The organism is Acinetobacter sp. N1-1 (assembly GCF_056711485.1).
Genome location: NZ_JBWXUO010000012.1, coordinates 2,245,368 through 2,303,038, shown reverse-complemented (window position 1 = coordinate 2,303,038; position 57,671 = coordinate 2,245,368). Strand labels below are relative to the sequence as shown.

Annotated in this window: 51 protein-coding genes, 9 tRNA genes and 1 pseudogene (2 of these 61 cut by a window edge); 39 read left to right on the top strand and 22 right to left on the bottom strand. The window is 35.9% G+C overall.

What is annotated here, in order from left to right; all coding sequences use genetic code 11:
• The 5 genes from pgaB to dcd form a co-directional block, all read left to right on the top strand.
• Positions 1-1,942: the 3' portion of a poly-beta-1,6-N-acetyl-D-glucosamine N-deacetylase PgaB gene (pgaB, locus tag AC1MPL_RS11470; RefSeq protein ID WP_479766081.1), read on the top strand. Its footprint begins 59 nt before the window's first position; only the last 1,942 of its 2,001 coding nucleotides appear in the window; its start codon lies off the left edge, out of view; the stop codon is at positions 1,940-1,942.
• Between the two features lie 178 nt (positions 1,943-2,120).
• Positions 2,121-2,468: a cupredoxin domain-containing protein gene (locus AC1MPL_RS11465; protein WP_479766079.1), complete on the top strand. Its 348-nt coding sequence runs from the start codon at positions 2,121-2,123 to the stop codon at positions 2,466-2,468.
• Positions 2,469-2,477: 9 nt separating this feature from the next.
• Entirely contained in the window at positions 2,478-3,293 is an 816-nt protein-coding gene (locus tag AC1MPL_RS11460) for an FTR1 family iron permease (protein ID WP_479766077.1), read from the top strand.
• Positions 3,283-3,792, top strand: coding sequence for an iron transporter (locus tag AC1MPL_RS11455; protein ID WP_479766075.1), 510 nt, complete (start codon positions 3,283-3,285; stop codon positions 3,790-3,792). Before AC1MPL_RS11460 ends, AC1MPL_RS11455 begins: the two co-directional genes overlap by 11 nt.
• 314 nt (positions 3,793-4,106) lie before the next feature.
• Positions 4,107-4,676 (top strand): dCTP deaminase, encoded by a 570-nt coding sequence (gene dcd / locus AC1MPL_RS11450; protein WP_023273668.1) that lies wholly within the window; start codon positions 4,107-4,109, stop codon positions 4,674-4,676.
• A gap of 32 nt (positions 4,677-4,708) precedes the next feature.
• On the opposite strand, the gene AC1MPL_RS11445 is transcribed toward dcd, so the two are convergent.
• Both AC1MPL_RS11445 and AC1MPL_RS11440 read right to left on the bottom strand, forming a co-directional pair.
• Positions 4,709-6,427 (bottom strand): proline--tRNA ligase, encoded by a 1,719-nt coding sequence (locus AC1MPL_RS11445; RefSeq protein ID WP_479766073.1) that lies wholly within the window; start codon positions 6,425-6,427, stop codon positions 4,709-4,711.
• Positions 6,428-6,555: 128 nt separating this feature from the next.
• Positions 6,556-7,086 (bottom strand): hypothetical protein, encoded by a 531-nt coding sequence (locus AC1MPL_RS11440; protein WP_479766072.1) that lies wholly within the window; start codon positions 7,084-7,086, stop codon positions 6,556-6,558.
• Positions 7,087-7,463: 377 nt separating this feature from the next.
• Here AC1MPL_RS11440 and pilG point away from each other — a divergent pair, with 377 nt between their 5' ends.
• The 6 genes from pilG to AC1MPL_RS11410 all read left to right on the top strand — a co-directional run bounded on the left by pilG (position 7,464) and on the right by AC1MPL_RS11410 (position 15,740).
• Entirely contained in the window at positions 7,464-7,832 is a 369-nt protein-coding gene (gene pilG / locus AC1MPL_RS11435; protein WP_479766070.1) for a twitching motility response regulator PilG, read from the top strand.
• Positions 7,833-7,860: 28 nt separating this feature from the next.
• A complete protein-coding gene (locus AC1MPL_RS11430; RefSeq protein ID WP_479766068.1) occupies positions 7,861-8,223 on the top strand; it encodes a response regulator in 363 nt (120 codons plus the stop codon).
• A 15-nt stretch (positions 8,224-8,238) separates the two neighbouring features.
• Entirely contained in the window at positions 8,239-8,766 is a 528-nt protein-coding gene (locus AC1MPL_RS11425; RefSeq protein ID WP_479766067.1) for a chemotaxis protein CheW, read from the top strand.
• Between the two features lie 48 nt (positions 8,767-8,814).
• Positions 8,815-10,860, top strand: coding sequence for a methyl-accepting chemotaxis protein (locus AC1MPL_RS11420; protein WP_479766065.1), 2,046 nt, complete (start codon positions 8,815-8,817; stop codon positions 10,858-10,860).
• Positions 10,861-10,974: 114 nt separating this feature from the next.
• Positions 10,975-15,279, top strand: coding sequence for a hybrid sensor histidine kinase/response regulator (locus AC1MPL_RS11415; protein WP_479766063.1), 4,305 nt, complete (start codon positions 10,975-10,977; stop codon positions 15,277-15,279).
• Positions 15,276-15,740: a hypothetical protein gene (locus AC1MPL_RS11410; protein WP_479766061.1), complete on the top strand. Its 465-nt coding sequence runs from the start codon at positions 15,276-15,278 to the stop codon at positions 15,738-15,740. The genes AC1MPL_RS11415 and AC1MPL_RS11410 overlap by 4 nt, the downstream gene beginning before the upstream one ends.
• A 23-nt stretch (positions 15,741-15,763) precedes the next feature.
• On the opposite strand, the gene dapE is transcribed toward AC1MPL_RS11410, so the two are convergent.
• From dapE to AC1MPL_RS11395, 3 genes are all read right to left on the bottom strand, one after another.
• The gene (gene dapE, locus AC1MPL_RS11405) at positions 15,764-16,897 is read right to left on the bottom strand and encodes a succinyl-diaminopimelate desuccinylase (protein WP_479766059.1); all 1,134 of its coding nucleotides are present in this window, start codon (positions 16,895-16,897) and stop codon (positions 15,764-15,766) included.
• 124 nt (positions 16,898-17,021) lie between these two features.
• Entirely contained in the window at positions 17,022-17,168 is a 147-nt protein-coding gene (locus AC1MPL_RS11400; protein ID WP_479766233.1) for an entericidin A/B family lipoprotein, read from the bottom strand.
• 112 nt (positions 17,169-17,280) lie between these two features.
• Positions 17,281-18,141, bottom strand: coding sequence for a DUF1853 family protein (locus AC1MPL_RS11395; protein WP_479766057.1), 861 nt, complete (start codon positions 18,139-18,141; stop codon positions 17,281-17,283).
• A gap of 67 nt (positions 18,142-18,208) precedes the next feature.
• Between AC1MPL_RS11395 and AC1MPL_RS11390 the strand changes: the two are divergent.
• The 10 genes and pseudogenes from AC1MPL_RS11390 to AC1MPL_RS11345 form a co-directional block, all read left to right on the top strand.
• Positions 18,209-18,547: pseudogene (locus AC1MPL_RS11390) on the top strand (YbaN family protein); the annotation flags it as partial.
• A 36-nt stretch (positions 18,548-18,583) separates the two neighbouring features.
• Complete coding sequence (locus tag AC1MPL_RS11385) at positions 18,584-19,099, top strand: L,D-transpeptidase family protein (RefSeq protein WP_479766232.1); 516 nt, start codon at positions 18,584-18,586, stop codon at positions 19,097-19,099.
• 122 nt (positions 19,100-19,221) lie between these two features.
• Positions 19,222-19,297, top strand: a tRNA-Val gene (locus tag AC1MPL_RS11380).
• Positions 19,298-19,318: 21 nt separating this feature from the next.
• Positions 19,319-19,395, top strand: a tRNA-Asp gene (locus AC1MPL_RS11375).
• 36 nt (positions 19,396-19,431) lie between these two features.
• Positions 19,432-19,508 (top strand) — tRNA-Asp (locus tag AC1MPL_RS11370).
• 16 nt (positions 19,509-19,524) lie between these two features.
• Positions 19,525-19,600 (top strand) — tRNA-Val (locus tag AC1MPL_RS11365).
• A gap of 36 nt (positions 19,601-19,636) precedes the next feature.
• A tRNA-Asp gene (locus AC1MPL_RS11360) sits at positions 19,637-19,713 on the top strand.
• 36 nt (positions 19,714-19,749) lie between these two features.
• Positions 19,750-19,825, top strand: a tRNA-Val gene (locus AC1MPL_RS11355).
• 36 nt (positions 19,826-19,861) lie between these two features.
• Positions 19,862-19,938: transfer RNA gene (locus tag AC1MPL_RS11350), tRNA-Asp, on the top strand.
• A 36-nt stretch (positions 19,939-19,974) separates the two neighbouring features.
• Positions 19,975-20,050 (top strand) — tRNA-Val (locus AC1MPL_RS11345).
• A 277-nt stretch (positions 20,051-20,327) separates the two neighbouring features.
• Here the strand turns inward: AC1MPL_RS11345 and AC1MPL_RS11340 are convergent.
• The 4 genes from AC1MPL_RS11340 to AC1MPL_RS11325 form a co-directional block, all read right to left on the bottom strand.
• Complete coding sequence (locus AC1MPL_RS11340; RefSeq protein WP_479766055.1) at positions 20,328-22,853, bottom strand: PepSY domain-containing protein; 2,526 nt, start codon at positions 22,851-22,853, stop codon at positions 20,328-20,330.
• 157 nt (positions 22,854-23,010) lie between these two features.
• Positions 23,011-23,571: a hypothetical protein gene (locus AC1MPL_RS11335; protein ID WP_479766053.1), complete on the bottom strand. Its 561-nt coding sequence runs from the start codon at positions 23,569-23,571 to the stop codon at positions 23,011-23,013.
• A 67-nt stretch (positions 23,572-23,638) separates the two neighbouring features.
• Positions 23,639-25,810 carry a YccS family putative transporter gene (gene yccS / locus AC1MPL_RS11330; RefSeq protein WP_479766051.1) on the bottom strand — a complete coding sequence of 724 codons (2,172 nt, stop codon included), beginning with the start codon at positions 25,808-25,810 and terminating at the stop codon, positions 23,639-23,641.
• A 112-nt stretch (positions 25,811-25,922) separates the two neighbouring features.
• Entirely contained in the window at positions 25,923-26,627 is a 705-nt protein-coding gene (locus AC1MPL_RS11325) for a nitroreductase (RefSeq protein ID WP_479766050.1), read from the bottom strand.
• Between the two features lie 672 nt (positions 26,628-27,299).
• Here AC1MPL_RS11325 and AC1MPL_RS11320 point away from each other — a divergent pair.
• The 4 genes from AC1MPL_RS11320 to AC1MPL_RS11305 all read left to right on the top strand — a co-directional run bounded on the left by AC1MPL_RS11320 (position 27,300) and on the right by AC1MPL_RS11305 (position 32,266).
• Positions 27,300-28,781, top strand: a complete 1,482-nt coding sequence (locus AC1MPL_RS11320; RefSeq protein ID WP_479766049.1) for an alanine/glycine:cation symporter family protein — start codon at positions 27,300-27,302, stop codon at positions 28,779-28,781.
• 219 nt (positions 28,782-29,000) lie between these two features.
• Entirely contained in the window at positions 29,001-31,220 is a 2,220-nt protein-coding gene (locus tag AC1MPL_RS11315) for a TonB-dependent hemoglobin/transferrin/lactoferrin family receptor (RefSeq protein WP_479766047.1), read from the top strand.
• Between the two features lie 15 nt (positions 31,221-31,235).
• The gene (locus AC1MPL_RS11310; RefSeq protein WP_479766046.1) at positions 31,236-32,105 is read left to right on the top strand and encodes an EF-hand domain-containing protein; all 870 of its coding nucleotides are present in this window, start codon (positions 31,236-31,238) and stop codon (positions 32,103-32,105) included.
• An 84-nt stretch (positions 32,106-32,189) separates the two neighbouring features.
• Positions 32,190-32,266, top strand: a tRNA-Met gene (locus tag AC1MPL_RS11305).
• Between the two features lie 234 nt (positions 32,267-32,500).
• Here the strand turns inward: AC1MPL_RS11305 and AC1MPL_RS11300 are convergent.
• Complete coding sequence (locus AC1MPL_RS11300) at positions 32,501-34,126, bottom strand: NAD+ synthase (protein ID WP_479766044.1); 1,626 nt, start codon at positions 34,124-34,126, stop codon at positions 32,501-32,503.
• Between the two features lie 228 nt (positions 34,127-34,354).
• On the opposite strand from AC1MPL_RS11300, the gene AC1MPL_RS11295 reads away from it, so the two are divergent.
• Positions 34,355-34,831, top strand: coding sequence for a type IV secretion protein Rhs (locus AC1MPL_RS11295; protein WP_479766043.1), 477 nt, complete (start codon positions 34,355-34,357; stop codon positions 34,829-34,831).
• On the opposite strand, the gene AC1MPL_RS11290 is transcribed toward AC1MPL_RS11295, so the two are convergent.
• From AC1MPL_RS11290 to AC1MPL_RS11280, 3 genes are all read right to left on the bottom strand, one after another.
• Positions 34,820-35,392 carry a peroxiredoxin gene (locus AC1MPL_RS11290; RefSeq protein WP_479766042.1) on the bottom strand — a complete coding sequence of 191 codons (573 nt, stop codon included), beginning with the start codon at positions 35,390-35,392 and terminating at the stop codon, positions 34,820-34,822. The genes AC1MPL_RS11295 and AC1MPL_RS11290 overlap by 12 nt on opposite strands.
• Positions 35,393-35,483: 91 nt before the next feature.
• On the bottom strand, positions 35,484-36,332 hold the full coding sequence (gene nadC, locus AC1MPL_RS11285; RefSeq protein ID WP_479766040.1) for a carboxylating nicotinate-nucleotide diphosphorylase: 849 nt from the start codon (positions 36,330-36,332) through the stop codon (positions 35,484-35,486).
• 63 nt (positions 36,333-36,395) lie between these two features.
• The gene (locus AC1MPL_RS11280; RefSeq protein ID WP_479766039.1) at positions 36,396-37,316 is read right to left on the bottom strand and encodes an NUDIX hydrolase; all 921 of its coding nucleotides are present in this window, start codon (positions 37,314-37,316) and stop codon (positions 36,396-36,398) included.
• 283 nt (positions 37,317-37,599) lie between these two features.
• On the opposite strand from AC1MPL_RS11280, the gene nadA reads away from it, so the two are divergent.
• The 8 genes from nadA (at position 37,600) to bioD (ending at position 45,846) form a co-directional block, all read left to right on the top strand.
• Positions 37,600-38,751, top strand: a complete 1,152-nt coding sequence (nadA, locus tag AC1MPL_RS11275; protein ID WP_479766231.1) for a quinolinate synthase NadA — start codon at positions 37,600-37,602, stop codon at positions 38,749-38,751.
• Positions 38,735-40,261, top strand: a complete 1,527-nt coding sequence (nadB, locus tag AC1MPL_RS11270) for an L-aspartate oxidase (protein ID WP_479766038.1) — start codon at positions 38,735-38,737, stop codon at positions 40,259-40,261. Before nadA ends, nadB begins: the two co-directional genes overlap by 17 nt.
• Before the next feature lie 107 nt (positions 40,262-40,368).
• Positions 40,369-41,097 carry an acid phosphatase gene (locus tag AC1MPL_RS11265; protein ID WP_479766037.1) on the top strand — a complete coding sequence of 243 codons (729 nt, stop codon included), beginning with the start codon at positions 40,369-40,371 and terminating at the stop codon, positions 41,095-41,097.
• A 113-nt stretch (positions 41,098-41,210) separates the two neighbouring features.
• Positions 41,211-41,930, top strand: coding sequence for an alpha/beta hydrolase family protein (locus AC1MPL_RS11260; RefSeq protein ID WP_479766036.1), 720 nt, complete (start codon positions 41,211-41,213; stop codon positions 41,928-41,930).
• Positions 41,931-42,015: 85 nt separating this feature from the next.
• Complete coding sequence (bioA, locus tag AC1MPL_RS11255; RefSeq protein ID WP_479766034.1) at positions 42,016-43,293, top strand: adenosylmethionine--8-amino-7-oxononanoate transaminase; 1,278 nt, start codon at positions 42,016-42,018, stop codon at positions 43,291-43,293.
• On the top strand, positions 43,293-44,441 hold the full coding sequence (locus tag AC1MPL_RS11250; protein WP_479766033.1) for an 8-amino-7-oxononanoate synthase: 1,149 nt from the start codon (positions 43,293-43,295) through the stop codon (positions 44,439-44,441). The genes bioA and AC1MPL_RS11250 overlap by 1 nt, the downstream gene beginning before the upstream one ends.
• Positions 44,438-45,205, top strand: a complete 768-nt coding sequence (gene bioC / locus AC1MPL_RS11245; protein ID WP_479766032.1) for a malonyl-ACP O-methyltransferase BioC — start codon at positions 44,438-44,440, stop codon at positions 45,203-45,205. Before AC1MPL_RS11250 ends, bioC begins: the two co-directional genes overlap by 4 nt.
• Complete coding sequence (gene bioD, locus AC1MPL_RS11240) at positions 45,205-45,846, top strand: dethiobiotin synthase (RefSeq protein ID WP_479766030.1); 642 nt, start codon at positions 45,205-45,207, stop codon at positions 45,844-45,846. Before bioC ends, bioD begins: the two co-directional genes overlap by 1 nt.
• Before the next feature lie 40 nt (positions 45,847-45,886).
• Here the strand turns inward: bioD and rluB are convergent, their stop codons facing one another.
• The 5 genes from rluB to AC1MPL_RS11215 all read right to left on the bottom strand — a co-directional run bounded on the left by rluB (position 45,887) and on the right by AC1MPL_RS11215 (position 49,777).
• Positions 45,887-46,843: a 23S rRNA pseudouridine(2605) synthase RluB gene (gene rluB / locus AC1MPL_RS11235; RefSeq protein WP_479766029.1), complete on the bottom strand. Its 957-nt coding sequence runs from the start codon at positions 46,841-46,843 to the stop codon at positions 45,887-45,889.
• 41 nt (positions 46,844-46,884) lie between these two features.
• Positions 46,885-47,469 (bottom strand): SMC-Scp complex subunit ScpB, encoded by a 585-nt coding sequence (scpB, locus tag AC1MPL_RS11230; RefSeq protein WP_237414908.1) that lies wholly within the window; start codon positions 47,467-47,469, stop codon positions 46,885-46,887.
• Positions 47,470-47,472: 3 nt separating this feature from the next.
• Positions 47,473-48,258: a segregation and condensation protein A gene (locus AC1MPL_RS11225; protein ID WP_237412915.1), complete on the bottom strand. Its 786-nt coding sequence runs from the start codon at positions 48,256-48,258 to the stop codon at positions 47,473-47,475.
• A gap of 147 nt (positions 48,259-48,405) precedes the next feature.
• On the bottom strand, positions 48,406-49,023 hold the full coding sequence (locus tag AC1MPL_RS11220; protein ID WP_479766028.1) for an L-threonylcarbamoyladenylate synthase: 618 nt from the start codon (positions 49,021-49,023) through the stop codon (positions 48,406-48,408).
• Between the two features lie 91 nt (positions 49,024-49,114).
• The gene (locus tag AC1MPL_RS11215) at positions 49,115-49,777 is read right to left on the bottom strand and encodes an elongation factor P hydroxylase (RefSeq protein WP_479766026.1); all 663 of its coding nucleotides are present in this window, start codon (positions 49,775-49,777) and stop codon (positions 49,115-49,117) included.
• Positions 49,778-49,872: 95 nt separating this feature from the next.
• Here AC1MPL_RS11215 and AC1MPL_RS11210 point away from each other — a divergent pair, with 95 nt between their 5' ends.
• From AC1MPL_RS11210 to acpP, 5 genes are all read left to right on the top strand, one after another.
• Positions 49,873-50,430, top strand: coding sequence for a YceD family protein (locus AC1MPL_RS11210; protein ID WP_479766025.1), 558 nt, complete (start codon positions 49,873-49,875; stop codon positions 50,428-50,430).
• A gap of 75 nt (positions 50,431-50,505) precedes the next feature.
• Positions 50,506-50,688 (top strand): 50S ribosomal protein L32, encoded by a 183-nt coding sequence (rpmF, locus tag AC1MPL_RS11205; RefSeq protein WP_023273709.1) that lies wholly within the window; start codon positions 50,506-50,508, stop codon positions 50,686-50,688.
• 151 nt (positions 50,689-50,839) lie between these two features.
• Positions 50,840-51,826, top strand: coding sequence for an ACP S-malonyltransferase (fabD, locus tag AC1MPL_RS11200; protein WP_479766024.1), 987 nt, complete (start codon positions 50,840-50,842; stop codon positions 51,824-51,826).
• Positions 51,823-52,560, top strand: a complete 738-nt coding sequence (gene fabG, locus AC1MPL_RS11195; RefSeq protein ID WP_479766023.1) for a 3-oxoacyl-ACP reductase FabG — start codon at positions 51,823-51,825, stop codon at positions 52,558-52,560. Before fabD ends, fabG begins: the two co-directional genes overlap by 4 nt.
• A gap of 85 nt (positions 52,561-52,645) precedes the next feature.
• Positions 52,646-52,882 (top strand): acyl carrier protein, encoded by a 237-nt coding sequence (acpP, locus tag AC1MPL_RS11190; RefSeq protein ID WP_195770660.1) that lies wholly within the window; start codon positions 52,646-52,648, stop codon positions 52,880-52,882.
• A 38-nt stretch (positions 52,883-52,920) separates the two neighbouring features.
• Here acpP and AC1MPL_RS11185 read toward each other — a convergent pair whose 3' ends face one another.
• The 4 genes in view from AC1MPL_RS11185 to AC1MPL_RS11170 are tightly spaced (at most 13 nt apart) and all read right to left on the bottom strand, a layout consistent with a single transcriptional unit that may run on beyond the window.
• Positions 52,921-53,964: a fimbrial protein gene (locus tag AC1MPL_RS11185; RefSeq protein ID WP_479766022.1), complete on the bottom strand. Its 1,044-nt coding sequence runs from the start codon at positions 53,962-53,964 to the stop codon at positions 52,921-52,923.
• Positions 53,955-56,447, bottom strand: a complete 2,493-nt coding sequence (locus tag AC1MPL_RS11180; protein ID WP_479766021.1) for a fimbria/pilus outer membrane usher protein — start codon at positions 56,445-56,447, stop codon at positions 53,955-53,957. The genes AC1MPL_RS11185 and AC1MPL_RS11180 overlap by 10 nt, the downstream gene beginning before the upstream one ends.
• 13 nt (positions 56,448-56,460) lie before the next feature.
• Positions 56,461-57,180 carry a fimbrial biogenesis chaperone gene (locus AC1MPL_RS11175; protein WP_479766019.1) on the bottom strand — a complete coding sequence of 240 codons (720 nt, stop codon included), beginning with the start codon at positions 57,178-57,180 and terminating at the stop codon, positions 56,461-56,463.
• A 6-nt stretch (positions 57,181-57,186) separates the two neighbouring features.
• Positions 57,187-57,671 carry the 3' portion of a fimbrial protein gene (locus AC1MPL_RS11170; RefSeq protein ID WP_479766018.1) on the bottom strand. 55 nt of this gene lie beyond the right edge of the window, so 485 of the gene's 540 nt are visible here — the last part of the coding sequence; its start codon lies off the right edge, out of view; it ends in the stop codon at positions 57,187-57,189.

Below are 57,671 nucleotides of genomic sequence, written 5' to 3'. Positions count from 1 at the left end.
TCTATCACCTTCTATATATGCAGCTAAGAAACCCCATATAAGCCCAACGACACTGACAGTGATTGGGTACCATGAAGTGACCAACCAAGCGAATGATGCATTAATTCCATTTTATGCGGTGAGTACTGAGAACTTTGAAAAACAAGTAAAGTGGTTACAGCAAAACGGTTTTCACTTTATCTCTGTGAATGAGCTGATTAAAGCACATGCTGGTAAACTTACACTACCTGCTAAGCCAGTACTTCTTACAGTTGATGATGGCTATGAATCTTTTTATAGCAATATCTATCCATTTGTAAAAGAGAATAAGATACCTATAGTACTTGCTGTTGTTGGCTCATGGGTAGATACACCTGCTAACCAAGAAGTACACTTTGGTGATGATGAAATTAGCCGTAACAAGATTTTAACGTGGCAACAAATTAAAGAAATGAGTGATAGTGGTTATGTTGAAATTGCGAACCACAGTTACGACTTGCACCATGGTGTGATAGGTAACCCACAAGGGAACTCTGAACCGGCTGCAACCACACGTATTTATAATGCAACGACGAAGAAATATGAAGGTGATGGTGAATATAATCGACGTATTTACAATGATCTGAAGAAAAACAATGAGGCATTTAAAACCAATGGTATTCCTGTACCACGTGTAATGGTTTGGCCATATGGTCGTTACAACATGGAAACAGTGCGTATTGCTAAACAGCTAGGTATGCCAATTACCATTACTTTAGATGATGGCCCTGCATATTTGAAAAAGTCACTAGGTGCATTAAACCGCATCTTGGTTGAACATGACATGACTTTAGATGATTTAGGTCGAGAAATTGAAAGCCGAGAAAAGAATCTTGGGGATAACTATCGTCCACAAAAAATCATGCATGTTGATTTAGACTACATCTATGACAAAGATGAAAAACAAGAAGAGAAGAACTTAGGTGCTTTACTCGATCGCATCCAAAAAATGAATGTGAACACAGTTTACTTACAAGCGTTCTCAGATCCAGATGCCAATGGTTCAGCGGATATGGTTTACTTTCCAAACCGCTACATTCCAATGCGTCAAGACTTGTTTAACCGAGTTGCTTGGCAAATTGCATCACGTACCCAAGTACAACGGGTATATGCATGGATGCCACTACTTGCATGGGAGCTTCCAAAATCTAATCCTGTTTCTAAAGACCTAGTAGTTACACAACAACCGAAGCATAGTGACCATTTAAATATGGGTTATATTCGTTTGTCACCATTTTCAGCACCTGCACGTAAAGTTATTGAAGGTATTTATCAAGATTTAGGAAAGTCAGCAACGATTGACGGTATCTTATTCCATGATGATGCGACATTGTCTGATTATGAAGATGCCAGTCCTGAAGCGTTACAGGCATATAAAAAAGCAGGATTGCCAACAGATTTAGAAGCGATACGCAAAGATGACAAGACGCTACAAAAATGGGCAGCATTTAAAACAAACTATTTAGACAACTTTGCGTTACAATTAGCAGCAGAAGTTAGACAATATCAACCTGCATTACACACAGCGCGGAATATGTATGCGCAAGTTGTATTAAACCCGAATGCAGAGACATGGTATTCTCAATCACTTGAACAGTCATTAAATCGTTATGACTTCACAGCTATCATGGCTATGCCTTATATGGAGCAAGCCAAAGATAAAACTAAATTCTATTCAGATATTGTTAAACGCTTAAAGCAGTATCCAAATGGGATTCGCAAATCTGTCGTTGAATTACAAGCGGTTGATTGGAGGCAGAACAGTAAGCCGATTCCATCACAGGAGTTAGCAGATACGATTAAGTCTTTATATCAGCAAGGTGTTATGCATGTTGCATATTATCCCGATGATCCAATTACAGGTCATCCCGATCCAACGATTATGCGCCAAGCATTTGATTTCAAACACAGTGATATGCCTTAAAACTTAATTAAAAAAATTCTAAAAAAGATAGCCCTGCTTATAGTGGGACTATCTTTTTTATTATCTTACTTTTTTATAAAATATATAAATATCAATAATTTAATGTAAAAAATACGCTTACAAAACCAACTTCCCATGCTATATTGATAACAATTATCATTATTTTTATGGTTTCAGTATGATAAAAAATCGATTGTTACTGAGCATTGCGGTATTGGTAAGTAGTTTTTCAATTGCGATGGTAGTGAGTGCGGCTGATCGTGAAAATATAAAACTCACACTTACAGATAAAGGTTTTATTCCCAATAAAATCACTGTTCATCAAGGGCAAAAGCTCTTAATTCAAATGACGAATACTACGCAAAAAGTTGCAGAGCTTGAAAGTTACGATATGAAGTTCGAAAAAATCGCAACGCCAGGCGGAACCATTACTGTATTTGCAGGCCCATTGAATGTTGGTACATATACTTTCTTCGATGACTATAGTTCAACGGGTGTAAAAGGCACTCTACAGGCCACTCCGTGAGGTATCTCTATGTTTGCGACACTGTTAATAGTTTTTAGAGAAGCTTTTGAAGCAGGACTTGTAATTTCAGTCATTTTGTCTGCTTGTAAAGGTATAGATATTAAGTGGCAGGTTATTTTAGGAATAGTTCTAGGGCTAGTTTTTGCCTGTATTCTCGCAGGATTTACCAACACCATCGAGAATCTTTTATCTGGTCGTGGTTTGGAAGTTTTTAATGCGTGTTTACTTTCCCTAACCGCAATTATGCTGACATGGCAAATTACATGGATGTCGACGCATGGTAAGGAAATTGCAGAGAAAAGCTCTAGCCAAGCCATAGATATTATAAAGAATCAGAGTAATAAGTTTTCAATAGCCGTTATTGTCATGGTTGCTGTAATGCGTGAGGGTTCAGAGGTTGTTATGTTCCTCTATAGCATTATGGTTTCATCGGGTACAGGGGTAAAAAGTATTGTCATTGGTGGTCTGCTTGGCATATTACTTGGCGCTATTGTTTCTTGGATTATGTATAAAGGTCTAGTTCTTATCTCTATTCGTAAAATATTCCTATATAGCAATATTTTACTTTCTCTTATTGCTGCGGGGCTTGTTTCACAGGCAACAGGTATTTTGGCATCAATCGATCTACTGCCTGCATTAGGTTACAACATTTGGGATACGTCAAATGTACTTTCCGATAATGGATGGCTTGGTAATGTGATGCGCGCACTTTTTGGTTATACATCAACTCCGATGGGGATACAGTTATTATCATGGGTAATAACTCTCCTTGTCATTATTTCACTTACTAAAATATTTAAGAGGGCGGCTACAAATGCAAATTAAAAGTTTATTGGCAATTGGGGCATTAGTTATTGCGGGACCTACTTTTGCAAAGGAATATCCTGTTGGTGGGCCTGTACATATAAATGGTATGGAAATTGCGTCATCTTATCTTTTAGATATTGAAACTGATCCTATGCCGATGTCTATGGATATGGGTAAAGATGTTATCCATCTTGAAACAGATGTACATGCAACAGCTGATAATAAATGGGGTTTTCCTGCAGATGCATGGATTCCTTATTTAAGTGTTGATTATGTTGTGCAGAAAGTCGGTGATAGTAACTTTTTAGAATTTGGTCAAATGTTACCTATGTCTGCGGCAGATGGTTCTCACTACGCACACAGTGTAAAAATGGGTGGGCCGGGAACATATAAAGTGACACTTAAATATACAGCACCAGATGAAAAAGGTTATGAGCGTCATGTAGACAAAGCAACTGCTTTACCGCAGTGGTTTAAGCCATTTACAGAAACATTCACATTTAAATACCCACAATAAGGGGTTGTTTTGTGGGTAAGTTTTTACTGCTTACCCACAATAAATATTAATAATAATATATGATTTATTCTTGCAAAAAAAAATCCTATAAATTTGTATTTAAACAATGTATTTGACACATATTTAACAGCCAAGTCATCGTTTCTAATAAATCTCATCTAATCTATGAGAGGCGATATTGAACCTATTACTGAATAATTTTGTGAAATGATTTGTCCTTAAATGTATGTAAACAACACATCTACAATATTTCCATTAACTATAAATTCAGTTAAAGTACATGCAGAAATATGATTATTTAATTTGGAATAGATATGGCAATAAAATCTGATCGTTGGATTCGGGAAATGAGCCGTGAACATGGCATGATTGAACCTTATGCAGAAAATCAGGTTCGTTTTAATGATCAAGGTGAAAAACTCATTTCATATGGTGTTTCTAGCTATGGTTATGATGTGCGCTGTGCACCTGAATTTAAGGTTTTTACAAATGTTCATTCTGCAATTGTGGATCCTAAGAACTTTGATGACAAAAGTTTTATTAATATTGAATCAGATGTTTGTATCATTCCACCGAACTCGTTTGCTTTGGCTCGTACAGTAGAGTATTTTCGTATTCCACGAAATGTATTGACGGTATGCTTGGGTAAATCAACTTATGCGCGTTGTGGAATCATTGTGAATGTCACACCGCTTGAACCAGAGTGGGAAGGGCATGTTACTTTAGAGTTTTCTAATACAACAAATTTGCCTGCTCGAATTTATGCGGGTGAAGGTGTTGCGCAGATGCTCTTTTTTGAAAGTGATGAGGTATGTGAAACATCATATAAAGATCGGGGTGGTAAATACCAAGGTCAGACAGGTGTGACATTACCTAAAGCATAAAAAAACCGCTCATTTTGAGCGGTTTTTTCTGATTATACTTTTAGTTTTTCTAAGAGTTCATCTTTATTTAGGTTTATAGAACTTTCATCTCTACGGCCTTTATATTCAAAAGTGCCAGCATCCAAGCCCTTTTCACCAATAACAATACGGTGAGGAATACCTGTTAATTCAAGATCTGAAAACTTAACACCAGGACGCTCATTTCGGTCATCAAGTAAAACGTCATAGCCGAGTTCGAGTAATTCTTTATAGAGTGCTTCCGCAGCTTCTAAAGTACGTGGTGATTTATGTGCATTCATTGGCACAATGGCAACTTCAAAAGGTGCTAGCGCTTTTGGCCAAATAATACCTTTATCATCGTAGTTTTGCTCTATGGCAGCAGCCAATACGCGTGTAACCCCGATACCATAGCAACCCATAGATACCGTTGCAGGTTTGCCATCTTCGCCAAGAACCGTACAATTTAAAGCTTCTGAATATTTTTGACCTAATTGGAAAATATGGCCAACTTCAATACCGCGTTTAATTTGTAATGTACCTTGACCATCTGGCGATGGGTCACCATCTACAACATTACGCAAGTCATATGTTTCAGAGAAGTGAGCATCTCTTTCCCAGTTTAAACCGATCGTATGTTTATCAGAAATATTTGCACCTGCAATAAAGTCAGAAAGAACTGATGCTGCTCTATCTACAATGACAGTAATGCCTTTTTCTTTTAGACCTTGTGGGCCAATAAAGCCAGCAGGCAACTCAAGAGCTTTTAATTGCTCTTCAGTGGCAAATGTGAGTGGGGTCGCAATAAGTGGATGTGACTCAGCTTTAATCGTATTGAGTTCATGGTCACCACGTAAAAAGAGTGCTACCACTGGAGTATCTGAGTTTTCATCAGCTGCTATACCTTGTACCAGTAATGCTTTTACAGTTTGGTTAGCAGGTACTTTGAGATATTCAGAAACTTTAGCAATTGTATTTTGTGCTGGCGTTTCAACTATTTTTATATTTTGTTGTGGTGCAGGTTTTTCCCCAACTAGAATCGCCTCAGCTTTTTCAACATTGGCTGCAAAGTTTGATTCTGTAGAAAAAACAATAGCATCTTCACCACTTGATGCTAATACATGGAACTCGTGTGATGCAGAACCACCAATAGAACCTGTATCTGCTTGTACTGGTCTAAAATCTAGCCCAAGACGAGTGAAAATACGACAGTATGTTTCATACATCGAATTATAAGTTTCTTGTAGTGACGCTTGATTAATATGAAAGGAATAAGCATCTTTCATAATGAATTCACGAGATCTCATTACACCAAAGCGAGGTCTAACTTCATCTCTAAACTTGGTTTGAACTTGATAAAAGTTTAAAGGAAGTTGCTTATAGCTTTTTAGCTCGTTACGTACTAAGTCTGTAATGACTTCTTCATGTGTTGGTCCAAGAACAAAGTCATTTTGATGACGATCTTTGAAACGTGTTAGTTCCGGACCATATTGTTCAAAACGACCTGATTCTTGCCATAAGCTCGCAGGCTGTACGACTGGCATAAATACTTCTAATGCACCAGAGCGATCCATTTCTTCTTTAATGATTTTCTCAATTTTATTCAGGACACGTTTACCTGTGGGTAACCATGTGTATAGTCCTGATGCAAGTTTACGAATCATCCCTGCTCGAAGCATGAGCTGATGTGAAATGATTTCAGCATCGCTCGGGTTCTCTCTGAGTGTTGCAAACAAAAAGCGACTCGCGCGCATTTGAAGTTGTCCTAATACCAAAAAATAAATACACACTTTACTTTGATTAAAAGTAAGGCGACTGTTAAACCATCAAAGTCTAAGCGTGCAGTGTGGTAGAAAATGACACAGAAGTAAATAACTTCATGCTAGTGTTCTTCGAGTTTTTTTAATCTTGAGATAATCTTGTCATATTGTTGTTCAGTTTGTTGGTACTGTGCTTGTAGTTCAGTAATCTTTTTTTGCGAGAGAGCTATTTTATAGCTTGTATCTTCAATAGACTCTTTTAAATGTTTAGGGACACTCTTTTTATCATATAACAATTCAAACTCTTCACCACGAAGGTCCCTTAAATAATCTTGTAGAGAGTCGTATTGCTTTCTTTGAAGAGAAATCTGATCTTGAATACCTCTGAGCAGATTTTTTTTTCTTTTTTCTGCGATATTACTATGCGTATAAATTTGTTGCATACGATTATCTATAGCTTCTTGTTCAGCCTCTTTTTCTTTTTTTTGTCTTAATGCCTCGGTGTTTTGTAAAGGCGGAATGTGGCGAATAGATTCTAGATCGTTATTGATAATATCATAGCCATAACGAATATGTTCAGGTGAAATAGATGTACTAATAGTAGGTACACCTTGGCGGTCATAATATCTATACCAAGTTGTCGCAGCGCTCATTTGATTAAAACTAAAGAAAAAAAATGAAACAAAAAAAGAAGACAAAATGGTTCTGCTTAAATGACGACGACTTTTTAATGAAAAAACGTGTTTTAAGTACATTACAGTCTCAAGAAGAATAAATAGAGCAATAAAGGAGCTATTATCAACTGAATGCTTTTTAATGCTCAAGTGTTATTTTAAAATAAGTAAAAATAGTTTGAGTTGTCAAAAAATATTAATTTATAAATGATATGCTTACACATTATAGATGAATTTATTTATTGAAAATTCAACTAAATGAATGTTTAATATTGTCTTAATTAGCCCTAAAGTTGTTGGCTGAATAAAGCAATTGACCAGATGAGTAACGGCATCATTGAATTTAAGGGGATAAGATGAGTAGTCTAAAAGTAATGGTTATTGATGATTCAAAAACTATTCGCCGTACAGCCGAAACTCTGTTACAGCGAGAGGGTTTTGAAGTAATTACAGCAGTTGATGGTTTTGAAGCATTATCAAAAATTACAGAGACCAAACCAGATATTATTTTTATTGATATTATGATGCCGCGTTTAGATGGTTATCAAACGTGTGCTCTGATTAAAAATTCGGAGCAATATAAAGATACGCCAGTTATTATGTTATCTAGTAAAGATGGTTTATTCGATCGTGCTAAAGGTCAAATTGTTGGTTCAGATGAATATCTGACTAAGCCGTTTAGTAAAGATGAGTTAGTGAATGCCATTCAAACTTATGTGAAGTAATATTGTTTATTTTATTTTGGGGGAACAAATGAAACGTATTTTAATTATTGATGATTCACCAACAGAAGTATTTCGTTTTAGAGAAATTCTTACTAAATATGGTTTTGAAGTGATTGAAGCAAATAATGGTGCAGATGGTGTAACAGCTGCGGCAGCAGAAAAGCCTGACCTTATTTTAATGGACGTTGTGATGCCAGGTGTAAACGGGTTCCAAGCAACACGTCAAATTTCACGTTCTGAACATACAAAAGATATTCCAGTTATTATTGTAAGTACAAAAGACCAAGAAACTGATCGTGTATGGGGCAAGCGCCAAGGTGCAAAAGACTATTTAACTAAGCCTGTAAATGAGCAAGAATTGATTGATGCAATTCACTCAAATCTTGTATAAGGCCTAAAGTTAGCGATGGCAGCAAGAGGCTTTCTTGAATTACTACGTCTTGCGAGACAAGGCGATAAACATCAGCAAGCTATTGCTGATAGTGTAAATAGATGGTCTGGTATTGCCTTTGAAATACAGGGGCAGTCCTTTGTTGTGCCTTTAGGAGAAGTGGCAGAGGTTATTTATTGTCCTAGCCTAACGCCAATACCTAATGGGGAACCTTGGTTAAAGGGGTTAGCAAATATTCGTGGTCAATTACTTACAGTAATTGATCTACAAGAATACTTGTTAAAAGTGCCAACAAAACGTGTAAGGCAACAAAAACTTTTATGCCTACAGCATCAAGATCACTATATTGGTTTGATGGTTGATCAGGTATTGGGGATTCAGCACTTCAATAAGCAAAGTTTTTTCTCATCTACATCAGATTTAAATCAATCTTTAGAGAAATATTGTTCTGGCTGTTTTAATTATGATCAGAAATATTGGCATGTTTTTTTATTTAGCCAACTGATTAAAGACTTTAAACAGGTTCATGCAGTACTAAGTTAGAAAATTAGCATTTGTATTATTACATATTTGTGATTTCAGGGGGAGCCAATGGGCTTTAAAAATCTGGTGAGTAGTAATAGCACCGTTAAGAAAGTAAATATATACTTAGATGGGCTAAGTCATAGTTTTGGAACGCAAAAAAAAGTTAAGCCTCTTCTTTTGTTAAGCTTTTTTAGTATTATTTTTACATTAATTGTTTTGTTATCTATTTTTTATAGTACAACAAAGCATAATGCTGTTACGCAAAGTCTTTCAGATTTGAAGCTCATATCTCAAGTTGTTTCTCGTCAAGTTGCGGATATTAACTCCTCAGGAGCTGATACATCATTTAATAAGCTAAAAGAAAGTAATGAAGATTTTTATCATAATCTAAAGGTAGTGCAAAACTCATCTCAAGTTACTGGTGATGTGAATAAGATTGCACAGCAATGGAATGATATTTCTCAAAAAATTGAGATGATTACAAGCAATAAAACCATTTTAAATGAGTTGCGTGCAACAACAATTCAAATGGACCAAATTATTCCTGGTCTACAATCTCAATATAATGCTGTTGTTGATGATATGGTGAAGCGCCATTTGCCAACAAACCAAGTTGCTGTTGCTAAGGATCAAGTGATAGTTGCTGAACGTATTTTACGTTCAATGCATGATGTTTCTGCAATTACAAAATCTGAAAATACAGATGCTGCAAATGAATTTAAGGACAATACAGAAACATTTGGCACATATTTAGATGCTCAACTTAATGGTGATCCAGACTTTGGGGTTGATAAAGTTGTTGATCCAGATTTACGTAGTAGATTAATAGATATTAAAAAAGAATATGATCAAGTTGTAAAAGCCAGTGCAGCGATTGTTTTTAATAACTCACATAAAGTGACTGCAGTTCAAAAAGCATCCGTATCTATTTTCCAAGACTCTGATACATTATTACAAAATTTAGATGATTTATCGGTTTCATCAGTTTTAACTGTATATTTACCACGTTTTCTATTAATTCTTGGTTTTGTAGTTTTCTTAATTTCTTTTTATAAACTTGTACAACTACGTGGTGAAGAAGATAAAAAGCGTATTCAAGAGTTACAAGATGAATATGATCGTAACCAAGGCGCTATTTTACGATTACTTGATGAAATTGCTGACTTGGCAGATGGTGACTTACGTAGTTATGCAACAGTATCGGAAGACTTTACAGGGGCTATTGCCGATTCGATTAACTTTGCGATTGATCAATTACGTGACCTTGTTTCGCGTATTCATGCAACATCACAGGAAGTTGCACGTTATACCCAAGATACACAGAATGTAACCAATGGTTTGGCCGAATCATCTAAACAACAGTCGGATGAAATTTTAGGTGCTTCTAAAGCAATTAATGAAATTGTAGTTTCAATTGGTGAGGTATCAACGAACGCTACAGAATCTACTGAGGTTGCGAAGCGATCAGTTGAAATTGCATCTAGTGGTGCTGATGTCGTAAATCGCTCTATGCATGGTATGGATACGATTCGTGAACAGATTCAGGAAACATCTAAGCGTATTAAGCGCCTTGGTGAATCTTCACAAGAAATTGGTAACATTGTCTCGCTGATTAATGATATTGCTGACCAAACAAACATTTTGGCATTGAATGCAGCAATTCAGGCATCTATGGCGGGTGAGGCTGGTCGAGGGTTCGCAGTTGTTGCTGATGAGGTTCAGCGTCTTGCGGAAAGATCTGCATCTGCAACAAAACAGATCGAAGGCCTTGTACGTACCATTCAGGCTGATACAAATGAAGCTGTAATTTCAATGGAACATACAACATCTGAGGTTGTACGTGGTGCGAACTTAACGAAAGATGCGGGTGTTGCCCTAGATGAGATTCAAACAGTATCTACATCACTTGCACAGTTAATTGGTAACATTTCTAGTGCAGCACAGCTACAGTCTGTTTCTGCAACTAAAGTTGCTGATACGATGAATGTTGTACAAGAGATTTCAGCTCAAACAACTTCCGCGACCTTTGATACAGCAAGATCTGTTTCTGAGCTTGCAAATATGGCAGAGTCATTAAGAGAGTCAGTAAGTGACTTTAAACTACCTGAATAAGTAGCCTCTTATATTCTCTAGTTATCTTATAAATTTTAGCCGCTACATTGATCTATGTATTTATAGATCAATGTGCAGTGAGCAAAGGCTAAACAGATAAATTTTGAGCGAGCGATGAACGAATTAGTGCAAAAGCTAATAGCTGATGTTCCTGTACCAATAGATAGCTATTTAGATCAAGATGCAGAAATAATCGATATTTTTATTGAAGAAGCTGCAGAAATCATTGTAGAGCTTAAAAGCCTGTTTATAACTTGGCAGGAAGATCTACATGATATTGAAACCATAAAAACAATACGCCGTCATTTTCATACCTTAAAAGGTTCGGGTAGAATGGTGGGAGCAAATCAGGCAGGCGAGCTTGCTTGGTGTGTAGAAGATCTATTTAATAGTATTCTTAATGATACTGCTAGAATTACGTCAGAAATCCAACAATATTGTATTCAATGTTTCAGTTTCTATATGACTGAGGTCTATCCCCATATTGAAAAATATGAAGCATTAGACAAGGTTGATATTCGTCCTTTACTGTTTATTGGAAAACAGCTTAAAGATAAGAAGGAAATAGATCCTACACTGCAAGTATTATATCTTAACGATACGCAAAATAATGATCAAGAATCTGAACCTACGGAGTCTTCTACAGTTGTAGCTTCTATTGCTGATAGCAATAATATGGTTAATGTAGAAAGGCTTTATGTAAATGGGATAAGTATATCCCCAGAAACGCTTGTGATTTATTTAGATGAAGCATATGAGCATCTTGCAACAATTAGAGCCTATCTTAATGAATCAGTTCATACTGAAAAGCAAACGGTATCTTTAATCCGTAGCATACATACCTTAAAGGGTAGTTCTGGTATGGCTCAGATTGAACCTTTGTGTGAAACAAGTGCAAATGTTGAATTGTCATTAAATCAAGAGCTACAAGAAACAGGTGAGTTACATCTTAGTCTAGACCTGTTGAAACAGTTCGCTGAGTTTTTGAGTCATTATTTAGATGGCCTGAAAAATAATAATGTGTCTTTAAGAGAGACTTGTTTAGAGAAATTCAAGCTAACTTGGGAACAATATTCTCAGTATATTAAAGTTGTTGATGATAAAAAGCCTTTAATTAATGAAATTGTTGGTTTGGGAATTGACAACTTACTAGATTTAAGTAACGACTTTACACAAATCGTTTGGGACTCAGCTGAAGACTATCTCACTAGCCTAGTTGATGAAAGTGACATACTTATTCAATGGGCAAAAACAAAACATCTTTTTGATACAGAAGATTATCTTATTACGCTGAGAGAGGGCTATGTTCTTTTACTGACGATTGCCTTTACTGACTATGATTTATTAAAAAAAGTATCGCCACTTTTAGATGATTTTCATGATAGCTTAATTGTATACTTTGATTATATGGCATCTGGACAAAGTACCCAGATTCTTTTGCATAAGAAAAGTGAGCTAAAAGAAGCACTTAAAGAAATAAATCATTTATATAGTCAATCTGAATATTTTGAAGATAAGTCTAAAATAGCATCATCTATTAAAGATGAAAATATAATACATCAATCAGTTCAAAAGTTAAGTTTGGATAAGCAAACTATATCTGATACTGCACCAAATGTATTAGATGATTCTGAACTCATCGATATTTTCTTAGATGAGGCAGAAGAACTGGTTGAACAAATTGAAGCTGATTTGTCTACATTCCAAAGTAACTTTGAAAATATTGATGTATTAAAGAATTTGATGCGTTATTTGCATACTTTAAAGGGTAGTGCAAATATGATTCAAGCTGAAAACTTTGGCTTGATAGCTCATCATTTAGAATCGGTTTATGAAAGTCTAATTTATCAAAAGCTTACAGCGAATGAATCAATGTTGAATATTATTCGACTTGTTCAAGATCAATTTGCAGAGAGAATTGATTTTATTCGTCATTCAAAGATAGATTATTCATCTGCACATACTGTTAGTGTTATTACTGGCTTGAAAAATGGTACCTATGTTTATGATACTGAGTTTGAAAGTGTTAGTGCTAAAGAATCAGAAATAGCTATTGAAAAGGCGATAAATGAAGAGCTTGCTTCTGATGATGTAATTGATTTATACAAAAATGTTACATCAGAGTTTAAAGCACATGCCCTTGGTCAGCTTAATAACTTAACTAAAGCATTTGATGTGTGGTGTGAGGAACGTCAGAATCGAAGCTTATTGCTTGCACTTCAGCGTGTTGCACATATTTTATATGATGATGCAAAAGCAATTGAGAAAGGGACTGTTTTTGAATTATCAGAGCTGCTTGTTGATACATTTGAAAAATTTGCTTTATATCAGGTTAAAACAGATATTTATGATGGTTTAATTTTAACTAACTTTGCGACGATAGAGCGTATTCTTACTGGAGAAAAGCCAGCTAAAGAAGAAGTTGATAAAGTTATCAATGATCTAAAATATTTGCAGTTTAATGTTGATAGTGCAGATAATATTGATGAGTCCTTTATTGGTTTGCAATATGCTGTCGGAGATGGTACAGAACCGCCATCAATGATGGGGCAATGGGCTGATAGTTCAGAGCAATCTCAATCTAATGAGATGATTCGTGTATCATCTACATTGGTTGAAAAAGTATCGAACCTTACTGCGGAAAGTTCAATTAACCGCTCACGTGTAGAGATGGGCTTAAACCAATTCACCTCCACACTTTCGGAAATGGAGCTTGCAATTAAACGTCTGTCGGATCAGTTACGCCGAATGGAAGGTGAGCTTGAAACGCAAATTTTAGCAAGACATAGTATTGAAGGTACTCAATATGAGGAGTTTGATCCGCTTGAAATGGATCAGTACTCATCACTGAACCAATTATCTAAATCTCTTGCCGAATCAGCTTCTGATTTACTCGACTTTAAGGCAACTTTGGCTGATAAGGTGCGAGATTCAGAGTCTCTTTTATTAGAGCAAGCACGTATTCAAACAGATGTTCAGGATCAGTTAACACGAGTAAAATTGGTTAAGTTCTCATTGATTGAATCGCGTTTACAGCGTTTGGTTAGACAAACTTCAATGACTGTAAATAGATCGGTTAATTTTGAAATTATTAATCCGCGTTTGGAAATTGATAGAAGTATTTTAGATAAGCTAGTTGCTCCATTGGAGCATATGATCCGTAATGCAATTGATCATGGTATTGAAAGTGTAAGAGAGCGCCGTCAAAGTGGTAAAACCAGTGAGGGTAATCTTAAAATATCGTTATCACGTCAGGGTACAGATATTCTCATTGATATTACAGATGATGGTAAAGGTATTGATGTTGCTCGTGTTAGACGTAAAGCAAAATCTTTAGGTTTAATTTCAGAGTCTGATAATGTGACAGATGAAGATGTATTGCAGTATATTTTCCACTCAGGTTTTTCTACGGCAAGGGAAGTAACACAAGTTTCTGGACGTGGTGTAGGGTTAGATGTTGTAAGAAGTGATATTCGAGCTATGGGGGGAAGTATTTCTGTAGTTTCGGTTGCTAATGAGGGAACAAAGTTCTCGCTTCGTATTCCAACCATTGTTGCAGTGACCGATGCACTTATGGTCAAAGCAGGTGAACAGCAATTTGCATTACCATTGTCTCAGATTGAGCGTATTGTACGAGTTGACCCTCAGGTGTTACAGAGATACTTCTCGAGTAGTTCTGAGTTTTGTCGGATTGAAGGTAGTAGATACCGTCTACGCTATATTTCAGACTTTTTAGGGTATGCTAAAGAACCTAATTTAAATACAACAGAGACACTACCTGTCTTAATTATTAAAGATCATAACAATCAGTCTATTGCACTACTTGTAGATCAATTAATTGGCTCTCGTGTTGAAATTGTAGTGAAACCACTGAATAGTCACTTGAAAGATATTGAAATTCTAAGTGGTGCAACAATTTTAGGTGATGGTAAAGTCTGTTTAATTTTGGATGGTCAAACGATAGCGCGTACAGTACAAAATAGCCAACGTCGCCTTAATCTTACAGCTGCAAATGTACAGCATCAAAATACAGATATTCGACATTTAGCGATGATTGTCGATGACTCGGTAACTGTGAGAAAAGTAACTTCACGCTTATTAGAGCGCCAAGGTTATGAAATTGTGACAGCTAAAGATGGTGTTGATGCAGTTGAAAAGTTAGAAAACATTCGTCCTGATATTATGTTACTTGATATTGAAATGCCACGAATGGATGGTTTTGAGGTTGCAAACCAAGTACGCCATCATGCAATTCACAAAGATCTTCCTATCATTATGATCACATCTAGAACTGGCGAGAAACACCGTGAGCGTGCGTTAAGTCTAGGAGTGAATTATTATATGGGTAAACCTTTCCAAGAGGATGCGTTGCTTGAGCAGATGGATGTTGCTTTGAAAGAATCTAGGGGTAAAAAATGAGTAATAGATCAAATATGCACAGTGACTTGAATATTGCATCTGCGCAAGGACTAAGTGATCTAATAGCTGTTTCAACTGGTTTTGTAGACGTTTTTAAAATTCAATGCCATGAGCAACCTGACATTTTAATTCCACAAAACTTAGTTCTATCTGTACAGGTACATCTGACAGGTAAAAAAGTAATGAAATGGCATGATTTGGAGCTACCAGTGTATGCTGTACATCAACCCGATTTAGATGAAGTGACTGCTTTAATCATTGAGGGTGAAATGCCAAGTCGACGTTTTGCTCTTTTGTGTGATGAAATGCCTGAAGCTGTACGTTTACGTATTTCTGAAGTTGTAGATGTCGATCAGGAAGTTAAAGAAAACTCTGGGATTTTCCAATACGTCAGTATTCGAGAGGAACTTTGTCAAATTCCTAATCTAGATGATATTTACGAAACTATAATTCAAGATTAAAAAAGGGCTTTAAGCCCTTTTTTTTATGTTAATAGTTGAACTAAGATTTCCTCATAAATTTCGGATAATGGTTCAAGATCGGCAACATTTACATGTTCATTTACTTGATGAATAGTTGCATTTAATACACCAAGTTCTATTACTTGTGCACCTGTTGGTGCGATAAATCGTCCATCAGATGTGCCACCACTGGTTGAAAGCTCGGTTTCATAACCACAAACTTTCTGAATAGCTGTTTGAGTTGCTTTTACCAAATCGCCTACAGGTGTAATAAAAGGTAGTCCTGATAGATTCCAAGTAATATCGTAGTCTAATTGGTTCTTTTCTAAGATATCAATAACACGTGCTTTTAACTCATCTGCCGTAACTTCTGTAGAAAATCGGAAGTTGCATGTGATCTCTAATGTATTGGGAATAACATTTGTTGCACCAGTTCCTGCATGAATGTTTGAAATTTGAAATGATGTTGCAGGAAAATATTCATTTCCTTCATCCCAAGTGGTCGAGCATAAAGTTTCAATTGCAGTTGCTGCTAAATGGATTGGGTTTTTTGCAAGATGAGGATAGGCAACGTGCCCTTGCTTACCTTGTACAATAATTTTTGCATTTAATGACCCACGACGACCATTTTTTACAATATCACCTAATTTAGTTGTGCTTGAAGGTTCTCCAACTAAGCACCATTGCATTTTTTCATTACGAGCTTCTAATGTCTCAATGACTTTTACTGTTCCATTTTTTGCAGGGCCTTCCTCATCTGATGTAATGAGATAAGCAATTGAACCATTGTGATTTGGATATTTTTTTACAAATCGTTCAGTTGCAACAATCATAGCAGCAATTGCAGTTTTCATATCTGCACTACCACGCCCGTAGAGCTTATTATCGCGAATTTCAGGTGCAAAAGGTGCAGAATCCCATGCGTCTAGGCTACCCGTTGGTACAACATCTGTGTGGCCCGCAAAACAGAAGACAGGTCCTTGTGAGCCACGACGTGCCCAAATATTATCTACTTCTTCAAACTTCATTTTCTCTATTTTAAAACCAACTTGAGAAAGTCTTTGGGAAATAATATCTTGGCAAGTATGGTCATCTGGTGTAACCGAAGGTTGTTTTAAAAGTTCTAAGCTCAAATCGAGTGTTGCTGAAGACTGCATAAAAGAATCAATAAAGTATAAAAAATAGTTAACTTATTATAATAAAGAAGAATTTAAAAGAGGCAATGGCAAAATAAAAAAGCCCTACTTTATGAGTAAGGCTTCTTTTGCTCTTTATATTAAATTATTTCATTTGAGATTGAGCTTTTGTTGCAGTATTTGTTACAGCATGTCCTGCGCTTGAAACATCTTGTCCAACCCCACGAAATGTATTACAGCCTGTTAAAATAAGAGTAACTGCAATTGAGGCAAAAATAACTTTTTTCATGATTTTCTCCAAGGTATGTCATTTATTTTAGTTAACTTTCAATGTAAGCATAGCGAAATACAAAACAAAGTAATGTTCATTTTTTATAACTCAATTGTGGTTAAAATGTAACCCGCTATATTGTTATGAAGGGGGAAGAGCGAAACATATAAAATATTTCTTTATCTATATGGCGGTATAAACCATTACGCCACCATTTAGACCTTGAATGAGATATAGGGTTTAAATAATGAGTAATCCATTCATGCCGTTCAAGCCTATAAAACTGCGGTAACACCGCACTTCCCCAAAAACCTATTCTTCTATTCTGATTAACCCAGTGGGGTAGTGTAGATAAGTTTGTCCCACTTATAGAGGCAGGAATGAAGAGTTGTCCTTTTAATACTGCAAATTTATGGTCAATTTTATAATTCAGTGCATGGTTAAACTGAAATTGTCTATTTGTAAAATAAGAAAGTTTCTTTTCTAATCGATCACTTCTATTCAGCCCGAACCATTGATTAAGTTGATATTGATCTTCAGCTAGATAATATTTTAAAGCAACTTCCCAGTGTTCAACTGCTTGAGTCTTTTTGTTTAATATTAAAAAGTCGAGTTCACCGAGTGTAAAAGGTCCTTCAATTTTTTGTATGCTATGACCTAAAAGTTTAAAATGATGGAATTCTTCATCTAATAGCCAAAACCATAAAAACATTTCAAAACGTAAACCCAAACGTGTACTTTTAAGCTGAGCTAAAAATTCAATTAACGGTTGTGGATTAGTCTCTAACTCATTTAGTCGCGGTTGGTATCTAAAAAATAAGTCTAACCACTCCTGATCGCTATGTAGCATAAAATGATTTGATAGTGTCATTTCAGGGGGGATGCTTTGAATCGTATTTGGACTTGCTATACAAAAAGCAAGTTGTCGAACTGCGGGGTGATGATATGATCGCCAAGGCTCGAAAAGGTGATGTTGTCTTGTAAAATTAAGCATGATTTTAAGGATGAGCTTGATTTTAAGTATAGATAGATCATGAAAGCATAAAAGGATTCATCTTGTCATGAAAATATTATTTTGGCGCATATTGGTCGTATTTTTTATATTATTAGGTGTAATAGGGGCTATTTTACCTGGTATGCCCACTACAGTTTTTCTTATATTGGCAGCATGGGCAGCTTCAAAAGGATGGCCGCAAGTTGATGAATGGCTAATGAATCATCCTAAATATGGTCGGTCACTAAGAAACTGGCGAGCAACAGGAAGTGTCGCTAGAAAGGTGAAATGGATGGCATGTTCAATGATGCTATGTAGTGGCATTATTATGATTTTCACATCAGCACCAGTATGGGTGAAAATTTTCACCGATATTATAATACTCATCGTTGCAATATGGCTCTGTTTAAGGCCTGAACCAAAAGATAATATAGGGATAGGTATGCAATATAATCAAAAAGAAATTGATATTTTTATTGATTTAAAAAAACAGTTATTAACTCTTCCTAAGCTAGGAAAAATATTTTCTGTTTCAACTGCACTAAATGGCATTGGTGAAGCTGAAAATAGTGGGAAAACACCAAGAGGATGGCATGTCATTGCAGAAAAAATTGGTTGTGACGTAGAAAAGAATAGTGTTTTTGTAGGAAGGAAACTGACTGGAGAAGTTTATTCTTTAGAATATGCAGAGAAACATCCTAATCGAGATTGGATATTAACCCGAATTCTATGGTTAAAAGGGCTAGAGTCTGGCTTTAACTTAGGAGAGGGGGTCGATACATATAATCGCTATATTTATATACATGGGACACCTGACAATAATCCAATGGGAATACCTCTTTCACATGGATGTATTCGCATGCATAACGATGACTTAATAGAATTATTTAATCTTGTAGATGAAAATTCATTGGTATATATCTCTGAAAATGGCGAAAAAACAAATAATATTGTATAGATAATCAACTATGACTTATTTTTTAATCACTTAAGCAAAAAAAATGGTAAAGAATAAGAAAAGCGTTTGACTCTTAGAATAGATTCTCTATAATGCACCTCACAAACGATAAACACGTTAGAGGGCGCTTAGCTCAGTTGGTAGAGCGTCTGCCTTACAAGCAGAATGTCGGCGGTTCGATCCCGTCAGCGCCCACCACTCTTACGTTGAATCTTAAGTGCAGCGGTAGTTCAGTTGGTTAGAATATCGGCCTGTCACGCCGAGGGTCGCGGGTTCGAGTCCCGTCCGCTGCGCCATTTAAGTTTTTGTTTATCGCAAGTTTTCCTGTAAGTGCAGCGGTAGTTCAGTTGGTTAGAATATCGGCCTGTCACGCCGAGGGTCGCGGGTTCGAGTCCCGTCCGCTGCGCCATTTACAGATAAAGCTTGGGCGCTTAGCTCAGTTGGTAGAGCGTCTGCCTTACAAGCAGAATGTCGGCGGTTCGATCCCGTCAGCGCCCACCATAACTTATAAGAGAATAAGTCCTCTTATTAGATTATGCAGCGGTAGTTCAGTTGGTTAGAATATCGGCCTGTCACGCCGAGGGTCGCGGGTTCGAGTCCCGTCCGCTGCGCCATTTAGACTTATAACCTTTAGTCTTTTTAGACGAAAAGGGCGCTTAGCTCAGTTGGTAGAGCGTCTGCCTTACAAGCAGAATGTCGGCGGTTCGATCCCGTCAGCGCCCACCATAACTTATAAGAGAATAAGTCCTCTTATTAGATTATGCAGCGGTAGTTCAGTTGGTTAGAATATCGGCCTGTCACGCCGAGGGTCGCGGGTTCGAGTCCCGTCCGCTGCGCCATTTAGACTTATAACCTTTAGTCTTTTTAGACGAAAAGGGCGCTTAGCTCAGTTGGTAGAGCGTCTGCCTTACAAGCAGAATGTCGGCGGTTCGATCCCGTCAGCGCCCACCATAATTATAAAAAATATATTTCAATTTCATATCCATATCGTTTTTAATATACCTTTATACCTTTATACCTTTATACCTTTATACCTTTATACCTTTATACCTTTATACCTTTATACCTTTATACCTTTATACCTTTATACCTTTATACCTTTATACCTTTATACCTTTATACCTTTATACCTTTATACCTTTATACCTTTATACCTTTATACCTTTAAAGAAAGTGCAATTAAAAAAGTCGAGCAATATTACTCGACTTTTTAGGTAATTAAATTTCGTTAGTAAACATCTCTACGATAACGATCTGTTTCTCTGAGCTCATCTAGTTTGGACTCGCCTAAAATATTAATTAAAGTTTGTTCTACATCATATGCCATGGTATTTATACTACCGCATATATAAATGCTAGCATCATTAGCAACCCAATCAATTACTCTCTGTGAGTTTTTCTGTAATTCATGTTGAACATAGTAACTATTTTCAGAATCTCTAGAAAAGGCAAGATCTAAATGAGTAAGAAAACCCTGTTCTAAAAGAGACTCAAGCTCAGTTTTATAAATAAAGTCTTTTTCACGCTGTCTTTCACCAAAGATTAACCAATTATTTTTATATCCATAAGATTTACGCTCTTGGAGTAAGCTCATTAATCCCGCAACTCCAGTACCATTTCCAATGAGAATAATAGGATTACTATTATCAGCTAAGTGAAAGCTCTCATTTCGTCTAATACGTAAATTAATTATATCTCCAATGGCTATATGTTTACAGAGCCAGCCTGAACCTAAACCAATATCTCCTTTTTCTGAAATTTTAAGGCGGACAACAAGCTCTAATTTGTTTTGTTTAGGAATGCTTGCGATAGAGTATTCACGATGTGGAAGCGCCGGTAATTGTTTTTCTAAGGTATCAATTTTAGCATCTTGTAAAGTAATGGCATGCTCTAGATTTTTGTTTCTAAGCGCTTTATAAACACTAGTACTATTCAGGTCTATATTATGTTTTATCATAAAGTCTTGAATTCTTTGCTTAGTGTTCATTGGTTGGATTTCGGCAATATCACCGGCTTGCCAATCAATTGTTTTAGGTGTATTAATTTCTAAAACATAAATAGGCGCACCTAAACTTCCTACATTAAGATGTTTACGATTAACTAGGGTACACTCATCAAAAGCATCAAGCATTTTTACAGTTTTTAAGTTCAGTTCAGTTACTTTAGCTAATGCTTGATACCAAGAGGAAATATCTAGTGTATTCGCATCATCTACTTCAATCATTGGAAATAGAGGGTTTGCTTTCTTATATGAAAGCCAAGCATCAATTTCACGACCAAACTGGCAATAGGTATCTGCATATTCTTTAGAGCCTAAAGCCAATACAGCATACTGAGTATCTGATAAATCAAATGGAGTAGGCATAATCTTTTTTACAAAGCTTGTTGCTAAATCAGGAGCTTCACCTGTACCATATGTACTTACAATAAATAAGATACGTTTGTGCTGTGTTAGGTCTTCCTGTGAGATTTTATGAATAGATTTTACGACAACGGATTCTTTTTGCTCTTGCAAGCTTGAAGATGTTTCCCAAGCAAGTTGTTCTGCTGTGCCTGTTTGTGACGCATAGACGATTAGCCATGTTGAAACATCAGATTTAACTATCTCAGAAGGGATAATTTGTCTTGCTTGTTTTGTTAAATTTTTCTGTTTCCGTCTTTTTAAGTAGAGTAAAATACCTGTAATAAAGAATAATGGCATTGCAAGTGAAGCAAGCATTGCTAAAAAATGCCATACTGGGCCAAAGAAACTTCCTCTATGTACAGGAAGCATGCTTGACATAATTTTCTCATTTAGAGGCTTATCGTCATATCTTTTTATAGATTCTAATGTTTTTGATTGATAATCATATATGGCACTATTTCTAGCTCTTTCATGTTGAGGCGTAGTATCAAAGAAACTAAGCTCTACTTGCCCGTTTTCTTTTTTAGGTATTGTAAGTGTTAAGCTAGAAAAACCATATTTATAATCTTTATTAAAGCCAGTCCATGTTTCTTGTAATGCTTGGCTAATTTGTAAGTTAGAAAGTTTTTCATCGTCTTTTGTTTTTTTGTCATTCACCATTCTCATAGGTTGTGGTCTATCGACTCTCATCACTTTAAACATGCCATCACGCCACCAATCATAAGACCAGAATAAGCCTGTCATTGCAAAAACAAGATAAAATATAATGACCCATGTACCAACTACGGAATGTAGATCCCAAAGAAAATTTCGCCCTCTTAATTTTGGTTTTACAAATAACCATTGTTTGAGTGAGTGCTTTTTAGGCCAACGTAGGTAGATACCACTAAGAACAAAATAAATAAGCATGAGTGCACATGCACCAGTAATTTGAGTCCCAAATGGTTTCTCTAATGTAAGAGAACGATGTAAATTTAAGATAAACTGAAAGAAGTCTTTACCTTTAATAGCAGGTAGAATCTCAGCAGTATAAGGGTTCACCATAATATCTAACCCTCTACGTGCATCAGCTTTTTTAATATTTAAAATAGAAGAGGCATTGGCTTCTTGCATTATTGTAATGCTATTAATTTGAATTTTTGGATTTTGCTGTGTAACCCTTTGGTAGATTTGGTCTGGTGTAAGTTTAGGAGTATTTTCCACTTGAACAACATAACTTTTTTGATTTAGCCAAGTTAGAATTTGTTGGTCATAAGAGTAAATAGCACCAGTAATACCGATAATAGATAAAACAAGACCTGCTGTAATCCCGCAGAACCAATGAAGTTGGAATAGGACCTTTTTGAGCATAAGAAAATACTGACGATGAATAGGTAGATAGTAGGTGTATAGTTAGGATTATAGCGAATAAAGCCACACTAATGCTATTGTTTTACATATAGTATTAATTATCATTTATTTTTTATTTAAAAAAACTCCTTAAGAAAAGGAGTTTGATTATTGGAAACTAAATATTTTTTGCTTCGCCAACAGACTCTTTTAAGTGTTTACGAATTGTTGAAAAGGCAAAGTTTTTGCTATCCATACGTTTTGGTAAAATATAAGCCCCTTGCTGACCTTTTAACTTAAAGTTAACGAGTAGAAACTCAGGTGTATCGTACCATTCATACATATCTTTCCAACCTACAGAACCTACACCTTCTTGTAGGCCAACTTTTTGGCGCATCACAATACCAGTAGGTTGAACGCCTAATCGAATGCCTTTAATTTCTTGTGTAGGCATTTCATTCATTTTGCGTTTTACATACCATTCAAGTCCGTATTTACGAACAAGAAGATAAATTGCAACGCAGGCGAGCGCAACCCAACAAAAAATTGTTGAATAGTTTTTTATTAAAACAATACCTAAAATCGAAAGCAAAACGACAATACCCATAATTGCCCAAGCTTTTAAGCCAATTTTATTTGTGCTACGCCAAATGGTGAGTTGAGCATTTCGTTGTTCTGCTTCAGACACTTCATAACTTACTGGTTGTAAAGTGTATGCATATAAATTTTTAGCTGTCATAGTGGATCTTTACAGATATTAAACTTTAAAAAGTGTACCATTAATCATGTACATGAGTGAGCATCTTTTAAAGAGATGCAAATGCACTAGTATCATCATGTTCGTAACTTAAACTTTGTTTAAGTGTTCTAAGCTGTCCTAGAATACCAAACATCAGCGATAATTGCTGTAAAATGATAATTGAGAGTTGATCATTTGTATTATCTTGTGAAAGTCGTTCTCTAATGGTTTGTAAGACATTCGTGACAGTCAGATCAGGCATTTCGTCATAAAGTAGTACGCCTGTAATATCGCTCACAGCTTGATCAAGTAGTTTGAGTATATCTGAATCTTCTATTTTTTCACGATGTGCGCCAAGTGCTGCAATATAACTGAGTAGAGTATGGTTTAAGCATAATAGATCAAAAGACTGTGTTTTTTTACTGATGTTATAGAAAGGCTCAGTGGCAAGAGTCGATATTACTGAAGCGAGTTCAGCATCACTATTGTGTGCTGTTCTTCGTATAAATCTATAATCTAAGCTGTTATTTTTACCATGATGGTATTGTTTAACAACTTCATTTAAATAGTCGCATTGGGCTTTAAATGCTTTTTTAATATTTCTAGGAAGTCTGCGAAACTTCCAATCAGGAAATATAAACATGACCCCTAACCATGCAAAGAAACATCCAATAATGGTATCTAATATGCGCGGGAAGGCTGCGGTATACCCTAAACCACCATCTAAATTGAAGTTAATGAGTGCTAAGATCGTAATAAAAGCAGTTGCTTGAGCATATTGCTTACTACGAAGCTCAAAGAATAAAATTCCACTAATAATAAGTAAAAGAAGTTGTCCTTCAGTAGAAGGTACAAAGAATAAAATACAGAAACCAACCAAAACACCGATAATTGTTCCTAAAATTCGTAGCTTTAGGCGTCGTTTAGTGGCATTAAAGTTTGGTTGACTAACAAAAAGTGCTGTAAGGAGTACCCAAAAACCATAGGTAATATGTGTTGTTTGGATAAAAATATATGAAATGAAAAGAACTATGGAAACACGAATTGCATGTCTAAACAGTACAGATTCAGGCGTGAAATTTTGTTTAATACGTAAAATTATATCTGAGAACCCTTTTAGGTCATCATCTTTTAAAAGGCTTTCTTGTTGCTCACTTTCTAGTGTAATTGCTTGTTCTGTTTCTAGGTTTTTAAGTTGACTATCAATAGATTTTAAATTTTTATAAAGAGAGTAGAGTGCATTTATCCAAAGTGGGTCGCTTGGGTAGCTTTTTCTAAGTCTTTTTAAAGATAGGTTTAGATTGTCAAAAGCTTGTTTAAAACGAATATTATGCTCGTATTTTGTACGGTGGCGTATGCTGTCGCTTAGGTCTTTGCATGCTTTTCCTTGCAGAGAAAGAATACGTTGAAAACGAAAGATAATATCACTATGTTTAAAATGTTCTACTAGAATTTGATAATCGATATGAGATGAATCTGCACGTTCATGAATGTCTTGTGCAACAAAATAATATTGCAGACTTCGCCGTGTACTTTTTCTACCTCGATCTCCTTTTAAGCGTGTGAGCAATGAAATTTTCATTTCATTAAAAAGTTGAATGAGCTTACTATTTTCCATAGAAAGATCAATCAAGCTTTGTTTGTAGCTCTTTTCAGTCATATCTACATCAAATAAGTTTGCTTTAGAAAAAAGAAAATTTCCTAAAGATGAATAACTTAAAGCTAGTTTTTCTTGTACGGGACGAATTGGAAATAAAAGATAGCTAATTGTAGAAAGTATACCGTACCAAATTGCACCAATGACTAGGAGTAATGGTTGAATATACCAAGCACCAAATAGGTGTACACCCAACATGCTGTATACAGAAACGACAAGGCAACCATAGGAAATAGTTGCATAACGGCGTCCAAGTGATCCAAGCAGTACCCAGCCAATACATGCAAATAAAAGGCTAATTGCAAATATTACAGGATATGGAAATAGAAGCTGAATAGCACTTGCTGCAATAAAGAAGCCTAAGTATGTATAGGCTTGATTCATGATACGAATAGTAAAGCGATCATCGATATCGCTTAGGCCTGCTGCGACAACACCTAAAGTAAGAGGAATCGTTGCGATTTGGAAATTTAAAAAGTATGGGATAAAGGCAGTACCAATAAAGGCAATTGCCATGCGAATGTTATAAATTAAAGAAGTACGATATTTAATTTGCTGAAGACGCTTTAGCCCAATGTTCAATGACGTAATTCCTAATAAAAACTTCTTTTAGATGTTAAATAGCATGAATAGTATAGCTGAAAAAAAAGTTAAAAATTCTTTGGAAATTGCTTTAAATAATATTCGAAAATTGTTATTCAGTTAAGAATGTTGTAAAGTTTTCTACATGCTCACGTGGAGTATGAAACGTATTTACAATTGCATTTGGGTCGGCATAACCAAGCGCAACAGTGCAGACGAGTTCTTCATCATCATGTGCATTTAAAGCATCAAGAACAATAGTGTTAAAGTGGTTCCATGCTGCTTGAGGGCAGGTATCCAATCCTCTTGCTTTAGCACTAAGCATTATATTTTGTATCATCATTGCAATATCCATTTTTGCACCAACCCCCATTATTTTATTTACTGTAATAAATATACCTACAGGCGCATCAAAAAACTTAAAGTTTCTTAATTGTTGTGCAGCCATTTTTTCTTTTTCACCACGTTGAATGTTTAATAAACCATAAAGTCCCCAACCATTTTCACGTCTTCTGTCTATGTATGGAGAAATCCATTTTTCAGGATAGTAAGAAAAAGTTTCTTTATATCTATCTTTTAATGTTGGGTCTTTTAGTATCTCTTCTTGAGCTTGACAAACCCGTTTTATAATCTCATCTCGTTTTGCTTTTGTGACAACATATACCTTCCATGGTTGTGTATTTGTACCTGATGGTGCGCGTGAAGATACTTCTAAAATTTCATGAATTAAAGCTTTGGATACTTCTTTATGGGGTAAAAAAGCTCTTACAGAGTGTCTAGAAGTTATTACTTCGTCAATGTATTCTACTTTGCTCATTTCTCTCTCAATTATTTCATTGTTACATCATCTTTTGTCTAGTCTAATCGACAATTGAAGATAAATTTACGCTTATGAAGAACTTTAATTATTAAAAATTGTTTCAATATTTGTCATCTATATGTTGATATGTTTTTTTTCTAAAAAAGTCCTTTGTTTTTATTAAAGTCTTTGTTTTATATGTATTTTTAATTTGAACTATTATGTTTTATATATTTTTTAATGAAAATGAATTTAAGGTTTTTTGTGATTTAAAGTACTTGCCAATTACTAGAAAGCATGATCAAGTTAAGAAAAAAATTTTGTTTGAAGATTTGTATGCGTATAATTGCGTGTTTTTTACGTTTAAGGTGTTTTTAAATTTCGTAACTATTGTTATATATTTATATATATCAATAATATTTTTTGACCGTAGATTTTGGTACAAAAGAAGTTTAAAAACAGGCTTTTCAAATTTTGGCTAAATGTTTGATGAATACTTTCTGATAGCGAGTAGATCTATAACATATTTTATCGAGTACAGTTCTACGTTTGTTGAGTTTTTGCTAGGTTAAATGCACTACAAAAAATGGCACTAAAGATCATCATTAATGAATGTGAGCATTACTTTAGTGTGCCACCTTAGGTATGAATATTTTCGATAGCCACGTTTATATAAGGACGGATGTCTGAATGAATCAGGAATTAAATGATTTACTCATGGGTTGGATCAACCACTTAAATGATCCACTTTGGGACTTCTTAATTATTTTCCTACTATCTGTGGGGATTATTTATACAATCGCAACAGGTGGTGTACAAATCCGAATGTTTTTAGAAAGTATTCGGGTAATGAAAGGCAGCCGCAATGAAAACGAAGGCGGAAAAAGACATGGTCTGACCCCATTCCAAGCATTTGTAACAGGGTTAGCAAGTCGTGTAGGTGTTGGAAATATTGGTGGTGTTGCAATAGCGATTGCAATCGGTGGTCCAGGTGCAATTTTCTGGATGTGGGTAACTGCACTTGTTGGAATGAGCTCTGCATTCGTTGAATCTACACTTGCACAGTTATTTAAAATACGTGATCCAAAAAATAAACGTTTCCGTGGTGGCCCTGCTTACTATATTACTAATGGTTTAAAAAGTAAGTCATTTGGTATTGTTTTCGCATTGGCAATGATTCTTGCTTATGGCTTTGTATTTAACTCTGTACAAGCAAATGCAATGATTGACGCTTCTTCTCATGCTTGGGGATGGGATAAATATAATATTTCAATTCCTTTAGGCAGTTCTAGCTTTCCAATTTCTTGGGTAGGTCTTGCGCTAGTATTCCTTATAGGTATTGCCATATTTGGTGGTATTAACCGTATTGCACGTTTTGCTGAGTTGTTTGTTCCATTAAAAGCAGGCTTATACTTAGGTGTTGCTTTTTATATTGCGATTATCAATTATGAGCAACTCCCTCATTTATTTGGTTTGATTTTTACAAAAGCATTTCAATTTGATGCAGCAGCTGGTGGTTTCTTTGGTAGCATGGTATCAATGGCATTGATGCAAGGTGTGAAACGTGGTCTGTTTTCTAATGAGGCAGGTATGGGGTCTGCACCAAATGCAGCAGCGGCATCAGATGTTCCACATCCAGTAAACCAAGGTCTTGTGCAAATGTTGGGCGTTTTTGTAGATACATTTATTGTATGTACAAGTACAGCAATGATTATTTTAATCTCTGGTGTTTATACGGAAAAAGGTTTTATTGGTGTACAGCTTACACAGCGTGCTTTGGAAAGTCAGTTAGGTTCTTGGGGCGGTGATTTACTCGCTTTCTTATTATTTCTGTTCTGTTATTCTGCTATTTTGGGTAACTATGCTTATGCAGAAGGAAATATGCAGTTTATCAAGAATAATCGCAAAGTCATGTTAATCTTCCGCATATTAGTATTATGTATGGTTTATTTCGGTGCAATTACGAGTGTTCCGCTTGTATGGGCTATGGCTGACTTGTCTATGGGTATTATGGCTACCTTGAATTTAGCAGCTATTTTGCTACTAATGCCATTTGTAATGGCATTGCTCAAAGACTATCGTAAACAACAAAAATCAGGCATTAAAGATCCTGTCTTTAAATTAGATGATCATCCTGAATTAAAGAAAAAAGTAAAAAGCGATATTTGGTAATATAAAAAAGCTCCCTTATGGGAGCTTTTTTATGCATCTCTGGCAAGAAAAAGTATAAAAAACGAAGATCAAACTAGAAAATAATATTGCTATTGATTATTATTCTCAAATAAAAATTATTTACATAAAGATATAGTGCCTTTTGATTTTAATAAGCAAATTTCTTTGTGTTATTAATGTAAATGATTATCAATTAATTAATAAGTAGTCGAGTTTTAAATGTCTAAATTATCTGTAAGAGCGATGAAACCTAATTACTTAAATTGCTGTATAGCATTGGTTCTAGCGGGTATTTCACTATCAGTAAATGCTCAGGAAAGTGGTGTAAAACTACCTGTGATTACAGTATATGCTGAGCAAAATCAAAAAACTCCTGAATCATTAAGTGTCATTAGTGAGCAAAACTTAGAGCGTATGGGAGTGATGGATATGGCGGGTATTATTAAATATCAGCCATTGGTGAGTGCACCACAAACAGCCGTTGGTTCAGGAAATGCTTGGGATGGATCAGGGACAAGCAGTTATAATATTCGTGGTATTGAGGGTAATCGAATTGCCTTAGATGTAGATGGAGTAGCACTTTCTGATGCAGCTCCAGAACCTGACAGCGGTAAAGGAAATAGCTTTAGTTCAGGGCGAGACTTTATTGATCCTGAATTATTTAGCCAAGTGATTATTCAATCTGGAACGACTAATGTAACTAGCGATGGTATAGGAGGTAGAGTCGCTTTTAAGACAAAGTCACCTCAGGACTATTTAAAGAATGGAAAGAAATTTGCGGGAGAAGTGAAAGGTGGCTATAGCTCTGCAGATGATGCATGGTTTAGTTCTGTAGCAACAGCGATTGGAAACGATACACTAAAAGGATTGGCGATTTATTCTCATAGAGATGGACATGCAACAGAAGGAGAGGGAAAATTACCCACTAATCCTGTAACTTGGAAATCTAATGCTGTTTTAGCCAAGCTATTATGGAATATTTCAGATTATCAATCGCTTGAAGCAACATTTGATTTTTATGAAAAGCAAACAGACCGTTATATTAGCTCTGACTTATTGAGTAGTCTTTATCCTAATGGGGCAACACAAGATGTAGATGCACAACGAATACGTTATAGCTTAGATCATACATTAAAAACTGAAAATATAAGTTTATTTGATGAGCTAAAGACGAATTTGTTCTACCAAACAACACAAAGTAATAATACGACACACGCATTTTATGCGGGTAGGGCAGGAAGCGGTAATCGTACAATTCTTAATAATTATACTGAAGATAATTTTGGTATTAATTTAGGTGCAAAAAAACAATTAAATTTACATCACTTTAATTATGGGCTTAATTTTAGCCAGCAAAATAGTGATCGTCCATGGCAACAACTTAATGCCGATGGTAGTGTAACTATTCAAAATAGAATGGTGAAGTCGAAGACAGATAAATATGCTGCTTATATCTCTGATGCCATGCAATGGGAAGTTTTAGGTAACTCTCTTGTGGTGACTCCTGGATTACGTTACCAGTTTGAACAATTTAAGCCTCAAAATGCCAGCCAAGTTCTAACATCAACTGCAAAACAGAATCAAATTTCTAATAAAAATAATGCATATTTTGCACCTAATTTAGCAATTAGCTATGAGTTTTCACCAAATTATTATAGCTATGTAAAATATAATAGAGGAAATCGTATTCCTACGGCTGCTGAAATGTCAGGTGCATATGACCCAGGTCGTGGGTATTCAATTATTGGTAACAGTCAGTTGAAAAAAGAAACAAGTGATGCTTTTGAAATTGGTTTAAAAACGACGCCAATAGATGGTATTAAGGTTGATCTTACTGGATTCTATACTAAATATCATAATTTTATAGATTACCGAATGCTAAGTACCCCTATTTCTGGGGATAGTAGTATGACTTATCAACTACAAAATATGGCAAATGCCAATATATGGGGTGGGGAAATCTCTACACGTGTTGATTTAGCACAATTTTTATCACATGCAGAGGGTTTGAGTCTTGCATTGGTTGCAGGTAAAACAAAAGGAAATGCCACAAACACAACTGGACAAAAAAGTAGCATAAACTCGGTTCAGCCTGAAAAAGCAAGTTTAACATTTTCATATGATGCCCCTGATCAACGCTATGGTCTTGGATTTACAACGACAGCCGTTGGTAGTAAAACAGCTTCAAAAGATGTGAGTGTTGCAAATATTGCAGGAGCAACTCAAAACTATACACGTGTTCCGGGGTATGTTGTACATGACTTATCCGCATACTGGAAAACAAGTGAATTTATGACAGTGAATGTTTCTCTAAATAATATCTTTGATAAGAAATATTGGGATTATGCAAGTGTTGGTACCTTAACAAGTGCAAGTCTAATTGATAGAGCGACACTTCCGGGAAGAAATGTAGTTGCAAGTTTGACATTTAAGTTTTAATAAACAGGAATTTTCATGAAAAAATATTTAGCAATCATTTCTTTATGTACATTGGCATCATGCCATTTATTGGCCTCAGAACAGGTTAAGGATACCCGTCTTATATTTACAACGGGTATCGAGGAGTCACCTCAAATAACAAACAATAGGTGGGTCAAGTTATTTGCAGAAGATAATGCAAATGAGATATCTAAAAAACAATTTGTTCAGAGGTTTACAACACAATATGACAGCTTATTCAAATCTAGCAATCATGTAAATCGACAACAGTTTGTGGACTTTGAGCTAGAAAAATTTGATCAAATGATGCAAAGTCATAGAAGTATGTCAGTAAAGCAGGCTCATGTACGCTTTAATATACTTGATGAAAATAAAGACCAAAAATTGACGCTAAAAGAGTTTCAGGATATTGGTTTAAAGACATTCAATAGCTTTGATAAAAATCATGATGGTGTAATAAATGATCAAGATATTAAATTGGACGAGAAAAAAGTAACATTACATGGAGGTGCTTCATTTAAGACTCCAATGTCTATGCCTATGCCAACAGATACGACATCATTTATTGAACAATATGGTGAGGGAAAGGGCTATGTGACGTTGGCTATGTATTTGACAGCGCGTGAAAAACAATATGTTCATATGGATATAAACCATAATTGGTATGTGACAGAAGATGCTTATGTAAATGAGTTTACACAACGTTATGATGAGTACGCTTTAAATGCGCGTTCAAAAATGAGGTCATTTGATGAGTCTCGTTTTGATTATATTTCACATGGTAAGACTACAATAGTTAGAAAAGATATCAAACAATTTGCAACTCAACTTTTCCAATATTGGGATAAAGATAAAACAGGAAAAATTGTATTTGCTCAGCCTTAGTATATATTTGAATATTTGGTGAGCACTCGAATAGATAGGGTGTTGACGTAAAACGAATAAATATAGATAATGCACGCACAAAATGGCTATGTAGCTCAGTTGGTTAGAGCACAGCACTCATAATGCTGGGGTCACAGGTTCAAGTCCAGTCATAGCCACCAAATTTAAACTTATAGAAATATAAGTTATAAGCCCCCAAAGAGTATATCTATTGGGGGCTTTTTTATTTAGCTAATCTATAAGTAATTTATATATTTAATATTCGTAATAATTTTACCGCTTATATTATGGGTATTTTTCTTGGCAGATGATATTACGATGAATCGGATTTTAGGTTAGGACTCCCTTTAAATAAAAAGAAGCCTAACATTTAGTTAGGCTTCTTGGTTAAGAGGTTAGATACCTGCTTTCCAACCATTCATAATTGGGTAACGTCTTTCACGACCAAAAGCTTTTGAGCTAATACGAGGGCCTATAACACCTTGACGGCGTTTATACTCATTGTTATCTACAAGATTAATTACTTTTTCTACGATTGCTTTGTCAAAACCACGTGCAATGATGTCAGTTTGGCTTTGATCTTCTTCAATATAGGCATAAAGAATACTATCTAAGACATCGTAACTTGGTAGAGAGTCTTGATCTTTCTGATCGGCACGTAATTCGGCAGAAGGTGGACGAGTAATGACACGCTCAGGAATAACAGGCTGTTCAGAAATGCTGTTACGGTACTTTGCAAGCTCAAATACGATGGTTTTATAAACATCTTTAAGTACAGCAAAGCCGCCAACCATATCGCCATATAGTGTGCAATAACCAACAGCAAGTTCTGACTTGTTTCCTGTAGAAAGTACAAGGTTACCAAATTTATTAGATAGTCCCATAAGCAGCGTACCGCGTGCACGTGCTTGTAAGTTTTCTTCTGTTGTATCTGCTTTTGAATTGCCAAAGAAAGGGAATAGTGTTTGTTGGTAGCTGTTTACAATTTGGTTGATTTCAGCAATACCAAAAGCAACACCTAAATTTTTCGCTTGTGTTGCTGCATCTTCTACACTAATTTTTGCAGTATAAGTATAAGGCATCATTACAGCTTGTACTTTATCTGCACCGAGAGCATCAACTGCAATTGCAAGTGTAAGTGCAGAGTCAATACCTCCAGAAAGCCCTAAAATAACGCCTGGAAAGCCTGAACGCTGTACGTAGTCACGTGTTGCTATAACTAAACCTTGGTAAATTTCAGCCATGGTTTCAAGTGGAGCATGTTGCTCTGAACTTTCAAAACATGCTTTTTCAGTTTGATATGTCGTGTAGTAAACCTTTTCTTTATAGCTTTCTGCTTGTAAAGCAACATCACCATTTTTATTGATGACAAACCCTGATCCATCAAAGATTAAATCATCTTGTCCACCAACTTGGTTGTTATAGACAATATTAATATTCAATTGCTTTGCAACTTCTTGTAATGTTTTTACACGGTGTTGTGGTTTACCCACCTCGTAAGGAGATGAGTTCAATACTAAAATGCTATCTACATTCAATTTGGCAAGTTGTTGTACAGTGTTTAAGTTCCAGACATCTTCACAAATAAGTACGCCAAATTTATGACCAGCATATTCAAATATAAGATGTTGGTTACCTGTATTGAAGTAACGTTTTTCATCAAACACGCCGTAGTTTGGTAGGTTTTGTTTGTTATATACACCTAAAACTTGCCCGTCTTTCATAACCGCAGCAGAGTTAAATGTTTGACCATCCTCAGTTTGATGAGCGAAACCAAAAACCATAATAATGTCTTTAACATGACTTAGTTTCTCAAAAGCTTGTTTCGTTCTTTTTTTAAGGCTTGGGCGTAAAAGTAAATCTTCAGCTGAGTAGCCAATTAAACTAAGTTCAGGAAAAATAATGAGGTCAGCATGCTCTTGTTTTGCTTTGCTTGCCTGTTCAATTATTTTTTGGGTATTACTTTCAATATTGCCGATATGTGGAGAAAACTGAGCAAGCGCAATTTTAAAATTTTTCATTTAAACAAAATCCTATTCCTATAAGGATGAACAATGGGCTGATTTTTTGGATTTAATTATTCAGCTCATGGTCGGTTACACATTGATATAAGGGAATAATTCGGTAGATGCTACTATATACGAAACTACACGAATATTGAGCTTTTCACGTCAAAAAAATCTGTATTTTTGAATAAAACTACAGATAACCAATAAGTTTGCACAATTTTTATCTATAGGTGCTTCACCATGCTAATTTCTATTTGGCAAAAGCTAAATCAAATTTTTATTGTACATAAACGCTCATTAACTTCTGGTGAAAAACAACTGATACAGTCTGTTTTTAATAACCATATTGTTTTAGAGAATGTAGAGATTATTGCACATAAAGCAGTTATGAAAAACTACGCTATGAGTCCAAATGGTAAAGTTTATTTTAATCCTGTAAATTGGGTTGAAGATTTTTCAATATTAGATATTTATAAACAATCTTGGTTTATTCATGAAATGGTGCATGTTTGGCAGTTACAACAAGGCGTAAATGTTGTGTTTGGTGCCATATGTAACAGGCGTTATCGTTACAAATTGAAATATGGCAAAGCATTCAATTGTTATGGGGTGGAGCAACAGGCACAAATGGTGCAAGACTATTTCTTAAAAAAGAAACTTGCCTTGCCTTGTGATGATCTTAAAGAATGTATTCCATTTTTATGCTTAATGCCTTAAATTATTCTTTTGGATATCTGAAAGCACTTGTTTCGCATGTGTTTCGGTATTTATACTTTGATAGTGATAAATAATTGTACCCTGTGGGTCTATAAGAAAAGTTTCTCGTTTGGCAATTTTGGTAATTCCTAAATTGCGTACAATCCCTAATGCTGCTGTTAATTTACTTTGATTGTCCACCAATATTGGAAAAGGTAATGAAAGTTTATTTGAAAACTTTTCATGTGATGCTAGTGAATCTAAACTTACGCCAAGTACACTTGCATTGCTTTTTAAAAACTGAGGGTAGAGTTGTTTGAATTGGTTGGCTTCTTCTGTACAGCCAGAGGAGTTATCTTTAGGGTAGAAATACAACACTAACCATTTGCCTTTATATTGCTCAAGTGTATGCCATTTTCCATATTGGTCTTGTAAGTTAAACATTGGCGCAGACTTTCCGACCCATTCCTTTGTATCTGCTTTTGAGAAACTAGACATTTCTGCATGACTGATAGATATGCTAGACACGCTGATAAAGAAAAAATATAAACATCTGAGAATGAACTGTTTTGTAGTATTCATATGCATTTTAATATGTGTAATAAATATAAAATTTATTATGACGTATTAAACAGCAGTTGTAAGCTTTTTTAGCTTACAACCATGATGAGAGTTATAAATAATCTAAACCAATATCTAGGTAGCGTGCGCTGTGTGTTAAATAGCCAAGTGCCATAAAGTTAACCCCTGTTTCTGCAACGGCTTTAGCAGTTTGAGGAGTAATACCACCCGATGCTTCTGTTGCTGCTTTGCCTTCACACATTGCAACAGCTTTTTTGAGTATTTCAGGAGACATATTGTCTAATAACACCAGTGATACGCCTTCTCGTAATACAAGTTGAAGCTGTTCTAGTGTATCTACTTCGACTTCTACAGGGATTAGATGTCCTGCATATGCTTTGGCTTTTTGGATGGTGGAAACAATATCTCCACCTGAAAGTGCAATATGATTATCTTTAATTAAAATAGCATCATCGAGTCCCATGCGATGGTTCCGCCCACCACCTATACGTACGGCATACTTTTGAACATCTCTTAATCCTGGAATTGTTTTTCGTGTACATGTTAAGCGTGTAGATGTATGGGAAATACTACTTTGGATTTCGTGGGTTGTGGTAGCAATACCGCTGAGATGTGTAAGGAAATTCAGTGCTGTACGCTCTGCACTTAAAATGGCATGTGCATTACCTTGAATAGATGCAATAATGGTATTGGGTGCAAGTGCAGCACCATCTTCGAGGTGTGCATGAAACTCAAGGTGAGCATTCATGGTTTTAAAAGTAAGTCGTGCTAAATCTATACCGCATAGAACACCTGACTCACGAGCCACAATATGCAGTTTTGCTTCTTTCTGAGCAGGAATGACTGCCGCAGATGTTACATCGCCACGTCGTCCTAAATCTTCTCTTAAAGCTGCATCTACAAGTGGTTGTAAAATAACGTCAGGCAATGCGTAATGCATAGTAAATCTCCAATATATGCTCATATAGAGTATATGTTGGAAATTTATAACGGTGCAATCTTTTTAATTATTGGCAGCAGGGAGTTTGTAGCCCGAAAGCAGACTTTCTTGGAGTACATTATTTTTAAAGCGGTAAAGCTGAGCAGGTCTGCCACGTTCTACAATGGCTTCTTTACCTGTTGCCTCAATCAAATTTTGATTGTGTATAAAGCGCCTAAAGTTTTGTTTGTGAAGTTCAATACCTGTAAGTGCTTCCAAGCTTTTTTGTAATTGTAAAAGTGTAAATTCAGATGGCATAAGATCGAAAATAATAGGGCGATATTTTAACTTTGCACGTAGCCGTGTCATGGCTGTGGCAAGTACTCGGCGATGATGGTTGTGCATTGGTTGTCCTGTAATTTTTTCAGGCAACTGGTGATTAAAATATGGAGATTCGGCAATAAGCCCTGCTTCATACATGAGTTCATAGCGTAAAAGTACATTTTCTTCTTGCCAGTCATGGCCATTTAGACCCCAACACAAATTCATACGCTGAGTACGTTGTAGATGTATTTCAATATTTGAAGATGAGTCAATCCAGTCCTGTATTTTATTGATAATTAATTGATTTTTTTCACTAGATTGGGCTATTCGTTTATCTTCCCAAGGGAAATAGTCATACCAGTCATGCCATTTGGCATCTAAAGCGAGTTTTTCTTCATCTGCTTCTTTGACAAGGCCTAAATAACTGACATATACCACAGGGTAGCCAATGGTTTTTGAGCGTTTAATATCTACAAAAGTGTATAGCTGCTCCATGTAGCCAAGAGGTTGTCTTGTTTGTTGCTGTACCCATGTACGAGCACCTGCTTGTAGTGAGTGATGAATAGGTGTAAGTGGGCCAAAGGGCAATAGATCTCCCTCATGAATTGTTAAAACACGTGCTGAAAAGTGTGTCACTGCAATAAGTACAGCAACAAGCTCGGTGGTTGTTTCTTGAACCATATATATTTTATGTTCTCTTATATCGCATTATTGAATTTCATCGTGTTTATTGTATTTGAAACAGATGACTTCTTGAATACTTCTGAAAAAATTAAAAATATTATAACTTTTAAAATTAAAAATTATATATATCAGTACTTTAATTAATTTATACTCAAGTTGAGTAAAAATGATTTGAATTTATATACTCATTATGAGCATAATTGGCGAAGAAGTAATTTGGATGAATGTAATGAAAAACGCTATTGAGCATTATCTCTATGAAAAGCCATCGTTGGATTTCATGCAAACGTATTTAACTGATGCCAAAGAACAGCAAGCTGAAAATAGCTGTACTTTGCATAATGCGTGGGCGAAAGTGCCACAACCAATAGAGCAAGAAAAACAACAACAATATATTGAAGAAATTAAACAATTACTCAAAGAGCGCCGTGCAGTGATGGTTGCACATTATTATGTTGAGCCTGAATTACAAGATTTGGCTTTAGAAACGGGTGGAATGGTAGGTGATTCACTCGAAATGGCGAAGTTTTGTAAGTCGCATCCTGCCGAGACCCTTCTTGTTGCAGGTGTTCGCTTTATGGGTGAAACGGCTAAAATATTAAGTCCCCATAAAACAGTACTTATGCCTGATTTGGATGCTACTTGTTCACTCGATTTGGGTTGCCCAATTGATGAATTCTCAAAGTTTTGTGATGATCATCCCGACCGTACAGTTGTGGTATATGCAAATACCAGTGCAGAAGTGAAAGCACGTGCAGATTGGATTGTTACATCTTCGATTGCTATTGAAATTGTGCAGTATTTACATTCACAGGGAAAAAAAATTATTTGGGGGCCTGATCGTCATTTAGGAAGCTATATTCAAGCAGAAACAGGTGCAGACATGCTGTTATGGCAAGGCTCCTGTATTGTTCATAACGAGTTTAAAAGTATCGAGCTTGAGCATTTAAAGAAAAAACATCCAGATGCATTGGTTTTGGTACACCCTGAGTCACCTGCTGAAGTTGTGGCACATGCAGATGTTATTGGTTCGACCAGTAAATTACTTAAAGCAGTTACAGAGTATGAGAACCAAACATTTATTGTTGCTACAGATTTGGGCATTTTACATGAAATGCAAAAACAAGCACCTGAGAAACAGTTTATTGCAGCGCCTACAGCAGGTAATGGTGCAACATGTAAATCTTGTGCATTTTGCCCATGGATGGCAATGAATGGTTTGGAAGCATGTCTAAATGTATTAGAACATCAGCATAATCGTGTTGAGTTAGATGCAAATTTAATTGTAGCAGCCGAAAAACCAATTTTAAAAATGCTAAATTTTTCTGAAAAATATCAGAAATTTAATCAAGAAAATAAACAAGCTTTAAACGCAGGAGCGCAGTCTTTTAAAGCATGGCTAGTGGAGCAGCAACATGGTACAAAGTTTTGAGTATGACGTTGTTATTGTTGGTGCAGGTTTAGCAGGTTTAACGGTTGCATTGTCTTTGCCTCAGAATATGCGTGTGGGTTTGTTTTTAAAAGATGACATTCATGTTTGTTCAAGCTATATGGCGCAAGGTGGTATTGCAGCTGTTTTGGCTGAAACGGATACGATAGAAAATCATGTCGAGAATACGTGTATAGCAGGTGCAGGTTTATGCCATGTCGAGAATACCCGAAAGATTTTAGAGCAAGCGCCTGAAGCAATTGCATGGTTACAGCAACAGGGTGTGGTATTTGATGTAGACTCAAGTCTTGAGACAGACGTATTACATCTAACCAAAGAAGGTGGGCATGACCATCGACGTATTGTGCATGTTGCAGACCATACAGGAAAGTCGGTTATTCAGGCTTTGGTAAAACAACTTGAAAATGCTGCACATATTGATTGCCTGATTGGCTATGATGTTGAGTCTCTGATCACGAGTGAAAAGAATTGCCAAGGGGTTGTTTGTCGCAAAGATGATAAGCAACGCACATTTATTGCAAAGTATACAGTCCTTGCAACAGGCGGTGTTGGGCAGCTATTTGAAAGAACAACCAATCCAATTACCTCAAAAGGCGAGGGGGTTGCATTGGCTTGGGAGGCAGGTTGCCGTATTGCAAACTTAGAGTTTATTCAGTTTCATCCGACAGGACTTGCTATACCAAATGCAGATGGTTTTCTTATTTCTGAAGCATTGCGTGGGGAAGGTGGAATCTTGCGTAATGTTTATGGGCATCGCTTTATGCCAGACTATGATGAACGTGCAGAACTCGCGCCAAGAGATGTTGTGGCGCGTGCAATTTCTAAGGAAATATTAAAACAAAATCAGCAACCCGTGTTTTTAGATATGACTCATTTAGATGCCGAGTTTATCCAAAATCATTTTCCTGCAATTTATGAAAAATGTCATTCATTGGGTTTAGATATTTGTCATGAAATGATTCCTGTTGCACCTACAGTTCATTATAGTTGTGGTGGTGTTCTCACAGATGCACTGGGGCATACCGATATTGAGCATTTATATGCTGTGGGTGAGGTGGCATGTACAGGTTTGCATGGCGCAAATCGTTTGGCGAGTAACTCATTGCTTGAATGTATTGTTGTTGGTCGTTCTGCTGCAGAAGATATGGTTGAACAAGCAGTGTGGAGTATTCCTCATCTAAATGAAATACAAGTGCTTGAACAAAAATCATTGAAGATTGCCACTACATCAGAATTAACTTTTTCTCATGAAATGCTTCAACAATGGATGAGTCGTTATTTTGGTATTGTTCGTACTCAAGATGGCTTAATGAAGTTGTATGCTCAATTGGTTACTTGGAAGAAAGCATTTCCTAAAAATAAAATGATTACGACGGCATTACTCATGGTTACGGGAGCACTCAATCGTAGAGAAAGTCGTGGTGCACACTTTAATCAGGAGTATCCAAGTATCATGCAAGACGTATTTTATACGATATATAAATGCATGTAAGTAAATAATACTAAATTTATTTTCATGTATATTTTTGTCATGTTTTTGTCAAATTTATATCGTATCGTGTGCTCAACATAAATATCTACTTTAAGAAAATAGAACGTATGAAAACTAAAACACTTCTTTGTGCTGTAATGGCTTGCATGAGTTTCTCAACATTCACGTCTGCGGCAGAAACACCTTCTAATTCTTTCTTACAACCAGACCAAGCACCTGATAGTTTGGCAATTATTCCACCACCACCGGCATATAACAGTATAGATTTTTTACGTGATAAAGCTGCATATGATCAAGCACGTAGTATGATTGGTACGGAACGTTGGAAACAAGCGGCGGAAGATGCAGATTTGTCTGATGCAAATACAGGTAAGCCATTTTCTGAAGCACTTGGTGTAGAAATTTCACCAACAAATACACCAATTACGTATGAGATTTTAAGAAAATTACGTACGGATAGTGGTAATTATGCGACGAAAGCAGCGAAAGAGCATTATATGCGTTTACGTCCATTTGTATTCTTTGGTTCACACTCTTGCACACCAAATGAAGAAGCTGCTTTAAGTAAAAATGGTTCTTATCCATCAGGCCACACAACAATTGGTTGGTCTACTGCACTGATCTTGGCTGAGATTCGTCCTGAGCGTCAAAATGAAATCTTAAAACGTGGTTATGAGTTTGGTCAAAGTCGTGTGATTTGTGGTGTACATTGGCAAAGTGATGTAGATATGGGTCGTATTACAGGTTCTGCAGAAGTTGCACGTTTACATGCAGACAAAAACTTTATGAAAACATTAGAAGAAGCAAAACGCGAAATTCAGAAGAAAGTAAAATAATTTAAGTTTTATTGTTTTAAAACCCCTCTAGATGTCACTTTATCTAGAGGGTTTTTTTTATTGTAGATAGGGCTACACTATAGATTATAAATTTTGACGTGTAATCATTTTGAATGAAAACAGCATTAATCATCAGTGGGTGGGGGGTAAGTAAAAACTTACTTGATCCATTGGCAGTACAGCTTAAAAAAGTTGGATACCAAGCGACGGTTATTGATATATTTGACCCGTTTAGTGAAAAGATATTTAATAAAATATATGCTTTGGCATTTAAATCTGATGTGATTGTTGGATGGTCATTGGGTGGGCAACTTGCAATATGGCTAGCTTTAAAAATATTTGAAACAGAAAATATTCGTAAACCTGTGATTTGTTTAGCATCTAATCCAAGTTTTGTGCGCCGTGAAAATTGGCACTATGCAATGCCATTAAGTGATTTTGAATCATTCAGAAATGGTTATGATGCAAATGAGAAAGCGACACTAAAACAGTTTTATTTAAATATTTGCCGTGGTGAAGAACAATTAAAACAAAATTGGCAATTTATATTAAAACATGTAGATACCTTATCAATTGACCAGTTAAAGATGGGTTTGGGATTGCTTGAATCTTTAAACTTAGTTGATAATTTGAAAGACACTTCGCTTAATATACATTATATATTTGGTCATGAAGATACATTGGTTCCTTGCCAAGTTGTTGGAAATATTGCGAAAATGCTTGCCAAATCTATAACAACTACAGTATTGCAAAATGTCAGTCATGCGTTTCCTATTTTTCATGTGCAAGAAACTTTGCAGGCTATTCATAAATTTTTATGTTCTCTAGAATAATTGTGAAAATTTGAAGTATCTAGCAATAGTTTTTCGATTTAAAAAAAATTAGTATGCCATGATCTTGTAAAAAAAAGGTGATGGGATGACAGACCAATTTGATAAAAAACATTTATGGCATCCATATACATCTATGCTTAATCCTTTACCAACATTTAAGGTGAAATGTGCTTATGGCTCTACCATAGAGCTAGAAGATGGTCGCACTATGATTGATGGTATGTCCTCTTGGTGGTGTACTATTCATGGTTATAATCATCCAGAATTAAATCGCGCAGTTAAAAATCAATTAGATAAAATGTCGCATGTGATGTTTGGTGGTTTAACGCATGAACCTGCTATTGAGCTTGGTAAGTTATTACTTAAAATTACGCCGCCAACGCTCGATAAAATTTTCTATGCAGATTCTGGCTCTGTATCGGTTGAAGTTGCACTTAAAATGGCTGTTCAGTATTGGACAGCGCAAGGAAAGCATCAAAAAACTAACTTTGTGACGACGCGCTCAGGCTATCATGGCGATACATGGAATGCGATGTCGGTATGTGACCCTGTAACAGGGATGCATCAAGTGTTTGGTAGTTGTTTACCTATTCGGTATTTTGTACCTGCACCGAAAAGTCGCTATGGTGAGACTTGGATTAAAGAAGATATTCAGGCATTGGCAGATACATTGGCAACACATCATAAAAATATTGCAGCCATGATTATTGAGCCAATTGTGCAAGGTGCGGGAGGTATGCGTTTTTATCATCCTGAATATTTGCGTCAAGCCAAAGTATTGTGTGAGAAATATAATGTACTCATGATTTTTGATGAGATTGCGACAGGCTTTGGGCGAACAGGAAAAATGTTTGCTTGGGAGCATGCCAATGTGGAGCCTGATATTATGTGTATTGGTAAAGGGCTAACAGGTGGATATATGACGCTTGCAGCAACTTTAACAAATACGCATGTTGCAGAAGTGATTTCCTCAGGTGAGGCAGGTGTGTTTATGCATGGGCCAACATTTATGGCAAATCCTTTAGCATGTGCTGTGGCACTAAAAAGTACCGAATTACTGGTGTCTCAAGACTGGCAAAGTAATATTCAGCGTATTGAAGCGACTTTACTCAAGCACTTACAGCCATTAAATGATTTAGATACAGTTGAAAATGTACGTGTTTTGGGTGCGATTGGTGTTGTTGAAATGAAGAATGCTGTAAACATGGCAGTTTTACAAGATGAATTTGTACGCCGTGGCATTTGGGTTCGTCCATTTGGGCGTTTAATATATGTCATGCCACCTTATGTGATTACTGATGATGAATTGGTATTTTTATTAACGCAACTTGCTGAAATCATACAAAATCAGGTGAGCGCTTAATGTCTATTTTAAAACATTACGAAGAAAAGTTAGATTTATTAAAATCTACAGGTAATTTTAGGCAGTTTACTGCCAATCAGCAAAATGATTATTGGATTACGATCCAAAATAAAACCATGCTGAATTTATCTTCGAATGATTATTTAGGTCTTGCTTCAAAAAGGCATTTGACTGAACAGTTTTTGGATGAAAAATCTTACTACTTTAGTTCATCATCCTCACGATTACTCACAGGTAATTTTGAAGAATATACGTTATGTGAGAAAGCGCTGTCTAATGCATTTTTAGGAAGATCTGCACTATTATTTAATAGTGGCTACCACATGAATATTGGTATTTTACCTGCACTTGCAGACAGCCAAACACTTATTCTGGCAGATAAATTAGTTCATGCGAGCATTATTGATGGCATACGTTTAAGTCAAAGTAAATATCTAAGATATAGACATAATGATATCGAACATTTATCACAACTGATTGCAAAGTATCATGATAGTGTAGAGATTGAACGGATTATTGTTGTCACCGAAAGTATTTTTAGTATGGATGGTGATGAAGCAAATTTAAGACAGTTTGTGAAACTGAAAAAACAATTTCCAAAAGTCATGCTGTATGTTGATGAAGCACATGCGATTGGTGTACGAGGTCATTTAGGCTTAGGGTGTGCAGAGCAGTATCAAGTGATTTCAGAAATCGATTTTTTGGTTGGAACATTTGGTAAAGCAGTGGCTTCGGTCGGTGGATATCTAATTTGTGAGCCAGTTATTCGTGACTATTTAATTAACACAATGCGCCCACTTATTTTTAGTACAGCATTACCACCAATAAATATTGCTTGGACAACGTTTATGTTTGAGCATATGCAAACCATGCAAAGAGAGCGTCATATACTTGGCGAAATAAGTACTTACTTACAGTCTGAAGTTATTAAAAAAGGCTATAGTAGCCCTTCTACGAGTCATCTCGTCCCTATTATTATTGGAGACAGTTTAAAGGCTGTAAATCAGGCAAAAGAAATGCAGGCACATGGCTTTTATATCATGCCTGTAAGACCACCGACTGTACCTAAAAATACTGCAAGATTAAGAGTTTCTCTTACTGCTTCAATTCCAAAACAGGCACTTGAAAAGCTGGTAGATATATTGTGAGTATTTCTAAGCAACAAGTACAACAACGTTTTGCACGTGCTAAAGATAGCTATACACAGCATGCAACTGCACAACATGAAATATGTGAATATTTGGCAGGACTAATACAAAGTTATGTAGGCAAAGCATTGCCACAGCTATTTGAGGTTGGTTGTGGTTCAGGAATGCTCACTCACAGATTATTAGATCGCTTGCATGTTGATCGCTATATTGTGAATGATATTTATCCTGAAGTAGAAGGGTTTTTTCAAAATGTTCCTAATATGGATTTTTATATTGGTGATGCAGAAACGATTGCCTTTCCAAAAGAAAATAATGCAATTGTTTCTAGCTCAGCGTTGCAATGGATGCATGATTTACCGCAATTCTTTCAAAAGGTTCATGAGTATTTAGAGGCTCAAGGTTGGTTTATATTTTCTATTTTTGGGCCAGAAAATTTAAAAGAAATTAAAGCATTGACTGGACAGGGCTTGGCATATTCATCTTCAGCTTATTTAAAGCAGCAGCTTATACAACATGGTTTTGATGTATTGCATATTGAAGAAAATAAAATTGTCTTAGATTTTTTAAAGCCTTTATCGGTATTAAAGCATTTGAAAGCAACAGGCGTAACAGCAAATACCAATGGTTTTGCTTGGACTAAAAATACTTTAAAGCAGTTTGACGCTGATTATACCGATCAATTTAGCTATAACGGATTAGATAATCAAAAACATTATCCATTAACGTATCATCCTATTTATATTGTTGCTCGGAGAGTCTAATGAGCCGTAAAGTTTACTTTATCAGTGGTATAGATACCGAAGTTGGAAAAACTTATGCAACAGGCTATTTGGCGAAACAATATTTGGAAGCAGGTCAGTCTGTTATTACACAAAAACTGATTCAAACAGGCAATGAAGCGTATTCGGAAGATATTTTAAAACATCGTGAAATTATGGGGGTGCCACTTTTTGAAGAGGATCACTTAAAAATAACAATGCCTGAAATATTCAGTTATCCTGCATCACCACACTTGTCTGCAAAGTTAGATCAGCGTCCTATTAATTTTAATAAGATAGAAAATGCTACACAGCAACTCGCAGAAAAGTTTGAGATTGTACTATTAGAAGGTGCGGGTGGTTTAATGGTGCCACTGACTGATGACTTACTGACAATTGATTATATTCAGCAACATGAGTTTCCCGTTATTTTAGTAACATCGGGTCGACTCGGTAGTATTAACCATACGCTGTTAAGTTTAGAAGCTTTGAAATCTAGAAACATGAATTTACATGCCATTGCATATAATTTATATGATGAGTCTGAAGACCAGACGATTTCAATAGAAACACAGCGCTATTTAAAGGAATATGTTCAAAAACAATTCCCAACATCGCTATGGTTTGATGTTCCTAAAATTTAAGCAATAAAAAAGCCTCATTATTGAGGCTTTTTTATATTAATTAACGCTGTGGATCGCGTTTTTTAAAAGTTGGCTTTTTTGTCACATTTAATGGTCTTTTTGGACGATCTGATGCATTTGAAGGCTTACTATTTGCCGCCCCTTCACTTTCATCTCTACGCTGTTGACGTAGATATCCACCACGACGAGCTGCCATTGGTTTTTCAGTCATACGGTCTGCACGACGTTTTGCAAGACCAAATAACCCCGTACCTTGGCGTGGTTTAAGTTCAACCAGTTTGGCTAAAATGTCGATGTCTTGTTTATCAAGTTCAATCCAACGACCTGTACGTAGTTCTCTTGGTAAAATGACTGAGCCATAACGTGTACGTAGTAAACGACTTACTTTTAACTCTTGAGATTCAAAGAGGCGACGTACTTCACGATTACGACCTTCTTTCACCACAACTTGATACCAACGGTTAATTCCTTCACCGCCTAAATCTGTGATTGATTCAAACTTTGCAGGGCCATCTTCAAGTTCTACACCTTTAATTAAAGTTTGACGCATTTCTGGGGTAAGATCACCCATAACGCGTACAGCATATTCACGCTCAACTTCATTGGAAGGGTGCATTAAGCGGTTTGCGAGTTCACCATCATTTGTGAACAGCAATAAGCCAGTACTGTTTATATCTAAACGGCCAACCATAACCCAACGGTCATTTGCAATTTGTGGGAGGTTGTCAAATACAGTAGGTCTTTGTTCAGGATCATTTCGAGAACAAATTTCACCTTCAGGCTTATAGTAAACAAGCACACGACGACGAATTTCTTCTTCTAGTTGAAACTGTACCTTACGACCATCGATACGAAGTTCATCGCCAAGCTCAATGCGTTCACCCACTTGAGCAACTTTACCATTGACGCTTACACGGCCAGCAGCAATAACTTCTTCCATGTAGCGACGCGACCCCAAACCAACGCGGGCTAAAACTTTTTGTAACTTTTCACTCATAACAGTAAACCTTAGAATTAATCAAGCAACAGTCCACCTATTCACGACTTTGGTGCATTGGCATCCAGTGTCATGAAAGCTTCCTTGGCATCCTGCAGGGGAGGCAATTGACCTAAAGATGACAGGCCAAAAGCATTTAAAAATTGGGGAGTGGTAATAAGTAAGGCAGGTCTTCCTGGAAGTTCACGGAAACCTGATTCTCTAATCCAACTCCAATCAAATAAATTTTTCAATATTTGACTATTATTTGTTACACCACGAATTTGTTCAATATCTGCACGTGTAACAGGTTGATGGTATGCAATTACAGCAATTGTTTCGAGCAGTGATGGAGATAACTTTGTCGGACGTTCTGGCCATGTTTGCGCAATAATATCACGATATTTTGCACGAACTTGAAACCGAAACCCTTGTGCTGTTTCAACCAATTCGATCGATCTGCCATGCTGTAATAGGGTTAATTGTTTTAAAAAATATCTGAGCTGTGTTTTATTATATTGATTTTTAAATGCTTCTTTCAAGCGTGCAATTGAGACAGGTGCATCACTTGCAAAAATAATAGCTTCTAGCTGCATAATAACTTCATGCTGATTCTCATCTTCTAAAATAGTTGTGATATCTGTCATGTTTTATGCCCCTCGAATTGCCAACGGTGTTTCTTCGCCATTTGAAATAATATTGACTTTACTTTGGCGTGTAAGCTCTAAAATTGCCATAAAGGTCACAACCATTCCCATTTTTCCTTGGCTTGGTTTAAGCAGCGTATCGAAAGTAAATGTCTTACCTGTATCTAGGCAGTATTGGACATACGCAATTCTTTCTTCTAGCTGTACAGGTTCTTGTTCTATTTTATGTGTGATGGGTTCTGGACGGTTAAAAACACAAAGTAAAGCAAGCTTTAAAGATTCCGCATCATAACCTTCATAGGTCTTAGATGTATTATTGACTGTTACATTGGTGGGGAAAGTATCACGCTCGAGAATATTTAAAGCATCAAGTTTTTCTGCTGCATCTTTAATGCGTAAATACGTTTCGAGTTTTTGGATTAACTGCTGTTTAGGGTCTTTTTCTAAATTTACTGCTTTAGGCTTAGGAAGTAATAAACGTGATTTTAGATCTGCTAGGAGTGCTGCCATCACCATATAGTCGGCAGTAAGCTCAATGTTCATGGACTTCATGGCACTTATATAGGTGAGATATTGTGTTGCAATAGGGGCAATATCTAACTGTAATAAGTCAAAACCATTTTTTTGAATGAGATAAATTAAAAAGTCGAGTGGACCTTCGAAATGTTCTAACAGAATTTCAAATGCTGATGGTGGAATATATAAATCTTCAGGAATAACTTCTTGCCATTCATCCATAACACGGATCGATGTAGAAGTATCCATCGATGGAAAGATGGGAGAGTTCATATCGTATTTGGCCACGCGAATTTTCAAAAGCATGATGAAGCTCAACTGATACGAAGTTGAGTCACTTAGATCTGCATTCTAACTGAATTATTTGTGTTAATAAATTAAAAAGGTGAAAAATATTTAATTCAGTTAGAAAAAATAGCTCTACTCAAAAGCACTTACATCTGCAAACCCATGACGAATAACAGTGGGTTGGTCACCTGATAGGTCTACAATACTCGTCACATGAAGTGTACCAAATCCACTATCTAAGAAAACATCTACACGTTTTTCTAACTGCATTTCAATTTCATAAGGATCATCAAGTGGATCATCTTGATTTGGTAAGATGAGAGTGCTAGTAAGCAGAGGTTCACCAAGCTCTTTAAGCAACATTTGGCATATTGTGTTGTCTGGTACACGAAGACCAATCGTTTTTTTCTTAGGGTGCATTAAGCGACGAGGAACTTCATTTGTTGCAGGTAAAATAAATGTAATGGTTGAAGGGGTATGCGACTTGAGAAGGCGATAGGTTGCATTATCTACTCTCGCAAAGTTTGCAAGATGTGATAGATCGCTACACAGAATTGTATATTGATGTTTATTGTCTAACTGTCTAATTTGAGCAATTCTTTCTATTGCAGCTTTATTACCAATTTGACAACCAATAGCATAGGCTGTATCTGTTGGATAGATAACGACTTCACCGTTACGAATTCTTTCCACGGCTTGCTGAATCAGTCTAGGTTGTGGGTTATCTGGGTGAACTCTTAAGTGAAGCACTTTTATCTCCAAAATAGTCTTCAGTAGAGGTGTATTATGTATCTAATGCTTAAAATTTACCAATAAATTGTAAGCATTTATTTGACTTCAGCTAGTCAAGCTCTTCTCGCTTAAATTCATCGAGTGAAAGAATTTTTCCATTTCTAGTACTCTGACAAATATAGTAGATGAAGTATGCTGCATCCTGTGGCAACTTTGTTGTTCCTAGAAAAAAAGACTCAATCTGTTGGAATACATTATTTTTAAAATATCTACTGTCGCCTGCATCTCCTGTTAAATTATCAAGTGATACGCGGAATCGTCTGCCAAAGGCTTTTGCAAACAACCACTCAATCGCTTGAGGTTTTACTTCAACTTGTTCAAAAACAGCCTGTTGTTCTTTGGTTCGCCCATCAGGAGCATACCAATAACCTAAATCGGGAAGTGTTCTACGATGTTTACCCGCAATGGTCCAATGGCTAATTTCATGTAAGGCACTATTAAAGAAACCATGAGCAAATTGTATGCGTGCAGGAGTCTGATTTTGTGCTGGAAAATATTCAGGTTCATGATCTCCCTTAATTAGTTTGACATTATGGTGGGAAAACCAATGATTAAAGTGTAAAATAAGCCAATCCACTTGCGATTCTTCAGTCGTTAATGTATGCCAAGGCGATAGCTGTACCTGTGTTGCTGGTAGGCAAGAGTCCAAGTTGGTTAGGGTGTAGACAAGTAATGACGAATGAGTCTTAGGTTGCTTTAGCAACGATTGCATGACTTAATTTACCCGATAGTTCTGTTTTAAAGTGGGAAATTGTATCTTAAACTTTGACAGAGTTCAGATGAATTTGTAGAATTGCCGCCTTAATTATGTCAGCAAATACCTTTCCGGCACAAATTGAGCCGTTTAAATGGGCTGAACAAGGCTTTACATGGTCAGGTAAACTGCCCCTGTCTCGCTTTGCTCGAATCGCTCGTGAAGCCGTTGAATCTGTTGATAATCAACAGGTTCAAATAAACTGTAAGCTATCAATGGACGCATATTTACGTCTAGTATGGTTGGATGTGCAGGCAGAAACGCAAGTACCTTTAGAGTGCCAACGTTGTTTAGGTACTGTAGAGGAAGCTTTAGTTTCTCATGTTCATTTGGCGCTAGTCGAAGATGAGTCACTGATAGAGCGCTTGGATGAGGATGCTGATTTCGTCGTTCTAGGTGAAAATGAGTCTTCAACAAAGGGATCTTTCGATCAACCTGCTGTTGTTGATTTACTTGCACTGATAGAAGACGAGTTATTATTGTTGTTGCCGTTGTCTCCTAAACATGCTGTTTGTGAGCATAAGCATCAACCTACCGAGCAGGACGTTGTCGAAGAAAAACGGGATAACCCGTTTGATGTATTGGCAAGTTTGAAGGGTAAACTTAACTAAAAAGTATGCTATACTTGGTGGTTAAGACAACTATTTTGTTCTGATCCATTTTTTCGTTTTTTGTAAGGAGCCATCATGGCCGTTCAGCAAAACCGTAAAAGTCGCTCTCGCCGTGACATGCGCCGTTCACATGACGCTTTAACCGAGAATGCATTAACTGTAGACCAAGCTACTGGTGAGACTCATCGTCGCCACCACGTAACTAAAGACGGTTTTTACCGTGGTCGTCAATTATTCGCTAAAGCAAGTGCTGAATAATTGAAGCTATTAGGCATTTGCTTAATAAAAAAAGGGAGCGTAAGCTCCTTTTTTTATTGCGTGAAATGTTCTATTTGGCAATTAAAAAGTATAAAAAATAATGATAAATTGCATCCCGTAACTTCAAAAGAAGATAAAAAAGGATTCTTATATGTCTGCTAAACAACTTGAGCAAGCTGCTCAAGCAGAAAGAACGGCATTTGTTTTTCCTGGACAGGGCTCACAAAAAATTGGAATGCTTGCAGAGATGGCTGACCAATTTTCTGAGGTGAGAGAAACATTTGCTGAGGCATCTGATGCTGTAGGCTTTGATTTGTGGAATATTGCACAAACAGGTGAGGGGCTAAATCAAACTGAAAATACTCAGCCTGTATTACTCACAGCAAGTATTGCGCTTTGGCGTGTTTGGTTGTCTTTAGGAGGTGTTGCTCCAAAGTTTTTAGCAGGTCATTCCCTAGGTGAGTACAGTGCATTAGTTGCAGGAAAAGCCATTACACTTACAGATGCTGTTAAGTTAGTAAATTTACGTGGTCAACTTATGCAACATGCTGTTCCTCAAGGTGCAGGTGCTATGGCTGCTATTTTAGGATTAGCAGATGAGCAAGTATTAGAGCTTTGTCAGCAAGCTTCTCTTACAGGAGAGGGTAGTGTTGAAGCAGCTAACTTTAATACTAAAGGACAGGTTGTTATTGCTGGTACAACAAATTTAGTTGAACAAGTAATGGTAACTGTGAAAGCTCAGAGCGGTAAAGCAATTGCATTGCCTGTTTCTGTACCTTCTCATTGTTCTTTGATGAAACCAGCTGCAGAAAAGTTCGCAGAAGCTTTGGAACAAACTGCCATTGAGTTACCTATTGTTCCTGTAATACAAAACGTAAATGCAAAAGCTGCACAAAGTGTTGCTGAATTACGTCAAGCTTTAACAGAGCAATTATATAAATCTGTTCAATGGACAAGCACAATTCAGCTTTTACAAGATCAAGGCATTGACTATATTGTTGAATGTGGACCAGGAAATGTTTTAAGTAATATGGCAAAGCGCTTGCCAAATATTGAGAAAACATTTGCGCTTGATAATAAGTCTCGTATGGAAGATGCCCTAAACGCAATTTTAGTGGCAGAAGGAAAAATTGCATGACTCAAGAACAACGTAAGATTGCTTTAGTAACAGGCGCAAGCCGTGGTATTGGTGCTGCAATTGCTGCACAGCTTATAAATGATGGTTTTTTTGTTGTTGGTACAGCGACATCAGAAGCTGGCGCTGAAAAACTGACTGCACAGTTTGCAGAAAATGGTGTTGGCGCTGTATTAGATGTACGTGATGCAGCTGCAATTGATACATTAATAACGCATATCGAAAAAGAATATGGTTCAGTACTTGTTCTTGTAAATAATGCAGGTATTACACGTGATAATCTTTTATTGCGTATGAGCGAAGATGATTGGGATGATATTTTAAATATTCATTTAAAAGCAGTATATCGTCTATCTAAGCGTGTATTAAAAGGCATGACACGTGCTCGCTTTGGTCGAATTATTAATATCAGTTCTGTAGTTGCACATTTTGCAAATCCTGGACAAGCAAACTATTCTGCCGCGAAAGCAGGTATTGAGGCATTTAGCCGTAGTTTGGCTAAGGAAATGGGAAGCCGTCAAATTACAGTGAACAGTGTTGCACCAGGTTTTATTGCAACAGAAATGACAGATGAACTTAGCGAAGAAATTCGTAAAAAAATGACTGAACAAGTCGCTTTGGCACGTCTAGGTAACCCCCAAGATATTGCTGATGCGGTCAGTTTTTTAGCTGGTGAAAAATCTAGTTACATTACAGGTACGGTATTACATGTAAATGGTGGTCTATACATGGCTTAATGCTGTGCTAATAAACTTTCAATATTTGTTTTATTCCATTAAACTAACGGCATTTAAACGCCACAAGCAATGAGGAGAATTTCCTGTGAGCGATATCGAACAACGTGTTAAAGAAGCAGTTGCAGAACAACTAGGTATGCGTGCTGAAGAAATCAAAAACGAAGCATCTTTCACAGATGACTTAGGTGCTGACTCTTTAGACTTAGTTGAGCTTGTTATGTCTTTTGAAAATGATTTCGACATCACAATTCCTGATGAAGATTCAAATGAATTGACAACTGTTCAATCAGCAATTGATTACGTTACTAAAAAATTAGGTTAATTCCTATTTTTTAAAAGCCACGGTACTCGTGGCTTTTTTTATTCATAATTAATGGTAATTGTTGCAAGTCCTTGTACTTGTCCAGGAGTGACTTGTTCTTTTGTTTGTATATAGCGCGCTTTCAATGGAATTTCATAGGTTTGAGTATCATTTGAAACAACTGAGCCAAGCACATAATTATAATTATTTAAAACGACTTCATTTTTATCATTCCAAAGTAGTTGAAGGTCAACTCCAGAGGCGGGAGAGTTGGTTGATGTATTCTTTATAGCTTGTGAATTATAATCTGAAGGTGTGTAATTAAAATTTACGCCAATTTGATTCTGCTCAGTATAGGATGTGAGATTGTCACCTCCATTACATAATACATTAACTTGAAAGTTTTGTTCTCCTTGCACCGAACCTATACCTCTGAAACTTGACCGAGTTACATCATTTAGTTTTACAGTGGTATTATTATTTGTAATTAAGCAAGAAGAGGATGCGATTGTTGTTGAGTTAAGATCTACAGTTAATAAAGGTTTACTTTTGTTGTTATCCGTATAGTAAATGGCATAGCGTCCAGAATTTAGTGTACCTGATTCTGTACTATTGTCTGTTTTAATAATTTGAACTTTAAGTGAGTAAGTCTTGTCTAATGAATAACGATAACCAAGATCAAGAAGTGAAAAATATTGTACATAAGTATTAATTAATGTACTAAATGGGAAGTCCTTTTGTGTATCACCTTCTTGTATAGAAATACGTACACCAATACCACCTAAGTTTGTTGAGTAAATATTATTACCAAGACTACTTAATGGACGACGTTGAGATAATTCTCCTTGGGCTAAATATGAGTCTATGCTGAAACCACAAATTAAATAGCTTTCTTTCTGATATATTTGGCTTGTGTATTCTTTAAGAACTTGTCCAATTTGATCAGAAGGTTTTACAACAATACGACCTAAGCTTATACTTTGTTGTACAGGAGTAATCGTAGAAGTAACAGTAAATATTCCATATGGTATACATGAAGCATAACTATGGGTTGTGAAAAAACAAAAGAATAGCGCGAGGTATATATAACGAATTATTGGCATGTTGCTTCAACCATAAACATATTAAGTTGGGTATTTTCTACTCTAGGTTTAAGTGAGTAATGGACCCTACATTGATCTATTGCATTTTCACCCCATTTAACTCTAAGAATATCATTTGCTAAAGGAGTACGTGCATAAATTAGACTTCCCTGAGCAACTATTCCAACAACTTCACCTTTAGAGTTATATACCTGTGCAGCAAAAGGTAAAGGCTGTCCATTAGGCATTTTGCTATGTATATAAATGGCATACCCTTTGTCTGTAGAGAAAACAATTTTTGTGATGGCACCTGCATAAGGTGCAATTCTATGACTCGTTTCTTTAAGTTCTACACGGTTTGACATTTTTTCAGGGTCAATATAGATATCATTCAATCGATAAGGATTTAAATATGGGATAAGTGCATATCCATATTTATTAATGAGAATATTAGGGTTGCTATTAATGGTTGCTCCTGTTGCATCTGGTGCATAAACAATACCCATCGTTTGTCCTTGTTCAGGACTGAACAGTACACCATGCGAATGTAAAACGACATCTCCACTTAAATTAAGCATGGTTTGTTTATAACTATCAGATTGCGCATAGCTTATGCCTATCGTGGCTATATTAGTTTTATAGCTTGTATTAAGGCTTATACTTTTCTGATTAAACTGATTTGCCAGTGTTGTACTGTAACTTAATCGATCTCCTATTAATCCATTAACTCCGACTGTTTGATTGTCTTGAGAAAAACTGGCATTTGTATTGAGATAATATTTTTTTAAATTAAGTGGAAAGGAAAGAGAAAGTAAATACTCTGTATTATGGCCAAGTTTTTGATTTGCATACTGCAATTGTTGACTTGTTATAGACATTGAGTAGCTTAGACCTTTATATATATTATTATAGCCAAATTGATATTCTTTATTTGGGGCTTGATTCCCAGAATAGTTGACCCATAAGCCTGTTAGATAAAAACTGCCGAACTGTTTAGGTAAAGCCTGATTGAAATTCACTTGCAATTGATTTTTTTGGCCACCTAAATTATTAGTTGTGAAATAACTCGTATGCTGTATATAGTCTTTTAATGCAATTGCATCTTTTAAGGTGAAATAGTTACCACTCAATTTTTCTGAAGCTGAAATAGATATTTGGGTGTTGGTTGGTTCTATAATCCGATTATAAGTTAGATTTAGTGTTTTTCCTGAATAAGACTTTTGATTTATTAGATTATCCTTGCTATATGTAATGTTTGCCGACAAAGCACCCAACTTAGTTGAAAGAGCGGTACCTAAACTTAATGCACAATAGTTATTTGATAATTGTAAGCCAGTCAATGTTGTAAAATAATTATTTAAGCCATATTGGAATACGCCTTGAGAAAAAAGAGGGTGAGCGTTTAAAGTTTTTTCCCCAACCTGACCCAGTGTTAATGAAAACTTTTTACGTTGAGGTCTAAGCATTTGTATAGAGGCAGAATAAGGGATAGAGAATTTCTGTATATAGCCATCAGATTCTAAAATAGCAACATCAAGGGTTCCTCCAAAACCAGTTGGATATAAGTCATTAATTTCAAAAGCACCAGGTGATACCATAGTTTGGTAAATAAGCTGTCCCCGTTGCCGAATTTCTACTTTTGCATTTGTTTTGGCTATACCATGAATTTGTGGTGCATATCCTTGCATACTAGTAGGGAGCATACGGTCATCACTTGAAAAATCGATACCTCTATAGCCAATAGAGTCAAATATATTGCCTGAAGTGAAACTCTCACCGAGTGTGACCAAACTTTGATATTTAGGAATTGCTTTTTGTAAATAAGTACTCATGGGGGTATATGAAGTGTTTCTACTATTACTCCATTGCCATTGTCCACTATGGCGTAGTTGCCATGTATTAATATTTATTCCTGTTGATAAACTAATAAAAGCATTTGAATTTTTATTTTGTTTAGTAATATTATTTTGTATCTCATATGTATTGGCATTATATGATAAAAATCCTGCATTAATTCCATGATCCCAAGAGTTAGGATCAACATAGTCTCGGACTTTTGTTTGCATTGCTATTTGTGGAATAAAAATATCTAAACGCTGAATAGATGTATCAAAATCATAGTAAGCATCAGGTATCCATTCCGATAGAGAGGCACACATTAAACTATTCTTACTACTAAGGTGCTGTAGTGCTGAATATTTCACATGATAATTAAGAAGATTATTAAGTGTAAAACAAGTAGATGCGTTATCTTTTTTTAATGTTGATTTAAAATCGAAATTTTGCTTTCCTATCCATTTATTATTCACATATACATCTAAATAATATGTACCGGGTAAAATAGGATTTCTATATTTAAATCTTGATATATCAATATTATTTTTTGTATTTCCCATTAAAAAATTAGTATCAAATTCAGCTTCTTGAGGTTCTTTTTTTGCATATATATTAGTACTTATTAAAAATATTAACACTATGGTAAAAGCTGATTTATTATTAGACATAGTAAAAATATATTCAGAAAACAACATCTTCTTCTGAAGGGCTACCATAATCATTAATGGTAATAAAACGTAGATTAACTTGTTTTTCTGGTTTTTCTATAGAGTATTCAGAGTAGGGGGATATTAATACTCCTTTAGGTGTAAGATCTATTTTTTTATTTTCTTTAGAAAATATAGATGTGATAGTAATATAAAAAGGAGTTGGATTTTTGATAATTATTTTATTATCTTCATGTCGCCAAATTAATCTCCTAGGTGCACTAGCCGAATTCTCTTTGATAGAACTAGGACGATAAATAAATTTAATACGTGAACGAATAGCTAGCTGCAAAAAGTTTTTATTATCTTCAGATGATTGAGATGTCGGTTTGGGTGGAATATCAAGTACATTAAGCCAAAATAATGATTCATGTTGCTGATTTAAATCATGGCTATTCGGTAGAGCAAGTATACGTAATGTCTGACTTTTTTCAGGATCAATACGTGCGATAGGTGGTGTAATTACAAAAGGTAATTGAATTTCATCAGGGGCACTATTTGGATTTCCATTGTCAAGCCAAGCTTGAATAAGCGAAGGATTGCTACCCTCATTACTAATTTGTAAAGTTGTTTCTGTACTATCAGATGGGAATATAACTCGGGTACCATGCAGAATAATTTCTGCATGGTTATTTATGCTTATCATATACATACATAAGAATATGATAGGTGATAAAAGATTTATATATTTCATTTTAAATTATTGATATATAACAGTATATTCTACACTGGTAGACACATTACCTGCTGTCACACTACCTAATTTAGAAAAGTACTCTGCATAGTAGTTCAGATCTGCTTGACCACCTTGCTCAACTGAAACCCATTGAGAGTTTTTTTGAGCGCCTGTCGTTGTATCTGTTGCGCGAATATCAATAACTTGATTATTACTACCTAAGAGTTGTACTTGAACATTTGTAGCAGGATTATCAGTGCTAGCATTATTTAGTAGACCTGTTGAATAGTCAACGTTTGGACCTGGTTCAAAGTATGTTGCAACATTTCCAGCACTTTGACATTGACTCAAACTAATTTTGAAAGGTGTACGACCTGCTGTGCTTCCTGCCGCTTGAAGTGTTTGTTTAGAAATAGTTGGCAAAGTAACACTGATATTTTCAGTTGAAATTTTACAAGTATTATCTAATATTTTTCCTGTAATAGTAATTTTACCGTCGCTAGCATGCG

Excerpts from the sequence above, each read along its gene's own strand:
- AC1MPL_RS11465 (WP_479766079.1), top strand. The coding sequence starts at position 2,121 with ATGATAAAAAATCGATTGTTACTGAGCATTGCGGTATTGGTAAGTAGT.
- AC1MPL_RS11460 (WP_479766077.1), top strand. The coding sequence starts at position 2,478 with ATGTTTGCGACACTGTTAATAGTTTTTAGAGAAGCTTTTGAAGCAGGA.
- AC1MPL_RS11455 (WP_479766075.1), top strand. The coding sequence starts at position 3,283 with ATGCAAATTAAAAGTTTATTGGCAATTGGGGCATTAGTTATTGCGGGA.
- dcd (WP_023273668.1), top strand. The coding sequence starts at position 4,107 with ATGGCAATAAAATCTGATCGTTGGATTCGGGAAATGAGCCGTGAACAT.
- AC1MPL_RS11445 (WP_479766073.1), bottom strand. The coding sequence starts at position 6,427 with ATGCGCGCGAGTCGCTTTTTGTTTGCAACACTCAGAGAGAACCCGAGC.
- AC1MPL_RS11440 (WP_479766072.1), bottom strand. The coding sequence starts at position 7,086 with ATGAGCGCTGCGACAACTTGGTATAGATATTATGACCGCCAAGGTGTA.
- pilG (WP_479766070.1), top strand. The coding sequence starts at position 7,464 with ATGAGTAGTCTAAAAGTAATGGTTATTGATGATTCAAAAACTATTCGC.
- AC1MPL_RS11430 (WP_479766068.1), top strand. The coding sequence starts at position 7,861 with ATGAAACGTATTTTAATTATTGATGATTCACCAACAGAAGTATTTCGT.
- AC1MPL_RS11425 (WP_479766067.1), top strand. The coding sequence starts at position 8,239 with ATGGCAGCAAGAGGCTTTCTTGAATTACTACGTCTTGCGAGACAAGGC.
- AC1MPL_RS11420 (WP_479766065.1), top strand. The coding sequence starts at position 8,815 with ATGGGCTTTAAAAATCTGGTGAGTAGTAATAGCACCGTTAAGAAAGTA.
- AC1MPL_RS11415 (WP_479766063.1), top strand. The coding sequence starts at position 10,975 with ATGAACGAATTAGTGCAAAAGCTAATAGCTGATGTTCCTGTACCAATA.
- AC1MPL_RS11410 (WP_479766061.1), top strand. The coding sequence starts at position 15,276 with ATGAGTAATAGATCAAATATGCACAGTGACTTGAATATTGCATCTGCG.
- dapE (WP_479766059.1), bottom strand. The coding sequence starts at position 16,897 with ATGCAGTCTTCAGCAACACTCGATTTGAGCTTAGAACTTTTAAAACAA.
- AC1MPL_RS11395 (WP_479766057.1), bottom strand. The coding sequence starts at position 18,141 with ATGCTTAATTTTACAAGACAACATCACCTTTTCGAGCCTTGGCGATCA.
- AC1MPL_RS11385 (WP_479766232.1), top strand. The coding sequence starts at position 18,584 with ATGCAATATAATCAAAAAGAAATTGATATTTTTATTGATTTAAAAAAA.
- AC1MPL_RS11340 (WP_479766055.1), bottom strand. The coding sequence starts at position 22,853 with ATGCTCAAAAAGGTCCTATTCCAACTTCATTGGTTCTGCGGGATTACA.
- AC1MPL_RS11335 (WP_479766053.1), bottom strand. The coding sequence starts at position 23,571 with ATGACAGCTAAAAATTTATATGCATACACTTTACAACCAGTAAGTTAT.
- AC1MPL_RS11325 (WP_479766050.1), bottom strand. The coding sequence starts at position 26,627 with ATGAGCAAAGTAGAATACATTGACGAAGTAATAACTTCTAGACACTCT.
- AC1MPL_RS11320 (WP_479766049.1), top strand. The coding sequence starts at position 27,300 with ATGAATCAGGAATTAAATGATTTACTCATGGGTTGGATCAACCACTTA.
- AC1MPL_RS11315 (WP_479766047.1), top strand. The coding sequence starts at position 29,001 with ATGTCTAAATTATCTGTAAGAGCGATGAAACCTAATTACTTAAATTGC.
- AC1MPL_RS11310 (WP_479766046.1), top strand. The coding sequence starts at position 31,236 with ATGAAAAAATATTTAGCAATCATTTCTTTATGTACATTGGCATCATGC.
- AC1MPL_RS11300 (WP_479766044.1), bottom strand. The coding sequence starts at position 34,126 with ATGAAAAATTTTAAAATTGCGCTTGCTCAGTTTTCTCCACATATCGGC.
- AC1MPL_RS11295 (WP_479766043.1), top strand. The coding sequence starts at position 34,355 with ATGCTAATTTCTATTTGGCAAAAGCTAAATCAAATTTTTATTGTACAT.
- AC1MPL_RS11290 (WP_479766042.1), bottom strand. The coding sequence starts at position 35,392 with ATGAATACTACAAAACAGTTCATTCTCAGATGTTTATATTTTTTCTTT.
- nadC (WP_479766040.1), bottom strand. The coding sequence starts at position 36,332 with ATGCATTACGCATTGCCTGACGTTATTTTACAACCACTTGTAGATGCA.
- AC1MPL_RS11280 (WP_479766039.1), bottom strand. The coding sequence starts at position 37,316 with ATGGTTCAAGAAACAACCACCGAGCTTGTTGCTGTACTTATTGCAGTG.
- nadA (WP_479766231.1), top strand. The coding sequence starts at position 37,600 with ATGCAAACGTATTTAACTGATGCCAAAGAACAGCAAGCTGAAAATAGC.
- nadB (WP_479766038.1), top strand. The coding sequence starts at position 38,735 with ATGGTACAAAGTTTTGAGTATGACGTTGTTATTGTTGGTGCAGGTTTA.
- AC1MPL_RS11265 (WP_479766037.1), top strand. The coding sequence starts at position 40,369 with ATGAAAACTAAAACACTTCTTTGTGCTGTAATGGCTTGCATGAGTTTC.
- AC1MPL_RS11260 (WP_479766036.1), top strand. The coding sequence starts at position 41,211 with ATGAAAACAGCATTAATCATCAGTGGGTGGGGGGTAAGTAAAAACTTA.
- bioA (WP_479766034.1), top strand. The coding sequence starts at position 42,016 with ATGACAGACCAATTTGATAAAAAACATTTATGGCATCCATATACATCT.
- AC1MPL_RS11250 (WP_479766033.1), top strand. The coding sequence starts at position 43,293 with ATGTCTATTTTAAAACATTACGAAGAAAAGTTAGATTTATTAAAATCT.
- bioD (WP_479766030.1), top strand. The coding sequence starts at position 45,205 with ATGAGCCGTAAAGTTTACTTTATCAGTGGTATAGATACCGAAGTTGGA.
- rluB (WP_479766029.1), bottom strand. The coding sequence starts at position 46,843 with ATGAGTGAAAAGTTACAAAAAGTTTTAGCCCGCGTTGGTTTGGGGTCG.
- scpB (WP_237414908.1), bottom strand. The coding sequence starts at position 47,469 with ATGACAGATATCACAACTATTTTAGAAGATGAGAATCAGCATGAAGTT.
- AC1MPL_RS11225 (WP_237412915.1), bottom strand. The coding sequence starts at position 48,258 with ATGAACTCTCCCATCTTTCCATCGATGGATACTTCTACATCGATCCGT.
- AC1MPL_RS11215 (WP_479766026.1), bottom strand. The coding sequence starts at position 49,777 with ATGCAATCGTTGCTAAAGCAACCTAAGACTCATTCGTCATTACTTGTC.
- AC1MPL_RS11210 (WP_479766025.1), top strand. The coding sequence starts at position 49,873 with ATGTCAGCAAATACCTTTCCGGCACAAATTGAGCCGTTTAAATGGGCT.
- rpmF (WP_023273709.1), top strand. The coding sequence starts at position 50,506 with ATGGCCGTTCAGCAAAACCGTAAAAGTCGCTCTCGCCGTGACATGCGC.
- fabD (WP_479766024.1), top strand. The coding sequence starts at position 50,840 with ATGTCTGCTAAACAACTTGAGCAAGCTGCTCAAGCAGAAAGAACGGCA.
- fabG (WP_479766023.1), top strand. The coding sequence starts at position 51,823 with ATGACTCAAGAACAACGTAAGATTGCTTTAGTAACAGGCGCAAGCCGT.
- AC1MPL_RS11185 (WP_479766022.1), bottom strand. The coding sequence starts at position 53,964 with ATGCCAATAATTCGTTATATATACCTCGCGCTATTCTTTTGTTTTTTC.
- AC1MPL_RS11180 (WP_479766021.1), bottom strand. The coding sequence starts at position 56,447 with ATGTCTAATAATAAATCAGCTTTTACCATAGTGTTAATATTTTTAATA.
- AC1MPL_RS11175 (WP_479766019.1), bottom strand. The coding sequence starts at position 57,180 with ATGAAATATATAAATCTTTTATCACCTATCATATTCTTATGTATGTAT.